The following is a 57,671-nucleotide window of genomic DNA, read 5'->3' as shown; positions in this document are numbered from 1 at the left end:
GCATCATGTCCGAAGGCGGCGGTATCTTCTCGCGCAGCGCGAAGAGCATCGCGATTTCCGAGCAGATGAAAGAGCGCTTCGACATCGAGGCCGACAAGCTGACCCCGACCGAACTGCTGAACGCCTTGCTCAAGGCGCCGGTGGATCTGCTGTGGAACGGCGGTATCGGTACCTACGTCAAGGCCAGCAGCGAAAGCCACGCCGATGTCGGCGACAAGGCCAACGATGCACTGCGCGTGAACGGCAACGAACTGCGCTGCAAAGTCGTGGGCGAGGGCGGTAACCTGGGCATGACCCAACTGGGTCGTGTGGAGTTTGGCCTCAATGGCGGCGGCTCCAACACCGACTTCATCGACAACGCCGGTGGCGTGGACTGCTCCGACCACGAAGTGAACATCAAGATCCTGCTGAACGAAGTGGTTCAGGCCGGCGACATGACCGACAAGCAACGTAACCAGTTGCTGGCGAGCATGACCGACGAAGTCGGTGGCCTGGTGCTGGGCAACAACTACAAGCAGACCCAGGCCCTGTCCCTGGCAGCCCGTCGCGCCTTGCCGCGGATTGCCGAATACAAGCGCCTGATGAACGACCTGGAAGGCCGCGGCAAGCTGGATCGTGCCATCGAGTTCCTGCCGTCAGAAGAGGCGATCAACGAGCGTGTCGCGCAAGGCCATGGCCTGACCCGTGCCGAGCTGTCGGTGCTGATCTCCTACAGCAAGATCGACCTCAAGGAGCAGCTGCTGGGCTCCCTGGTGCCGGACGACGACTACCTGACCCGCGACATGGAAACCGCTTTCCCGCCAACCCTGGTGAGCAAGTTCTCCGTGGCCATGCGCCGTCACCGCCTGAAGCGAGAAATCGTCAGCACCCAGATCGCCAACGACCTGGTCAACCACATGGGCATCACCTTCGTTCAACGACTCAAAGAGTCGACCGGCATGAGCCCGGCGAACGTGGCCGGCGCCTACGTGATCGTGCGTGACATTTTCCATCTCCCGCACTGGTTCCGTCAGATCGAAAACCTGGATTACCAGGTTTCGGCCGACGTTCAACTGGAGCTGATGGACGAGCTGATGCGCCTGGGCCGTCGCGCTACGCGCTGGTTCCTGCGTGCCCGTCGCAACGAGCAGAATGCTGCCCGTGACGTCGCGCACTTTGGTCCGCATTTGAAAGAGTTGGGCCTGAAGCTCGACGAGTTGCTCAGTGGCGAGATCCGTGAAACCTGGCAGCGTCGTTATCAGGCCTTCGTCGAAGCCGGTGTGCCAGAGCTGCTGGCGCGTATGGTGGCTGGCACCTCGCACCTGTATACCCTGCTGCCGATCATCGAGGCTTCCGACGTGACCGGCCAGGATCCGGCTGAGGTGGCCAAGGCGTACTTCGCCGTGGGCAGCGCGCTGGACATCACCTGGTACATGCAACAGATCAGCGCTCTGCCGGTTGAAAACAACTGGCAAGCCCTGGCCCGTGAAGCGTTCCGCGATGACGTCGACTGGCAGCAACGCGCGATCACCATCTCGGTCCTGCAACAGGGCGACGGCACCCAGGACGTGGAAACACGGCTTTCCCTGTGGATGGCGCAGCACGAAGGCATGATCGAACGCTGGCGCGCGATGCTGGTGGAAATCCGTGCCGCCAGCGGCACCGACTACGCCATGTACGCGGTGGCCAACCGCGAACTGCTGGACCTGGCGTTGAGCGGTCAAACGATAGTGCCTGCCGCTGTCGCCGCCGAGCTGGAACCGGCGGCCTGATCAGGCGTTGAATGAAAAAGCCCCGCATCGAGAGATGCGGGGCTTTTTTTGTTTTAATGGGTCAAATCACCAGACAGTGTTTTTTCAAGTGAAAGGCGTAGTGCTTTCAGGGGTGGCCACATTTCTTTCAAGAATTTGCAGTTTGAACAAAACCTGATGACCCATTTGGTCGTGGAAGCAATAACGGTTCACTTGCCCACCCCATAGGGTTTTTTTGATGACGCCTGCATTGCGTGCCTGTAAGTAAACTGTTTGGTTATCGCTGTTGAAATCATCAAGCGTGACAATCTTGAAATTGTCATTCAGTAAGTTAAAAGAAGTCGTAGCACCTTCCGCCGCCGGAAGCGCTCCGAGGAAACCTTGGCTGCTCTTGCTGAAGTACTTGTTGTAGTAGGGGGTGCTTAAAATTTGCAGGTTGTAATAGTCGTCGTAGCACCTGAAATGAACCACTATCCCTATGCTGTTTTTGTTTTTTGAGGTGACGGCCAAATTTACCATTCTCTGTAAGTCATCGATGTAGACTTCAGCGGTCGTAATCAAGTGTTTGTGCGGGCCATCTTCGTCGTCTTGCTGAAAATGCCAATCGCTTAATACCTTTTCGAAAAAAGTCATGCTGATCCCTTCACAGGTCAGGCGCGCTATGAAGGATCTTTCCTCGTCTTTGCTCATATATAATTCCATTATTTCAAGTTTGAAAGTGACTGTTCCGTGTCGGACTTAAAATAACGTCAATTGATTGAGTTGACTTTGGTTAATCGTTTCGCAGTGCTACACAGGCCCGCTCCCGTTCCTGATCTATTGTGGGAGCGAGCTTGCCCGTGCCTTCGTCTGGCTATCAGTAGCGTTTTTGCTCTGGCGTGTTGTCAATCATCGAGAGGTTGCTAGTCGGTTTGCTCAGCAAATTATTGAGCGACTGGTCAAACTTTTGCAGTGCCCTGACTTGCACATTCTGTTGTTCATTAATGTCGGCAACGATCTCTTCGCTGCGTTTGTAGTCAGCCCACACGGGACTGAGTGCTTTGGCGTCATGCCCTTGTGCAGTACCGAGATAGTTAAAGTTCTTGTCGTAAAAGTCCGCACTGACATCTGACTGGATGTCCGAACTGCGCGATGTAATCAGTTGGCTGCGGGTGTCGACCACCGCCATCACGTCCGGCTTCGCCGCCCTGAGGCTCTGCATGTCCGGATACACGGTCACCGAACCGAATTGCCGCTGCAGGGAGGCCTTGACCCAGTCCACGGCCATGTCCGGCCTGGAAGTGGCTACATAGGCGTCATGAATCGGCTGCACCAGCAGGCTCTGGCCGAAACCGGTGCCGGCGTTGGCCTGGTAGTCCCGCAGATAGGCACGGTTCGCCTGGGTATTCTGGCTGTAGACGATGCCCAACGAGACCTGGCTGCCGTTGTTGATCAGGGTGGCACCACTGCGGCCTACCGGTTCGGTGAAAATGCCATTGAGCGAAGAGACCGCCGTGGGCGCAGTTGGGATTGAGCAGCCGGTTAAAACAACCGTTATGGCCAGCGTACTGACAAGTGCAAGTTTCATGGTGTTTCTCCAGTGAAACAACTCAGTCGAAAGTTAAAGTTGCCGGTGCTGTACCGGCGGTGAATAAAGACTAAACCCTGGATGTTTTATTTAAATAGCCAATGTCCGCACTTATCCGGTGGCCAATAGTTTTGTTTGGCTTAACAGTTTGTGGTTAATTGCCTCGGGAAATAAAAAGGCCCGAATTCGCCATTCGAGCCTTTTTATTTATGGCTGTACGTTCAGCCATCAGTTTTCCAGTGGGATCAACACTTTCTCGTCCGGGGCCAATACCATGAACACCAACAGCTTCGCCGGTTTGGTTTTACTGGCGTTCTTCGAGACCAGGTGTTCTGAACCTGCGGGTTCGTACCAGTACTCACCGGCCTTGTAGGTGACGGCTTTTTCGCCTTTCACCTGAGAAGTGATCGACCCCGAAAGCACATAGGCCATGGCCGTGCCGTCGTGCTTGTGGGCGATGGACGATTGGCCTGGCTGGTAGTCGACCTCGATCATCAATGCCTTTTTGCCCGGGGCATTTTTCAGCATCTGGTCCTGCAAAACAGTGACCTTTTCCGAAGGGTCATGGGCAAAGGCCGATGCGGACACAGTCAGGGCCAGGGCGGCGAGGGAGGCTGCACAGCAACGCAACATGTTCATGGTTCTTTACCTGCGGTGGTTAGTTGTTGCAAACCACAGTAGTGCGCAAGCGGTAGCGGTTAAACAGCCAATATTCCGGAAGGCGAGGGGACCAATAGACCTAGGTTAAAAGCAAAGATCGCAGCCTGCGGCAGTTCCCGTGTAGGAGCTGCCGCAGGCTGCGATCTCTTGATCTTGTTTTCAGACGATAGGAAAGCTGTTGAAGTCCACGGCATTGGCCAGTTGGCTATCGATCAGGCCGATGAAACCCTGGACTTCGGGGCAGTTGAAATGCGATTTCATGGCCGCTTCCGATTGCCAGCGGGCACTGACGGTCCAGCGATTGGTGTCCTCTGGGCAGCGGTCGACCATATAGGATTCGCAGCCCGGTAGTTCACGCAGGGTTTCGACAATCTTTTGCAGTTGCTTACCCAGTTCATCCGAGCGGCCGGCGACGGCACGTACCTGTACGGTATTGATCACTTCATGGGACATTGCTCACACTCCTGAATCAGGCCGGACGAATCCTGCTCATTGAGGGTTAACGCCTATGCAGGATAGGCCTGACCCTGCGGACCGCCAATAGCCAATCGCCGGATAAAGCCGCAGGCCAATCCGTCAGGCCACCTGCTGCAAAATGTCGCGCACACGGTCCAGGGCGATGTCGATGTCCAGGGTCTCGATGGCGCCAAAACCGAGGAAAAACCCGGCCTTGGGCGCTTGCTGATAGAAAAAGCTGTCGATCGCATAGAGCCCGACTTCGACTTTTTTCGCCAGTTCGATCACCAATGGAATATCCATGGGCACTTTGCACATCACCACCATGTGAAAGCCGGCGGTGGAGGGCACCGCCCCCAGCCAAGGTGAGAGGTCGCCGGCCACGCGCGTCAGGATCCGCTCGCGGCGCCCGGCATAGATGGTATGGCAGCGGCGGATGTGCTTGAGCAGGCAGCCTTCGGCGATGAACTTGGCCAGCGCCCACTGCGGCAGCGTCGACGTGTGCAGGTCGGTGAGCTGTTTGGCGCGCACCACGGCCTCCAGGATCGCTGGCGGCAGGATCCCATAGCCAAGCCGCAATTCCGGCAGCAGGGTTTTGGAAAAGGTCCCGACGTAAGCGACGATCCCCCGTTCGTCCATGCTTTGCAGGGAGTCGGTGGGGCGGCCTTCGTAGCGGAACTCGCTGTCGTAGTCGTCCTCGATGATGATCGCGCCCAGCTCATGGGCCTTGGCCAGCAGTGCTTCCCGGCGTGCCTGGCTCATCGCAATGCCCAACGGGAACTGGTGCGACGGGGTGACGTAGATCAGGCGTGTGCCGCGAGGAATCTGCTCCACCACAATGCCTTCGGCGTCCACCGGCACGCCGATCACCGTGGCGCCATGGGTGCCGAACAGCAACCGGGCCGGCGGGTAGCCGGGGTCCTCCATGGCGACCAGGCTGCCCGGACTGATCAGCACCCGCGCAATCAGGTCCAGGGCCTGCTGTGCGCCGTTGCACACCACCACATCCTCGTCCTGGCAATTGACCCCGCGGGAGAACGCGATGTGCCGCGCAATGGCGTTGCGCAGGGCGGGCAAACCCTCAGGCAAGCTGTACAGGCCCTTGGAGCCGGCAATCTGGCGCAGCGCGTGGGAGGTGCAGCGGCGCCAGTCATCCTGGGGGAACTGGCCCTTGCTGGTGGCGCCACCAATGAAGTCGTAGCGCAGCGAGCCTTCCAGGGTCGGATGACGCAGGAATACCGGCAGGTTGCGCCAAGACTCGATCACCTCAAAGCCGCCAAGCTCTGTGTAGTTCTGTTTACGCTGCACCTTCGACGTGCGCGCATTGACGTAAGTGCCTTTGCCGACCACCCCGGTGAGGAAGTTTTCGTAGGTCAACTGGGCGTAGGTATCGGAAATGGTCTTGCGTGAAATGCCCAATTGTTCGGCCAGCAAACGGCTGGGCGGCAGTTGCGTCCCGGCGGCCAGGCGACCGGACTCGATGGCGCTGCGCAGTTGGTTATACAACTGGCCGGCCAGGTCCTTGCGGCCATTGATGACAACATGTAGTTCCATGCCGGCGAGACTCCGGGGCTGTTGAGGCGCGTGTGCGTCGCGCAAGATTACCCCTATCCGCTCGGTCGGCAGAAGTTGCGCAGTGGAAAAACCGTCAATTGGTCTGCAGGCCTTGGTCCACGGGGAAATCGCGAAATTGGATCTGTCATGCTCGCGCACCAGCGATTACCGTGAAAATCAACTCAAGGCCGCACGAGAACGCTCCATGAAGCCCCGCCTGGATTACTACAGCGCGTCCCCCAAAGCGATGAAGGCCATGATCGCCATGGAGGCCCTGACCAGCAGCCTGAGCATCGAGCAGGGCCTGCTGCACCTGATCAAGATTCGCGCCTCGCAACTTAACGGCTGTGCCTTCTGCACCGACATGCACTCGGTGGATGCAAGGCGCCTCGGCGAAAGCGACCGCCGCCTGTATTCCATCGTGGTCTGGCGCGACAGCAACTTTTTCAATCCACGGGAAAGAGCCGCGCTGGCCTGGACCGAAGCCGTCACCTTGCTCTCGCAAAGCCACGTGCCGGACGATGTTTACGCGCTGGCCAGGGAACAGTTCAGTGAAAGCGAAATGGTCGACCTGACCATCGCCGTCACCACCATCAACAGCTGGAATCGCCTGGCCGTGAGCTTTCGCCAGACACCCAGCGCCTGAGTCATTGTCATAGCAGGTTCATCATTGATCCGCAGGATGGACCTGTCAGTGTCATGTCGACAGGGAGTCCTCGATGTTAGCCATGGAAACCAGCGCCCACCGGGGTGCTGCCGAGTATCGTGTAGCCATTGATAAAAATCCGTCCTGGCGCCAGCTGGCCGCGGGTATCGACCCCGAACTGGCGCTGTGCTTCACCGTCAGTGCCCGTTGCGGTTGTTTTATGCAGGCCGCCCGCAGCCTGAACATCAAGGCCACCCGCCTGCGCAGGCAACTGGCGCTGCTGGAGACACAGCTGCGGTGCTCACTGTTCAACCCGTCAGACAATGGTCTGAGCCTCAGTCGCGATGGTTTGCGCCTGCACGCACAATTGATCGCCCTGGCCCATGAGCGCGATTTGCCGGTGATCGAACAGCCGTTGATTCGCCTGGCCGTGGCCGATTCGATCCTGCATGACATTCTCGGGCGTGACCTGGTGGCGCTGCTGCGGCGCAATGCCAGCGTGCGCCTGGACATCAAGACGCTCGACAGCGAATTGGCCCTGCAAGCGGTCAGCGCCGACGTGGTGGTGTGGCTGGGCGAAGCCGGATCGCCGTTGCCGGGTCCGAGCTTTGCCACCACCGAACCCCGGTCTCTGGCGCAACTGGAGTACCTGCCGCACATTGCCAAGCGTTACTCACGAGTGGCTTCCAGGCCGGAATGCCTGGAGGAACTGGCCGATTTCCTCCTGGTGCAATGGCATCAGGACTGCCAGGTCGAAAGCCTCCGGCCATGGAATGCACTGGTGGATCAGCGCCTGGCCGGAGCGGTGCAGGTGCAATCCTACGAACTGATGCTGGAGATGATCCGTTGCAGCGCCTGCGTCGGCCTGCTGCCGCACTACATGAGCCACTTCGACCGCGGCCTGGTGGCCTTGCCGGGCCTGTTCGAGCGGCCGATGCGGCGTCAGGTGTGGATGGCCGTCAACGCCGAGTCACAGGGTGAAGCACAGGTGCGGACGGTCGTCGAGTTGATTGAAAACACCTTCAGCGAGCGTCGGGAGTGGTTCGAAAGCTGAGCGCGATCAAAATGTGGGAGCGGGCTTGCTCGCGAAAGCGGTGTGTCATTCAACAACAATGTCGACTGACCAGGCGCCTTCGCGAGCAAGTCGGATCGCCGCACCGCCGCTCCCACACCGATTCTCGCCACACGTGAAGAAAGCGTTATAGAGTGAACGGCCATGTCTGCTTCAAGGATGATTCACCCATGCCGACCACCGAACCCGTTATCACGTTCGAGCGCTTCAACGAATCCCATATCGAAGGCATTACGGCGCTGTACAACGATCCCGCCATCGCCCGGCAGACCCTGCAAATGCCGTTTCAGTCCACCGAGCTCTGGCGCAGTCGCCTGGCGTCGGATAACGAGCGCCTGGTGAAGGTCGTGGCCCTGCATCAAGGCACGGTCATCGGCAACATTGGCCTGGAACAGTTCTCGCGCATTCGTCGCAGCCATGCCGGCAGTTTCGGCATGGGCGTTGCGGTCGAGTGGCAAGGGAAGGGCGTGGGTTCGAAGCTGCTCGCGACGGCGCTGGATATCGCCGACAACTGGATGAACCTGCAGCGCGTCGAGCTTTCGGTGTATGCCGATAATGAAGCGGCCATTGCCCTGTATCGCAAGTTCGGCTTCGAAACCGAGGGCCTGTTTCGTGATTATGCCGTTCGCGACGGCGTCCTGGTGGACACCTTGAGCATGGCGCGCCTGCGTCGCACGCCCAGGGTCGGCTGAGTCACACGCTCAGGGCGCACGCCACCGCAGCTGGCCCATGCTGTGCTCCGTTTGTCAGGTGAAGTGCGCACCTGCAGTGCCCGCGTTTACGCAACGGTGCAAACTGTCGTCAGGTTTTAGTCGTACGCAGCGTGCGGGCATCTGCCATGCTCCAGGTCCGCAACACCGGTCTATTCAGGGAACACCGCTATGGACGATGTACAGCAACTGGGCGAAATGCTTCGCCACTACGCCGAAAGCGAAGCGCACAAAAAACAAGTGTTCGAATCGCAATCGGCCGAGTGGGCGAAGCGCATTGGTGCGCTGTTCGATGAGATCCAGCAGTGGCTGGAACCGGTCAAGGCACCTGACCTGCTCGAAGTGAACCGCGAAGTGTATGTTGCGTCGGGGCCGAGTGTTCCGGTGGAAACCTCTCCCTTCAAGACTGAAAAGCTGAGCATCCTGATCGCGGGCAAACCGGTGGAATTCGTGCCGGAGGTGATGGGCGTCGGCGGGCAGATTTCCGTGGCGGTGATGGGCTTTACGGCAGCCCGTTATGGCAGCGTGTCACTGGTGTGCCTGCCGCCATCCACTGGCTGGCAGTGGCGCAAGACCAATGGCTTGAAAGACCCGGACACCTTTGCATTCAATGCGGATTTTCTGGCGCAGCAGCTACAGGTTTTGATCCCCCGGGATCGTGGCTGAGGGTGTGGGAGCGGGCTTGCTCGCGAAGGCGGATCTACATTCAACATCAATGTCGACTGACACGCCCCCTTCGCGAGCAAGCCCGCTCCCACAGTGATCGGCGGTGCATCAGAAATCGGTGTTTCCCCAGCCTGGCTTCGCCTCTTCGGGCGCCACTGCATTGATGGTCTTCCCGGTAGCCGCCTCTACCCGCCGAGCCACCTCAGGGTCATCCGCAAACGGGATCAGGCTCGCATCGTCCAGGCTCTCGGCGGTCTGGTGGCGCAGACAATACTCGATGGCGAACCACAAAAATGCCCCCCCCGCCATGTTCAACATGACTTCAATCATCAGGCCAACTGCGCCTCGCGCTCGGCCATCGCCACGTCCGCTACCCGCACCGTGCGCCACAGGTTGTAGGCCATCAGCAGCATGCCGCTGAGGAAGAACACCCCGCCGGCAAAGCGCACGACGAATCCCGGATGGCTGGCCTGCAAGGCTTCGACGAAGGAGTAGGTCAGCGTGCCGTCATCGTTGATCGCGCGCCACATCAGGCCCTGGGTGATGCCATTGACCCACATCGAGGCGATGTACAGCACGGTGCCGATGGTCGCCAGCCAGAAGTGCAGGTTGATCAGCGGCGTACTGTGCATCCGATCACGTCCGAATACCTTCGGCACCATGTGATAGGTCGCGCCGAAGGTGATCATCGCCACCCAGCCGAGCGCCCCGGCGTGTACGTGGCCGATGGTCCAGTCGGTGTAGTGGGAGAGGGCGTTGACCGTCTTGATCGCCATCATCGGCCCTTCAAAGGTCGACATGCCGTAGAACGCCAGGGATAGCACGAGAAAGCGCAGGATCGGGTCGGTGCGCAGCTTATGCCAGGCGCCCGAGAGCGTCATCATGCCGTTGATCATCCCGCCCCAGCTCGGCGCCAGCAGGATCAGCGACATGGCCATGCCCAGGGACTGCGCCCAGTCCGGCAGCGCGGTGTAGTGCAAGTGGTGCGGGCCGGCCCAGATGTACAGGGTAATCAGCGCCCAGAAGTGCACGATCGACAGGCGATAGGAATACACCGGCCGGCCCACCTGTTTCGGCACGAAGTAGTACATCATCCCCAGGAAACCGGTGGTCAGGAAAAAGCCCACGGCGTTGTGTCCGTACCACCACTGGACCATGGCGTCGGTGGCCCCGGAGTACACCGGGTAGGACTTGAACCAATCGACTGGAATCGACAGGTGATTGACCACGTGCAGCATGGCGATGACCACGATGAACGCACCGAAGAACCAGTTGCCGACGTAGATGTGCCTGGTCTTGCGTTGCACCAGGGTAGTGAAGAACACCACGGCGTATGCAATCCAGACCACGGTCATCCACACCGCGCCGGTGAATTCGATCTCGGCATATTCCTTGGTGGTGGTGTAGCCCAGCGGCAGGCTGATCAGCATCACCACGATCACCGATTGCCAGCCCCAGAAGGTGAACGCGGCAAGTTTGTCGGAAAACAGCCGCACCTGGCAGGTGCGTTGGACCGCGTAGTAACTGGCGGCAAATTGCGCGCTGCCGGCAAAACCGAAAATCACCAGGCTGGTGTGCAACGGGCGCAAGCGGCCGAAGGTGGTCCACGGCAGGTCAAGATTCATCTGCGGCCACACCAGTTGCGAGGCGATCCACACGCCCATCGCCATCCCCACGACGCCCCAGAAGACAGTCGCCACGACGAACTGGCGCACGACCTTGTAGTTATAGGCCTGACTGATAGTAGTTGTGCTCATGCTCAATGCTTCCACGGTTGCAATGCCGTGCACTGTAGAAACCCCGATGGAAACAAAACAGGCTCAGGAATATTTCATTTAGGCGGATCAGATTTGAGTGCCGCCTGCGGCCATCTGCCGCGCTCTGATACGGTTTTTATGTAGTCAGGTGAATCTGTAATGCGCTGAGCCGCAAGTCCATAGTCGACCTCACACAACAACCGCATCCACCGACCTGTAGGAGCTGCCGAAGGCTGCGATCTTTTGCTCTTGAAAAGATCGCAGCCTTCGGCAGCTCCTACACAGGGGAATGCGGTGAATCCTGATGAGGTAGCCACATGTATCAGTACGATGATTACGACCGGGCACTGGTGTTCGAACGGGTTGCGCAGTTTCGCGATCAGGTCGAGCGCTTCATGGCGGGCGAACTGAGCGAAGAAGAGTTCCTGCCATTGCGCCTGCAGAACGGCCTGTACCTGCAAAAGCACGCCTACATGCTGCGGGTGGCGATTCCCTACGGCACCCTGAGCGCCCGGCAGATGCGTACGTTGGCGAGCATCGCCCGGGATTACGACCGCGGCTACGGCCATTTCACCACCCGGCAGAACATGCAGTTCAACTGGATCGAACTGGCCCAGGTGCCGGAGATCCTCGAACGCCTGGCCGAGGTGGAAATGCATGCGATCCAGACCTCCGGCAACTGCGTGCGCAATATCACCACCGAAGCCTTTGCCGGGGTGGCGGCCGACGAAATGATCGACCCGCGACCGTTGGCGGAAATTCTGCGGCAGTGGTCGACCATCAACCCGGAGTTCCTGTTCCTGCCGCGCAAGTTCAAGATCGCCATCTGCTCGGCCGAGCAGGACCGCGCGGCGATCATGATGCATGACATCGGCCTTTATCTTTACCCGGGCTCCGACGGACACATGCTCCTGCGAGTCATGGTCGGCGGCGGCCTGGGGCGCACGCCGATCCTCGGCTTGCAGATCCGCGAAGGCTTGCCGTGGCAGCACCTGCTGTCTTACGTAGAGGCGGTGCTGCGGGTGTATAACCGCCATGGCCGGCGGGACAACAAGTACAAGGCGCGAATCAAGATTCTGGTCAAGGCCCTGGGAATCGAGGCCTTCGCCCGGGAGGTGGAAGAAGAGTGGCAGCACCTCAAGGACGGCCCGGCGCAACTGACCCTCGACGAGTTCGAGCGTGTGGCCAGTGCGTTCGTCGCACCGCCTTATCGTCATTTGTCCGACGCCCATCTCGATTTCGGCACGCACCTGGCCGAAAACCCGGCGTTCGCTCGTTGGGTGCAGCGTAACGTGCAGCCGCACAAAGTATCGGGCTATGCCAGCGTGGTGTTGTCGACCAAGCCGGGCGCCACTGCGCCGCCGGGGGATGTCACGGCCGAACAGATGGAGGCGGTGGCCGAGTGGTCCGAACGCTTCGGCTTCGGTGAAATCCGCATTGCCCATGAGCAGAATATCGTCCTTCCGGACGTGTCCAAGGCCGATCTGTTCACCCTGTGGCACCTGGCCTGCGGACACAATCTGGGCAGCGCCAACGCCGGATTGCTCACCGACATCATCGCCTGCCCCGGTGGCGACTTCTGTGCGCTGGCCAACGCCAAGTCGATCCCTATCGCCAAGGCCATTGCCGCACGCTTCGAAGACCTCGACTACCTGCACGACCTGGGCGACATCAGCCTCAATATCTCCGGCTGCATGAATGCCTGCGGTCACCACCACATCGGCAACATCGGCATTCTGGGCGTCGATAAGAACGGCGCCGAGTGGTACCAGATCACCCTGGGTGGCGCCCAGGGCAAGAACAGTGCGCTAGGCAAGGTCATTGGCCCGTCCTTCAGCGCCGTGCAAGTGCCCGGGGTGATCGAGCGCATCGTCGACACCTTCGTGCGCTATCGCGAGAGCGAGGAACTGTTCGTCGACGCCTTCCAGCGGATCGGGCTGGAGCCGTTCAAGGAGGCGGTCTACGGGAAAGTACCGCAGGTGTCGGCATGAACAATCTGTTGCGGCTGGAAGAGGGCGTGGCGCGGATTGTCGCGGATGATCCGTGGACGCTCGTGCGCGACCCGCAAGCAGAGCTGCCCGTGGGGGCCGCGATTCTGCCGCTGAGCCGTTGGCTGGAAAGCCCGTCGCAAAACGGCGTGTGGCTGGGGCCGGACGATGAAGTGGAAAGCCTTCAGCCATGGTTTGCCCGACTGCCCCTGATCGCCCTGGATTTTCCGAGCTTTCGCGATGGCCGCGGGTACAGCCAGGCGTATCTGCTGCGCACGCGATTGGGCTGGGCCGGCGAGTTGCGCGCCATCGGCGATGTCTTGCGTGATCAACTGAGCCACATGCGCCAATGCGGTTTTGACAGCTTTGCCGTGCGTGAAGACAAATCCGCGGAAGATGCGTTGAAGGGATTGGCGGGGATGAGCGTGTTGTACGGGCGCTCGGTGATTGAGCCACGGCCCTTGTTCAGGCGCCGCTGAAGGAGCGAGCTTGCTCGCGATGGACGTCAACGAAAACGCGAATATTCTGGATAAGCGCGTCGTCTGTAACGCCATCGCGAGCAAGCTCGCTCCTACAAATGCGGTTTCGACAGATTTGCCGTGCGTGAAGACAAATCCGCTGAATATGCGTTGGTGATTGAGCCAATACCGCCGCTGAAGGAGCGAGCTTGCTCGCGATGGACGTCAACGAAAACGCGAATATTCTGGATAAACGCGTCGCCTGTATCACCATCGCGAGCAAGCTCGCTCCTGCAGGCGTCTCCCGTCATTTCAACGCCGGGTCCCCCATGTTCATTTTCTTCCAGCCCTGCAACAGCACCTGGGCCTTGGGTTCCTGGCCGTTGGCCAGGTAATACTGGATCAGCGAGAGGCGGGCATTGCGGTTGGCCGGTTGCTCTTTCAACAGCCGTTCCAGTTCTGCGCAGGCTTCGTCGATCTTGCCGCTGTCATGCAGGGCCACTGCCAGTACATAGCCGAATTGCCCACTCTGCGGTTCCAGTTTCGCCGCCTGGCGCAGATACGGCATGGCTTGAGCGGCCTGGCCGGCACGAATCAGCGCCAGGCCCTGGGTGTATTGCAGCAGGCCCGAGTCAGGATGGTCCTTGAGGCTTTGCGCCAGCAGGGCATGACCTTCCTGGCTGCGACCGTTGGCCTCCAGCCATTGCACCAGGGTAACCAGCGCCGGGTAGAAGTCCGGATCGCGCTGCAGGGCCGTGCGCAGGAATCCTTCGACTTCTGCGTTGCGACCGCTGGCCTGATACAGCATCGCCAGGTTGAGGTTCGCTTCGGCGCGTTCGAGCAGGTTTGTCTGCACCGCCTCGTATTCGGCGATGGCGGCATTCCAGCTGTCCTGGGCCGTGCCCAGGCCGGTGTGCGCGACACTGAGCAGATCACGGGCGGCGGCGATGCGCACGGCTCTCACAGGGTCACTCAACAAGGGTGTCAGCAGTGGCGCACGTTCCGCTGGCGGCAGGAAGGCGCTGAGTGCGCGGATGGCGCTCTCACGGACTTGCGGCGCCGGGTTGTTGAGGTCCCTGGTGGCCAGTTTCAACGCTTGTTCGCTCGGATACTGCGCCAGTTCACCAAGCAGCGTCGCGCGCTGGATTGCCGGCAGATTGCTGCGTTGCAGTTGCTCGATCAAGGCCTGTGCGGCACCGGGCTGACCGTTGCGAATCAGCCACAGGCTTTCGTCGTAGCGAGGGGCTTGTACCGCGCTGGCGTTGGCGGTGTTCCACAGCTTGAACTGCTCGGTGACCTTGTCGCCGGCCTTGCCCTGGTGGCAGGTCAGGCAGGCATCAGGCGTACCGAGTTTCTTTGCCCGCTCAGGGTTGGGGATGCTGAAACTGTGGTCATGCCGAAAGTCATTGCCCATGTAGAACTTGCCAGGCATGTGGCAATCCACGCACTGCGAACCCGGTTGGCCCGTGGTGTGGCGAGTGTGTTCGACGGAGTCGTAGTTTTTCGCTTGCAGGCCCTTGCCGTCGACGCCTTCCACGGTGGTTTTGCCGGCGGTGTTGTGGCATTGCAGGCAGACACCGTTGCCTGGCGCTTTCAATTGAGTGCTGTGCGGGTTGTGGCAGTTGCTGCAGCGCACGCCCTTGTCGAACATTTTGCTCTGGGCAAAGGAGCCGTGTTCGAACACTTCGTCCTTGATCTTGCCGTCCAGCGCGTACAGTTCGCGGGTCAGGACACTCGGCAGGTAGTCGTCCATCAGCCGCTTGCCGACCGTGTAGCCGTCATCCAGAGGCGCGCGGCGCGAGTGGCAGCGGGCGCAGGTTTCGAGTTCGACGGTGGCGTTCTTGTCCTTGAGGTCGACGGCAAAGCCGGCATGGATCAGGTCGGTCTTCTTCGCCGTCCATTCCAGGTGATTGGACGCCGGGCCATGACAGGCCTGACAGCCGACACCCAGGCTGTTCCAGTGGCTGTCGAAGGTGTTTTTTGCCGCATCGAAATTGCGCTTGAAGCCTGTGGTATGGCATTCGACGCACATGAAGTTGGCGTTCTGGCTCGGTTTGCTCCAGTGCAGCGGGTTCTTGAAGTTCACCCCCTGGCCCGGGTAGAGGTGAAACCAGCGGTGCTTTTCGGTATCCCAGGCAATGCCAAGGGCCTGCAACCGGCCTTCGCCGACTTCGATCAGGTACTGCTGCAAGGGGGCGATGCCAAAGGCATAGGCCACCTTGAAATCGGTATTCCTGCCATCGATGCCCGGTGTGTTGACCCAGAATTCGTCGCCCTTACGCGAAAACACCGTGGTCTCCTTTTCGGCCTTGAAGGTGACATTGTTGAAGTCGCCGAGCATCGTGTCGGCGTTGGCTTGCTGCATCGCCAACTGGTGGTGGGAGCCTTGCCAGTCCTTGACCTGTGCGCCGTGGCAACCCTGGCATTGCTGCTCGTCGACCATTTTTGCTGGCGCGATGGCAACGGGTTGCGGTTTGGCCGGTTGAACAGCAGGGGGGCTGACGGTGACCGGCTTGGGTGGCGTCGGTGTGCTGCTCAGCAAAAACCAGCCAATACCCGCCACAGTCAGCAACAGGATGCCGATGGTGACGGGGAACAGATAACGGTTGATCAGGGTCGGTTGCGAATCAGGGTTTGGCTGTGCAGCTTTGTTTTTATATTTGGGCATTACGACTTCCATGGTCCAGGTGCGATTGCCGTCAGGCGCGCGTTGAAGCTTGATGCAGCTTTGCCGGATGGTTGGCGTCTGTCAAATAACGGATGTTGTGAAACTGATGGCCCCTTCGCGAGCAGGCTCGCTCCCACAGGGGAACGCATCCCCATGTGGGAGCGAGCCTGCTCGCGAAGGCGGCCAATCACTCCCCGACAAACCACCGGTAATACGGATTCCCGGAATCCCCGCGCATTACCTCGCGCATCTCCCTGGCCCAAGCGTCACGGTTTCCGTCGTAGGCATGCAGGCTCGCCCGGTAGAACTGCATCAGGCGTTGTTGCTGGGTGTTCATGCGTTCGATGAACCCGGCATCGGCGTTCAGCAGTGCGGGCGGCTGGTGCAAGTCGAGCAGGGCCGGCAGCACACGGCTGATTTCTTTCGACCGAACCCAGGGCGCGTATTCGATCCTGGGCTGATCGTCCGTCACCGGTTGTGCGTCGCCAGCGAAGCGTTCAAGCCCCGCACGGTCAGTCACCCAGGTGGCGAGCAGAGATGCGGCCGAACCGATACCGACATCCTGCAAGGTGCTGCGAACGCTGTCCTGCTGGAAGCGTGCGTTGATCTTCGCCGCATCCAGCTCAATCGGCTCCATCGAACCCACCAGCAGCATCTCGTGGAACTCGCTGGTCCACAGGGTCGCGTAGGGGAATACGTCGAGGAAGCTGCGTACCAGTGAGCGCGAGTCGTCGATGTTCTGCGTCGGCAGCGGCAGCCATTGGGCGACCAGGCCCTGTTTCTGCAAACGGCTGGCGGCCAGTTGGTAGAAGTCCCGGGAGTACAGGTTGACCACGCCCGCAGCGGAGGGCGGTGGCGGTTCAAGGGTGATCAGGTCGTAACGCTGTGGATTGCGCAGCAGTTCCTGGCGACCGTCACGCAAGCGCACGTCGACACCCGGATCGGCCGCGGCATTGAAATTGCCCTTGAACAAGGGGGCTGCCTTGACCACCGAGGGCAGCAGTTCGGCGACCACGCGATGGTCCAGGCCGGGGTAGCGGGTCAGGGCACCGGCGGTGATGCCGGTGCCGAAGCCGATCACCAGCGCCGAACGCGGTTCACCGTTGTGGATCAACAAGGGCAGCAGCGCCTGAATCCGCATGTAGCGCAGGGACGGCATGGCGTCGCCGGTATTGGACACGCCCTGGATGTACAAGCGCTGGAACGCCCGTTCGCCCTTGCCCTGGGTGACCACGGCGACCGTCCCGCCACGGCCTTCTTCGTAGAACGTCAGCGTGCCATTGCGCGCGCCCGGCAGCAGGCTGGCAAGCTTGTTGACCGGCGTGAACACGGTCAGTGCCAGGGACACCAGGCCAATGGCAATCACCGCCTGACGCCGGCCTTTCTTCACGCCATGGCCCTTGCGCACGGCGAGGCATGCGATACCGGCGGCGATCAGCGCCAGCAGGCCCAGGGTCCGTACCAGACCCAGCATCGGGATCAGGACAAAGCCGCAGAGCATCACGCCGATGATCCCGCCAAGGGTATTGAACGCGACGACTTCGCCGACGTTGCGCCCCACCTGTGCGCCGCCGACGCTCAAGCGCAGGGCCAACGGGAACGCCGCGCCCAGCAACAGGGTCGGTACAAACACAATGCTCAAGGCCGCCACCGCAAAGCGCGTGCTCATGCCCGCCAGTTCACTGCCGCCCCATGACAAAACCCAGGATTCGGCCAGGGTCTGGGCGAGCACCAGCCAGCGTCCGAGCAACGCCACTTCCAGCAGGGCAATCGCCCCGGCTGCGGCAATCAGCAAACCAAACACTCCCCAGGGATCGCGCAGGCGATCGACCCGACGGGCCAGCAGCATGCTGCCCAGGAACAACCCGGTGAGGTAAGTCGCCAGCACCACGGCAAAGGCGTAGGTACGGGTGCTCATGAACTGCACGATCGATTGCGACCACACCACTTCGTAGCCCAGCGCTACGCCACCGGCAATGGCGTACAGCCACAGGGCGAGGCGGTCGGGGGCTTTTTGAACGTGTTGTTTCGCCGCCGCATCGACGGGGGCCACGCGCCGGCGCTGGAACCACAGGGCTCCGGCGGCGGCCAGCAAGTTGAGCATGGCGGCGGCCAGCGCACTGCCGCGCACGCCGAGGGTGGCAATCAGCACGAACGCGGCGAGCAGGGTGCCGGCGATGGCCCCGGCGGTGTTCGCCGCATACAGTTGCCCGCCGGCCTTGCCCAGGTGTTGCGGGTCGGTGGCCAGGGAGCGAACCAGCACCGGCAGGGTGCCGCCCATCAACAGCGCGGGAATGCCCACCAGCGCGAACGGCAGCACCCAGGCCAGCAAACCCACGTGCGCTTCCAGCCAGGCAAACGGGCTGGCCGCCAGGCTCATGGCGAAGGTCGCAGCGACACCCAGCAGCGCCACCAGCACTTCCAGCCCGGCGTAGAGCAGGACCGGTTGCGGCATCCGGTCCGCCCAGCGGCCGAACAGCAAGCCGCCCAAGGCCAACCCGGCAAAGAATGCACTGATCCCGGTGGTGATGGCATAGACCTCGACGCCTACGACCAACGACAGCTGCTTGATCCACAGCACCTGATACACCAGCGCCGCGGCGCCGGAGACAAACAGCAGCAGGGCGGGGATCAACAGCGCCGGGGAGGCGACTTGCGGGGCAGGTATGGCCGACGACTTGCTGGCGACACGTGAGGTCATGGATCTGTTGCCTTGTGCGAATTTTTGAATCGATTACGTAGGAGCTGCCGCAGGCTGCGATCTTTTGATCTTGCTTCTTTAAAATCAAGATCAAAAGATCGCAGCCTGCGGCAGCTCCTACAGTGATCGCATTCAGATTGCAGAAAAGTCCGCTCGCCGGTGAGGGCGAGCGGCGGTCTTACTGTGCAGCTTTCATTTTTTCAGCGATCTTGGCATCTACCGCAGCACGGATCTGGTCGATGCTGAAGCTCGCCGGTTTCTGGCTTGGCGGGTATTCGATGAAGGTCTGCAGGAACCCGGCCGCTTTTTGTACGGCTTGGGCGGCGAGGTAGACGTTTTTGGTCTGCCAATCGTAATACTGATCGGAAACCACGTCGGCCCGTTCATACGGGTCCATCCTCAAGTTGAAGATTTTCGGTACGCGCAGGCACACGAACGGTTCGCTCCAGACTTTAAAACCTCCTGGCTCGCGTTGTTCGCAGAACACCACTTTCCAGTTACCGAAGCGCATCGACACCAGCACGCCGTCGTCGTTGAAGTAGTAGAACTCCTTGCGCTCGCCTTTAGGCTGTTGGCCGGTCAGGTAGGGCAGCTGGTTGAAACCGTCCAGATGCACTTTGAAGTTGTTGCCACCCGAGGTCGGTGCCCAACCCTTGAGCAGCTTTTCCTTCACGTCGGTTTCGCCCGCGGCTGCCAGCAAGGTCGGGAACCAGTCCATGCCCGAGAACAGCTCGTTGGAGACTTCACCGGCCTTGATCTTGCCCGGCCAACGCACAATGGCCGGCACACGGTAGGCGCCTTCCCAGTTGGAGTTCTTCTCGTTACGGAACGGCGTGGTTGCCGCGTCCGGCCAGGAGAACTGGTTCGGGCCGTTGTCGGTGGTGTAGACGACGATGGTGTTGTCGGCGATTTTCAGGTCGTCGAGGGTCTTCAGCAGTTTGCCGACATCGCCGTCGTGCTCGAGCATGCCATCGGCGTAATCGTTGCCGGGCATGCCGCTCTGGCCCTTCATCGAGTCGCGTACGTGGGTGAACAGATGCATGCGCGTGGTGTTCATCCACACGAAGAACGGCTTGTCGGCCTTGGCTTGTTTCTCGATGAACGCCTGCGCCGCCGCCGTGGTTTCGTCGTCGATGGTTTCCATGCGCTTGGTGGTCAGCGCGCCGGTGTCTTCGATCTTGCCGTCGGCGAAGCTGTGGATCACGCCACGCGGGGTGTTGGCCTTGACGAACTCGGCATCGTCTTTTGGCCAGTACGGACGCTCAGGCTCTTCTTCGGCGTTGAGGTGGTACAGGTTGCCGAAGAACTCGTCGAAACCGTGGTTGGTCGGCAGGTATTCATCCTTGTCGCCCAGGTGGTTCTTGCCGAACTGACCGGTGGCGTAGCCCTGGGATTTGAGGGCTTGGGCGATGGTGATGTCACGCTTTTGCAGGCCCACCGGTGCGCCCGGGATGCCGACTTTCGACAGGCCGGTACGCAAAGGCGTCTGGCCGGTGATGAACGAAGACCGGCCGGCGGTGCAGCTGTTCTCTGCGTAATAGTCGGTGAACATCATGCCTTCTTTGGCAATGCGGTCGATGTTCGGCGTCTTGTAGCCAACCACGCCCATGGAATAGGCGCTGATGTTGGTCTGGCCGATATCGTCGCCGAAGATCACCAGAATGTTGGGTTTTTCAGCGGCTCCGGCTGTTGCCGAAATCGCCATCACCGAGGCTGCCACCAGGGCGAGTTTCGGTAGCCACTTACCTATGCGAGTCATCTGACTGGCTCCTTTTCACTAGGTCGCTGAAATGCGACAAACGTTTATTGCGGTCCTGCGTTACGTCTTTTTTTACTGCGCTTGCTCGGGGGTGGCGGCGTCGTATGGATAGATCCGGCGCCATTCGGCCGCCATGTCGACGACCGTCCAGCCACGCTTGTTCGCTTCGTCCAGGGCCTTGTCCAGGCGACCGATCTGCGACTGTCGGTCATAGGCCCATTCGCGCTTGGCGTCGGTGTGGTGCACCAACCCCATGAATCGTTTACCGGGACCGGCGGCGGTCCACTGGAGCATTTGCAGGTCGCCGTCGGAGTTGCCGAACGCTAGGATCGGTCGTTTGCCGATCACGGCATTGATGCTTTCGGGTTTGCCCGGGCCATCGTCGTTGTGGGCCAGTTTCGGCGTGCGCAGGATCGACGCCTGGCCGTCCTTGTACTGGAACGCGGTGACGAAGGTGGTGCCGATGACTTGTTCCGGTGGAATGCCGTAGACCTTCTCGGCAAAGGCGCGCATGAACCCGGTATCGCCACCGGAGACGATGTAGGTCTTGAAGGCGTTACCGCGCAGGTAGTCGAGCATCTCCAGCATCGGCTGGAAGATCATTTCGGTGTACGGCTTGCCGGTTTTCGGGTGCCTGGCCTGACTCAGCCAGGTCTTGGCGTAGTCATCGAACGCTTCGCTGGTCATGCCGGTGTGGGTCGCACCGAAGATCTTCATCATGCCTTCCAGGCCGCTGGCGGCCAGTGCCTTGTGATCGTTTTCCAGCACGGCCTGGAACGGCTGGGTGGTTTTCCATTCCGGGTGCTGCGCCGCGGTGCGTTTGACTTCTTCGAGGGCGAACAGCATTTCGAAGTACATCGGCTGCTCGCTCCACAAGGTGCCGTCGTTATCGAACACGGCAATGCGGTCTTCGGGTTTGACGAAGTCCTTGCTGTTTTGATCGGTCACCGCCTGCACGAACTCGATGATCTGCTTTTTCGACGGCCCATCGTTCCACGAGGGCAGCGGTTCGGCTGCCTGGACCAACAGCGGCAGGCTCAAGGCCAGGGTCAACAGGAAGCTGAATACGCGAGGATGGCGTAACGATATTGAATTGGTCATGGGAGACCCTTCTCGTGAACGGGGTTGAGCGGATGAAGCGCAGGAGAGACTGATTCTCTGTTGCACTCGGCCTGACTATGCAGCGTAGACAAGGATTCCCCGATTTGGCGCAGGGCCTGCTCTTTGTCCGTTTCGCGGCCGTAACAGGCCCGCAGGAAGCTTTGCAGGCGCGGGCCGAGACCGGTCAATTTCAGGCCCTGGCGGCTGCGTCGGGTCCACAGGTACAGGGCGCTCAATTGCGTCGGTTTGCCCTCCAGTTGTGCCGGAATCTGCTGCCACGCGTAGTCGGCGGACTCGAGCCAGGCGGCGTGTCGGGCGCGGCGCCGGGCCTGCCAGTTGAGGTGCGCGCGGCGTACGAGCGGGCGACTGAACCAGCCCAGGGCCCCCACCGCCAACGCCAGTGCCAATAGTCCGAACCAGTGCCCGGAAAGGTGCAAACGATTGTGCTGACCGAGTTTTTTCAGGTCTTCGGTGATTGAAAACACCGGCTTGTAGGCGCTGTTGGCCGCGGCGTCGAAGGTCACGCCAGGCACTGTGGCCGTGCGGGTTTGCCGGCTGCTGGCATCCCACCATTTCAGTTCGACGGCTGGCAGGCTGTAGTGGCCTTCGGTGTCAATTCGATATGTCACGCTGTCGATGCGCTGGCCGCCCATGAAGTTGCCGCGACCGTCATCCAGATTGCGGATTTGCGCTGGTTTCGGGTAGCGGCTCAGGCCCTTGATGGCGTCCAGCGTCGGTGTCGGCAGTGACATGGCCAGGGCACCGTCGGCCTGTAGCGTCAGTTCCCGGGTGATGCTGTCGCCGACCTTCAGCGGCGTGGCCGAATGGATGGTCTTCTGGGTAAACCGCAGCCCTTGAGCCACCAGCACCGCCTCCCCGGGCTGGAATCCCGGCGGCTGTGCGGCGTTGAAGTGCAATGGCTGACTTTGGGCGCTGAGTTCGTGGCTGGCCTGGCCCGGTGTGGCTTGAACGGTCAGTGCCGGAATGTCGAAGCCCTGGGCCAGGTTCGGGGTGATCAGGTAGCTGTAGCGCATGCCGCTGAAGGATTGGCCGTCGAAAGTCTGGTTCAGGTGTTCGGCGTGGCCGTCCGGCGGCATCACCAGTGCGCCGGACAGTTTCAGGTCGGGCAGGGTGGGGGCGCTGGTGAACCAGGTGTCGGTGAAGACATCGAGTTGCAGTTCGACCAGGCTGCCGACCATGACGGGGTCGGCGGGTTGTAGGGTGGCCTGGACTTTCAGTTGAGGGTCGGCGGCGAATGTGTTGAGGCTGATCAGGCCGATGAGCAGGGCTCCGAGATTTGTGGTGAGTGGTCGGGCCCTTTCGCGAGCAGGCTCGCTCCCACAGGTGATTTGAGGTGCGTCTGGATCAAATGTGGGAGCGAGCCTGCTCGCGAAGGCCGCGACTCGGACTTTCAGGCTGATCATGGCTTGGCCCCCGCCTGATCCTGCAGACTGAACTTCTGCTTGAGAAACTTCGCCGGCGACGTGGTCAGGTTCTGCAACCATTGCTCATCCGAGGCCGCTTGTTGGGTATCCATCTTTTTGCTTTGCCCTTTACCCGGCGCTTTATCCATCTTGATTTCGTCGGGTTTGACCTCCGGTGTGTTTTTCTCGGCGCTTTCGGTGTCTTTTTGCAAGGCGATGGCCAGGGCCAGGTTGGCCGTGGCTTCCGGAAACTGCGGTTGCAACTTCAGTGCCTGCTGATAAGCCGCGATGGCCTGATCGAACTTGAACCGGCGCACGTAGATATTGCCCAGGTAGAAATACGCCTGTGGTGTATCGAGCCGCGCGAAGCTGGCCAGTGCCAGGTCGAAATCGGCCGCGCTGTAGGCGGCCACGCCTTTCCAGTACGGATCGACGAACAGCGCCGCCGCCTGGGGGTAGTGCTGGTGTTCGAAGGCCCAGCGGCCTTGCTGGTCGCGGGTGAAAAAGGCATCGGTCAATGCGTTGGCCTGTGCCGGCGCCGGTGGCAGGCCCAGGCCCACCGTCAGCAGCAGTCCCGCCATCCAGTTCACGCTCCAGCCCCTGCGTACACTGAAGAAAGCGAACAGCAGCAGCGGCCAGCACAACCAGTAACCGGCGTCTTTCCAGTGCAATTCACGCTGTTCGTCGCTGGCTGACTGGTAGTGCTGCTCGGCGTGCAGTTCGATCCAGTCCAGATCGTCATCGTTGAGGGTCAGGCTGCCCAGCGGGGCATCCAGCGTTGAGGCAAGCTGCTTGAGGGCGTCCTGGTCGAAACTGCCAAGTTGCGGGCGACCATTGCTGTCGATGCGCGGCTGGCCGCTGGCTTCGCGGATGATCCCGCCGTCGCTGCTGCCGGCTGCCAGAATCAGCACTTGCAACGCACTGTTCGCCAGTCGTTTGTCCAGCCCGGCCAATGTCGAGGTGTCGGCGCCATCGGTGATCAGCAGCAGGGTGCCGGGTGTTTTTTCGGCACCGAGCAGGCGCTTGGCCTGATCGATGACAGCGCCGACATCTTTCCCCGGTTTGTTGATCAGGTCGGTGCTCAGGGCCTGGATGAAGGTATCGAGCAGGGCCGGGTCATCGGTGGCGGGCAACACCAGATGCGCGCTGCCGGCGTAGGCAATCAAGGCGTTGCGCGAACCGGCGCGGCGCTGGATCAGGTCGTGGAGCTTGTGCTTGACCGCTTCCAGGCGACTGGGTGGAACGTCGCTGGCGTCCATGGACGGCGACAGGTCGACGGCGATGATCAGCGGTGCGCGGTTTTCCAGAAAGTCCGGGCGATCCTGTTCCCAGGTCGGCCCGGCGGCGGCGAGGGCGCCCAGTACCAACAGCGCACACAGCAGATGCACCGGGCGCAGGCGGTGCCGGTCTTGCGGGGTGATGAGCAGATGCGGCAGCAGGTGCGCCGCGATGTTGCTGCGCCAGCGACGTTGCAAATCCTGGCTATGTCGCCACAGCACTGGCAGCAGCGCGCCGAACAGGGCGAGCAACAGCCACACAGGACGCAGGAAGTGGAAGTCGCCGAGGTTGATGTCCATCTCAGGTCTCCTGCCGTTGACGGGCGAGCATCAGCCGTGGAAGCAGCAGGGCGCCCAGGTGATACATCGCCAGCAGAGCAATGGCTGCGCCCAGCGGCCACCAGAACAGATCGCGTTTGGGCTGATGGCTGAGGGTTTTCACCTGATGCGGGGTGAGTTTGTCGAGGGTGCTGTAGACCTGATCCAGGGTGTTGCGGTCTTCGGCGCGGAAGAAGCGTCCGCCGGTGGCCAGGGCAATGTCCTGCAAACCTTGCAGGTTGACCTTGGCTTCGCCTTCGGCGTTCGGGTCGCCGATGCCGATGGTGTGAATCACCACCCCTTTGGCGGCAGCCATGGCGGCCGCGTGATCCGGGGTGATGGCGCTGCTGGTGTCGTTGCCGTCGGTGAGCAGGATCAGCACTTTTTCCTGTTCGTGGGCCTGCTCCAGCAGTTTCAGGCTCAGGCCGATGGCGTCGCCGATGGCGGTGTTGGGGCCGGCCATGCCGATGCCGGTGTCGTCCAGCAGCAGTGACAGGCTGGCGTGATCGAGGGTCAGGGGTGCCTGCGGATAGGCGCCGGTGCCGAAAACGATCAGTCCGATTCGATCGTCCTTGCGCTTGTCGATGAACCCGTGGACCACGTCCTTGACGGCGGCCAGGCGGTTGATTTTCTGGCCGTTGGCGTCGGTGAAGTCGGTGGTTTCCATCGACTGGGATATGTCGATGGCCAGCATCAGGTCACGCACCGGCTGCTGGCGCTCGATGGGCTGTTCCACCCACACCGGCCGGCTCGCCGCCAGCAGCAACAGTGTCCAGACCAACAGGTTCAGCAGCAACTGCCAGCCGTTGCTGCGGGTACCGGCCTGGCTGGGTGCCTGACCAACTGCACGGCTCATGGCGCCGAAAAACGGTACGCGCACGGCACTGCGCGCCTCGCGGTAATCGGGCAGGTAGCGATAACCCAACCATGGCAATGGCAGCAGGATCAGCAACCAGGGGTAATCAAGCTGCCACATGATGACGCTCCACCCAGGTTTTGCAGGTGCTGAACAACAGCTGGCGCTGCTCGTTGGGCATGGCCCGCAAGGTTGCGTCAGGCGCGTAGGCCAGCAGCGACAGTTGTTGGCTGAAGTCGGCGGGTAGCGTTTGTTTACTGTGCCGCTGCAAAAATGCCTGCCAGTCCTCTTTCCCCAACGCCGCAACCGTCCCCCTGTAGGAGCTGCCGAAGGCTGCGATCTTTTGATCTTCAGCGGTCTCGACGCCGCTAAAAGATCGCAGCCTTCGGCAGCTCCTACAGGGGGCACGGGGGGCAGGCATGGAGAGGGCCACGCGTTTGAGCAGCTCCGGAAGCTCGCGCAATGCATTCAGGTCATTGCTGCGTTGCTGCAACTCCGCCAGCCGTGCCAGCGCCTCGCGCCGATAGCGATCGCGCCGCCATTGCCAGTAACGTCGGGCACTGACCAGCAACAGGCTGAGCACCAACAAGGTCAGCAACGCCCACCAACCCCAGGTCTGCGGCGCATAGCTGACCGGTGCCGGCAGGGCCATTTCCTTGAGTTGGTCGATGCTCGGGATAGCGGGGTTCATCGGCGTCTCCCGGCAAGCTTGCCCAGTTCGGCACGCAGTTGTTCGTGGGCTTCGGTGGCGGTGCTGAACATCATCAAAGGCACCTGGCTGCGGCGCAGCAAAGTGGCGACGTCCTTGAGCCGACCGCTGAGAAAGTCCCCCAATGGCTGATGCACCTGTTGCCGATCCACCGCCAATTCCACCTGCAATTGCCCCTGGGTGATCAGCACGCGGCCGTTTTTCGGCAGGTTCAGTGCCAGCGGGTCATAGACCTGCATGGCGATCAAGTCGTTATGGGCCGCCAGTTGCCGCATGAGCTGTAAGGTGCGTTCGCCGGCCCCGGCAAAATCACTGACGATGCAGATCAGGTGATCGTGACCGGCCACGGCCAGGCAATGCTGCAGGACCTTGTCGAGCTGGTCTGCGCCCTCGGCATCCGGGTTGCCCGCATTGAGTGCCTGGTTCTGCTTGGCAATGCGGCTGCACAGCGCCTCGACGCGTTTACGGCTGCGCAGCGGGGCGATGCTGTCGATGCGTTGATCGTTGAACACCAGCCCGCCGACGCGGTCGCCGGCGTTGAACACCATCCACGCCGCCAGGGTGCCGAGCTCGGCGGCGACCGCGGATTTGAAGCTGCGTTGCGAACCGAAGAACATCGACATGCGCTGGTCGACGAGGATCAGCGCCGGGCGGTCGCGCTCTTCGGTGAACGTGCGTACCACCGGTTTGCCGGTGCGCAGGGAGGCGCGCCAGTCGAGATGACGCAAATCGTCCCCCGGCTGATAGCGGCGCAGCTCATCGAAGTTCAGGCCGCGGCCACGCAAGCGTGAAGCGTGATTGCCCGCGAGGATGCTGCCTTGAGGTTGGCGAGCGACAAAACTCAGGTCACGGGCCTTGAACTCCAGGGCCATCAACTGCGCCAGAGAGACATACACCAGGCCGTCGACGCTGTTCATGGGCATCAGGCCGGAATCGCGACTTTATCGAGCAGACGGTCGAGCACCTGGTCGGCGCTTACGCCATCGGCCACCGCGTCGTAGCTCAGCTGCAACCGATGGCGCAGCACCGGGTGCACCACGGCACGCACGTTGTCCGGAGACACGAAAACCTGGCCCTGCAACCAGGCGTCGGCCCGGGCACAACGGTCCAGGCCGATGCCGCCACGGGGGCTGGCGCCGATGCTGATCCAGCGCCCGAGATCGGCGTCGTAATCGGCCGGATGGCGCGTGGCATTGATCAGGTCGATCAGGTAACGGTCGATGGCCGGAGACACGTGCACCGCACTGACTTCCCGGCGCGCGGCAAAGATCACGTCCTGGGCCAGGGCAAAACCCTGCACCGCAGCCGTTTTGGCGCCGAGTGCCTGTTCTTCTTCGCGCAGCAGGCGCAGCACCTGGCTTTCGTTTTCCGCGCTCGGGTAATCGAGCAGCACTTTCATCAGGAAGCGGTCCATCTGTGCTTCCGGCAGCGGGTACGTGCCTTCCTGTTCAATCGGGTTCTGGGTCGCCACCACGATGAACAGTTCCGGCAGCGCATGGCTGTTGCCGGCCACGGTGATCTGGCGTTCTTCCATGGCTTCGAGCAACGCGGCCTGGACCTTGGCCGGCGCACGGTTGATTTCGTCGGCCAGGATCAGGTTGCCGAATAGCGGGCCGGGCTGGAAGCGGATTTCGTTCTTGCCTTCGACCTGATGCAGCACCTCGGCGCCGGTGATGTCCGACGGCAGCAAGTCCGGGGTGAACTGGATGCGACTCATCTTCGCGTCCAGGTGTTTGGCCAGTGCTTTCACCGTGCGGGTCTTGGCCAGGCCGGGCAGACTTTCGAGCAGCAGATGCCCGTTGGCCAGCAGGCCCACAAGGATTTGACGAATGACCTGGTCCTGGCCGAGCACCGCTTCGGCGATGCTGGCTTGCAGGGCGTTGAGGTCGTTGAGAGCGGTCATGAAAGGTTCCTCGCTCAAAGCATGAAGGTCGGAATGACCGGAATGAATGACAGTCGGAAATTCCAGCGACTGCTGATGAGGTCGTCGGGGTGAATCGCCGAATACTGGATCTCCCCGGAAATACGCACCGGCAGCTTGCCGAAGTTGAATATCCGCCCGGCGCCGAGACCGACAGGGAAGGTCACTTTGTTGCCGCCTTCGGCTTTCCAGTTCACGGTGACGTTGGGCGTCATGCCGATCCGCCATTGCTCGGGACCGGGGATCGCGCGCTGGATGAAATACTGAATGTTGGTCAGGCTCACATCCTTGCGCTGGCTGTCGCCACCGACCGACCACCAGTGTTGCGGGAACAGGCCCAGGGTCCAGTCTTCGCCCAGGTACGCGGCGACGAACGCCGGGCCCAGGGAATATTTGCCGGTGCCCAGGACGTCTTTTTCCGCAGTGGGAAACATCGCGGTCGGGCCGAACCCCCAGACCATCTTGCCGCCCCCGGCGAAGCGCACCGGCTCCTTGGGCGAGAACACACCGACATAGGCCAGATCGCCAAAACCGCTGGTGCGGTCGAACGGGTCTTGCACGACCGAGGCAAAGTCGCCACGGTCGCTGAGGATATCGCTGGGACCCATGCCGATCAGATTGCCCGCCTTGTGATTGACTGGCGCACTGACGTAGCTGACGGGCAGGCGGTTGATCAGGTTCCAGTCTTCGCCGATGGAAATCGGGAAGGTCGGCATGAAGCTGTACTTGCCCAGCATGCGTGTGCCGTTGCTGTGCGGACCTTTGAGTGCGGTGTAGTCGAACTGATTGAACAGCAACACCAGATTGCCCACCGGGTTATCCATCAACTTGGCGATTTGCTCGGTCGACGGGTCGCAGCCGGCCGCCACGACTTTTTTCAGGTCGATGTCGAAGTCCTGTTGCAGCCGGTGACAAGTCTCGGGGTCACCTTTGGCGGCGGCCTGCGCCGGCGCGTCAGTCAGCGTGGGCAATTCACCGCTGGCGCAGGCGAAGCCGCTGAACAGGACACTGCAAAAGGTCAAACGAGTACTGATGGCCATCCCAGGCTACCTCTTAGAAAAATGCCAGGGTCAGGTTGACGCTGATGCCATTGCCTTCGGGCCGGTTCTTGGTGTCGAACTCCGGCACCCAGCGGGCACTGATGTTGGCCTGGGCGTCGGCGAACTTGCCGCTCCAGCCTACCGTCGGGCCAGCGCCCACCGAGCGTCCGCGAAAACCGCTGGTTGCGCCGGATCCGGAGTCATCGGTGACCTGCTGGATATAGCCTGCCACCAAACCGGCGTTCCAGCCGTTGCCGAAGCCGTGGGTCCACAGGGCGTCGAGGGTGAAAATGTTGCCGTTGCGATAATCCGTGGCGTCGTTCTCGGTGTAGAACTCCAGGCCGCTCGACAACGTGAACTCGCCGCCCTTGCCGTCCAGGTGAGTGAACGCCACGGTCGGCATGAAGGTGTAAGTGTTCTGCCCGGGGTTGGCCAGGCGATCGTCGTTATAGGCACCGGTCGGCACGTAGATCGGCAGCGAGAACGCGATGTGGTTGAGTTCGTCGAAGTGATAGCCGGCGGCAATCGGCGTCACCAGCATGTCGGCGAACTGGGTGCCGGTGTCCTCGGAGCCCAGGGTCCTGCCGCGAGGGCCGGTGATGCTTGCGGTAATGTCGGTGTACTGCACCGGTACACCGATGGCCGAGGCGTAGTTCCAGCGACCCTTGCCCGTGTCCCAGACGTGAGTGAAGTTGGCCATGGTGTAAGACACTTTCATGTCCAGCCCGGTACCCAGGGCGCCCACGATCGGCACCTGGGCGTTGCCCTTGAGGTCGCCGTCGTACCAGATGCTGGTCAGGGACATGACCCAACCCGGCTCCGGGGGCACGATCCCGGCATCGGAAAACACTTGTTGGCCGGTGATCGGACGACCGACACCGCCTTCGGCCGCCAGACCCCATGGACTGACGCTGACCATGCACAGCGCCAACAAGGGGCGCACTACGAAAGGCCTGATCATGAACGACTCCGCTTATTGTTGTGGGGTGGCTGGCGCCAGCAGCGGCAGTTTCCACTGGCCGTTGTTGACTTCAGGTTTGGGCAGGTACAGGCGCAGCACGCCGTAGAACGGACCATTCGGTGCCGGCAGCCAGTTGCTTTGCAATGCTTTGGCCGGTGCCTTGTGCTGCACGTAAAGAGTCAGGCCGCCATCGGCATCGAGCTTGAGGTCGGGCAACATCCGCGAATTGATCAAGTAGCGATTGAGCGGGTTGGCCACCAGCAATTTGTTTTTGCCGTCATACATGGTCAGCGACCAGAACGCATCGACCGGGGGCAGGGCGTCCTTGTCAAAATGCAGGGTGTAGTCGGTTTTCGATGCGTCGACCGGTTTTCCGTCCTTGTCGACGAAATAGCCGAAGTAGTTCGCCTCTTCGGCAGAGTTGCCGAAAATCCCCATGTTGGCGCCTGCATAGCGGTACAGGTAGTTGCCCTTGAGGTGGTCGCGGCTGCCGAACAGGTCACCGCTGCTGACCTCATGGGTGTCGACTTTGGTTTTCTTGAATTCGGCGAACTCGGCCCTGGCGTCACTGATGCCGTCTTCCAGTGCCTGGCGTTGTTCGGCGCTGAGGTCGCTGAGCCTGAAGGGTTTGCCGGCCCCGACGCCGATTTTTGCGAAGCGCGCCAGCAGGTCTTTTTCCACGTCCTGGGCCGGGGTGAATGCCAGCATGAAATTCAGGTAGCGAAACAGGTCCGGGGTCTCGCTCATGGTCGGCGTCGGTTTCGGCCAGTCGATTTTCGGCGCGGCAGCCGGGGCCTTCTGTTTGACGTAGTGACTCAGGGGTTCGACCTTGTAGCCCTTCTGGATCTGCTTGACCTTGGCCAGGTCTTTTTCATCGAACAATTGCGTGCGGTACAGCGCATAAGCGATGTTGCTTTCACTGCGGACCATGCGGTCGATGTCGACCGGTTGCTGACCCTGCCAGTTCGGGCCGGCAATCATGTAGTGCCCCCCGTTGTTGCCCGTGCTGCGAGTGCCCAGATAGCCAAAGTTCTGGGTATAGGCGTCGATCAGTTGCACCGAGTAGTAACGGTGTTCTTCGATGGGCGGCAGGGTCAGCACCAACGGCTCGGCGCGCAAATCCATCCAGACAAAGGAGTAGGGCGTGTCGAAGTTCGGGGTGACGAACGCCGTGTCCTTCGCGGTAAACGCCTTGGCGGTATTGCCGATCTGATTGAACGGTGCCTTGAAATTCGGGCTCTTCCTGTCCACGGCCTGTGTGTAGAGGGTCTTGTACATCTCCACCACCGGGAGGCCGTACAGATAGGCCTCCCTGGCAATGGCCCGGGCTTCGTCCGGGGTGGCGGTGAAGTCGACACTGGCCCCTGCACCACAACTGACGAACATTGTCATCAGGCTGAAACCGGCTGCGCGAAGTGCACCGTGCATACAAAAATCCTTATTTACCGAAGGTGACATTGATCCCGGCGAACACTGTGAACTGCGGCAAACCATCGCCTTTTCGGTCAACGGTCCACTGTGGCTCGATAAAGGCATTGAGGATATTGGACCCGGACTTCCAGGCTTTGCCGCCACCCAAACCGAGTGGGATGTAGTGAGTGTTGTTCTTCAGGTCGAACGTCCAGATACCGGTCGAGCGCAGGTACCAGCCTTTTTCCAGGTTGTGGATGATGAACGGCTGGAAGGTGGCGGACTCGACGTGAGGACGGTCGTGATCACCGGCGAACGAGCTCTGGTACTGCACCAGTGCGCCGAGGAGTCCGCGTGGCGAGGAGTCGATGGCGATGGCGGACAGGCCAGCCTGCCATTTGCCGGTTCCCAACTCATCCTGCTCAGCGGTCGGCGCAGTGATTTGCGGGCCGACGCCCAACTGCACGCCTTCGGTTTTGAGCAGGAAAATATCGAACAGGTTCAGGTCACCGATGCCGGTGCTGTAGCCGTTGTGGGGATCCGGGCGGGTGCTGACGGGAAGGGTGACGCGCAACAGTTGCGGGACACCAATGAAATCATTCGGCGCCATGGGCAACGCGCCACGCAGCAGTGCGTCATTGGTATGAGCGTTGGTGTCGAACAACTTTGGGGTGTAGTAGTCCTGAAGGTTGACGCCGGGCGCCAGGTTCAGCGGGTTGTTACTTTTGTTGGCCGTTTCGGCGTTATCGGCGTGAGCAAAAAAAACAGGCGCGAGCGAAGTCACCCAGACGAAGGCGTACTTCCCCAATTTCTTTGACATTAATCCCCCGGCTCCCTGGTGGCTGATTGGGCAGACGGTCCTTAAGTTTGGCCGCAACTGCGTAATCCCTTTCCGATCAAGCCTGTAGGACTTGTCGGATGAAATTAGCAGTTAACCACGGGTTGGCCAATCTAATGGATTAATTCTTTCGTTTTGTGTGTGGATTCTCGTTATTTTTGTGTACTAAAAAGTTAATGCGGATCAAAGGCTTGCCCAGGCAAGTTGAGTGGCTATCTAGTTCAATGTGGGAGCAAGCCCGCTCCCACAGGAAACAGAGGAAAAGGTCGAATCAGTCAGTTCTTCTTCGCCTGCTCCCAAACCCGCTGTTCCTGCTCGCGCAGTTCCGGCGTGAACTCGGCGCCAAAATCTTCGGCTTCAAACACCTGGCGAATCTCGATTTCGGCTTCGGTGCCCGGCATCGGGTTGGGGCAGCGCTTGACCCATTCGATGGCTTCTTCTTTGGACTTCACTTTCCACAACCAGAAACCGGCAATCAGTTCCTTGGTTTCGATGAAGGGGCCGTCGATCACCGTGCGTTGGTCACCTGAAAACTTTACACGAGCGCCCTTGCTGCTCGGATGCAGGCCTTCGCCCGCGAGCATGATGCCGGCCTTGACCAGTTCTTCGTTGTAGTTGCCCATGGCGGTCAGCAGTTCCTGGCTGGGCATGACGCCGGCTTCGGAATCCTGGCTGGCCTTGATGATGATCATGAATCGCATGGTCTCGTCTCCGTTGCAGTTGAGTGATTCGATTTATAGTCGAACGACGGTGGAGCAATTCGACAGAGTGCTAAAAAAGTTTCAGTCGAAGACGTGTCGCGTACCTTTCGTCATGTACATCGGGAAGCGGCGGGTGAGGGCGTACTCTGTACTTTTGCCGACTTGTTCGGCTAACAAGCGAACCCTGTGGGAGCGAGCCTGCTCGCGATGGCGTCAGTTCGGTCACCAGCGAAGTTGCATGACATTGCGCTTTCGTCGGAGCGCCGCCCGGAGCAAGCCCGCTCCCACAGGGTTATGGGTTGTATCCAGTTTTGTATGCCGATACATGACAATTTATGTTTGACCATAGGTCACAGGACAATTTCGTGGTTAACTTCGGCCTCGTCAAAATTCTCCACCACAACGTTCAGAAGGACTCCGTTCATGGCTCAAGTCACTCTTAAAGGCAACCCGGTTCAAGTCAACGGCCAACTGCCACAAGCCGGTTCCAAGGCGCCAGCCTTTTCCCTGGTTGCCGGCAATCTGTCCGACGTTACCCTCAAAGACTTTGCCGGCAAGCGCAAAGTGCTGAACATCTTCCCAAGCGTTGACACCCCGACCTGCGCCACCTCGGTGCGCCAGTTCAACGCCAAGGCCGGTAGCGTCGACAACACTGTCGTGCTGTGCATCTCCGCTGACCTGCCGTTCGCCCAGGCCCGCTTCTGCGGCGCCGAAGGCCTGGAAAACGTCCAGAACCTGTCGACCCTGCGCGGTGCCGAGTTCATCCAGAACTACGGTGTTGCCATCGCCGACGGCCCGCTCAAGGGCCTGACCGCTCGTGCCGTGGTGGTTCTGGACGAAAACGACAATGTGCTGCACAGCGAGCTGGTTGGCGAAATCGCTGACGAGCCGAACTACGAAGCGGCACTTGCTGTTCTGAAATAAGCGTACCTTTACAATGTTTAACGGCCTGGCCCTGTCCAGGCCGTTTTCATTTGTGCTTCAGTGTCTTACACAAAACTCCTGTTACGTAAGCCGAAAGTAAATTGCCGGTAAAGGCGCTTTGCTTAAAACCCGCCAGTGCTTATCGTTCAGCCTCATGTAAAAAAGCCCACGCGCCCAATGGTTGATCACTCAATGCAATCCTCCGCTTCCCGTAGTCCCCGTCGCTGGCTGTTCGGCCTGCTTGTCCTGTTGGTCATCGCTGGCCTGTGCTGGAAATTCTGGCCGGGCAGCGCTGCACCCAAGGAGGCGGCGGGGCAGAAAGCCGTTGCCGGGCATACCGGGCGATCGGGGGGCATGCGTCCGGGGTTCGGCGGTGCGTCAGGGCCGGTGCCGGTGCGCGTGGCTGCGGCCGTCACCGGTGACTTCCCGCTGTACTTCAAGGCGCTGGGCACGGTCACGGCGCTGAATACCATCAACGTCCGCAGCCGCGTCGGCGGTGAGCTGGTCAAGATCTATTTCGAAGAAGGGCAGATGGTCAAGGCCGGCGACCTGCTGGCCGAAATCGACCCGCGCCCCTACCAGAACGCCTTGCTTCAGGCCGAAGGCACCTTGCTGCAGAATCAGGCGCAACTGAAAAACGCCCAGGTCGATGTCGAGCGCTATCGCGGCCTGTACCGCGAGGACAGTATTGCCAAGCAGACCCTGGACACCGCCGAAGCGCTGGTCGGTCAGTTCCAGGGCACGGTGAAGACCAACCAGGCAGCGGTCAACGATGCCAAGCTCAACCTTGAATTCACCCGGATCCGCGCACCCATCACCGGTCGCGTGGGCCTGCGTCAACTGGACGTCGGCAACCTGGTGGCGGCCAATGACACCACCGCCTTGGCGATCATCACCCAGACCCAACCGATCAGCGTGGCCTTCACCCTCCCGGAAAACAGCCTCGACACCGTGCTTGCCCGTTATCGCAGCGGTGCCAAATTGCCGGCTGAAGCCTGGGATCGCGGCGATACCAAATTGCAGGCCACTGGCGTGCTGCAGAGCCTGGACAACCAGATCGACGTCACCACCGGCACCCTGAAATTCAAGGCTCGCTACGAGAACCGTGATCAGTCGCTGTTCCCGAACCAGTTCGTCAATGTGCGCCTGCTGGCCGACACCCTCAAAAACGTGGTGCTCGCACCGTCCGCCGCGATCCAGTTCGGCACCAACGGCACGTTCGCCTATGTCCTGGAGGGTGACAAGAAGGTCAAGATCCGTCAGTTGAAAGTCGGCGCCAGTGACGGCCTGAACACTGTGGTCACCGAAGGCCTGTCCGCGGGCGACCGCGTCGTACTAGAGGGCACTGACCGCCTGAAAGACGGCAGCGACGTGGAGGTGGTCAACGACAGCCAGGACGTGCCGACCACGCCAACCGAACACCTGCAAGGCAAGTCGGCGGTCAACGCGGCTGAGCCCGCGACCACCGACAAGGCGAAAAAGGGTGGCGCATGAACATCTCGCGGCTGTTCATCCTTCGCCCGGTAGCCACCACGCTGAGCATGCTGGCGATTATCCTGGCCGGCGTGATTGCCTATCGGCTGCTGCCGGTGTCGGCGCTACCCCAGGTCGACTACCCGACCATTCGCGTCATGACCCTGTACCCCGGCGCCAGCCCGGATGTCATGACCAGCGCGGTGACCGCGCCGCTTGAGCGGCAGTTCGGGCAAATGCCCGGCCTGACACAAATGGCCTCCACCAGTTCCGGCGGCGCGTCGGTACTGACGTTGCGGTTCAGCCTCGACATCAACATGGACGTGGCCGAGCAACAGGTGCAGGCGGCGATCAACGCCGCCACCAACCTGCTGCCCAAGGACCTGCCGGCACCGCCGGTGTACAACAAGGTCAATCCGGCCGATACCCCGGTGCTGACCCTGGCCATCACCTCCAAGACCATGTTGCTGCCCAAACTCAACGATCTGGTCGATACGCGCATGGCGCAGAAAATCGCCCAGATCAGCGGCGTCGGCATGGTCAGCATCGCCGGTGGTCAACGCCAGGCCGTGCGGATCAAGGTCAACCCGGAGGCCCTGGCGGCCAACGGCTTGAACCTGTCGGACGTGCGCACCCTGATCGGCGCCTCCAACGTCAACCAGCCCAAGGGCAACTTCGACGGCCCGACCCGGGTCTCTATGCTTGATGCCAACGATCAACTGACCTCGCCCAAGGACTACGCCAACCTGATCCTGGCCTATGCCAACGGCGCGCCGCTGCGGCTCAAGGACGTCGCTGAAATCGTCGACGGCGCCGAGAACGAACGCCTCGCGGCATGGGCCAACGAAAACCAGGCCGTGCTGCTCAACATCCAGCGTCAGCCCGGGGCCAACGTGATCGAGGTGGTGGACCGGATCAAGGCGCTGCTGCCGAGCATCACCGACAACCTGCCGGCCGGCCTCGACGTGGTGGTGCTGACCGACCGCACCCAGACCATCCGCGCCTCGGTCAAGGACGTGCAGCACGAATTGCTGATCGCCATCGCCCTGGTGGTCATGGTCACCTTCCTGTTCCTGCGTCGCGCCAGCGCCACGATCATTCCGTCGGTGGCCGTGCCGCTGTCGCTGATCGGCACCTTCGGCGTGATGTACCTGGCCGGGTTCTCGGTCAACAACCTGACCCTGATGGCCCTGACCATCGCCACCGGTTTTGTGGTGGACGATGCGATCGTCATGCTGGAGAACATTTCGCGCTTCATCGAGGAGGGCGACAGCCCGCTGAACGCGGCGCTCAAGGGCGCCAAGCAGATCGGTTTCACCCTGATTTCCCTGACGTTGTCGCTGATCGCCGTGCTGATCCCGCTGCTGTTCATGGCGGACGTGGTCGGGCGGTTGTTCCGCGAGTTCGCCATCACACTCGCGGTGGCGATCCTGATTTCCCTGGTGGTTTCCCTGACGCTGACGCCGATGATGTGCGCGCGGCTGCTCAAGCGCGAACCCAAGGAAGCCGAGCAGGGGCGTTTCTATCGCGCCAGCGGTGCGTTCATCGACTGGATGATCGCCGCTTATGGACGCAAGTTGCAGTGGGTGCTCAAGCACCAGCCCCTGACCTTGATGGTGGCTATTGGCACTCTGGCGCTGACGGTATTCCTGTACATGGTGGTGCCCAAAGGCTTCTTCCCGGTGCAGGACACCGGGGTTATCCAGGGTATTTCCGAAGCGCCGCAATCGATTTCCTTCGCAGCCATGAGCGAGCGTCAGCAGGAACTGGCCAAGGTGATTCTGGCCGACCCCGCCGTCGAGAGCCTGTCCTCCTACATTGGTGTCGACGGCGACAACTCAACGCTCAACAGCGGTCGTTTGCTGATCAACCTCAAGTCGCACCACGACCGTGACCTGAGTGCAACGCAAGTGATTGCCCGCCTGCAACCGGAGCTCGACAAGCTGGTCGGCATCCGTCTGTTCATGCAGCCGGTGCAGGACCTGACCATCGAGGACCGGGTCAGCCGCACGCAGTACCAGTTCAGCATGTCGTCACCGGACTCGGAACTGCTGAGCCTGTGGAGCAGGCGCCTGGTGGAGGCCTTGGCCGACCGGCCGGAGCTGACAGACGTGGCCAGCGATCTGCAGGACAAGGGCTTGCAGGTCTATCTGGTGATCGACCGGGATGCGGCGTCGCGGGTCGGGGTGTCGGTGTCGAACATCACCGATGCGCTGTACGACGCCTTCGGCCAGCGGCAGATTTCCACGATCTACACCCAGGCGAGCCAGTACCGCGTGGTCCTGCAATCGCAGTCCGGCGAAAAGATCGGCCCGGATGCGTTGAACCAGATTCACGTCAAGACCACCGATGGCGGTCAGGTACGCCTGTCCAGCCTGGCGCATATCGAGGAACGTCAGGCGCAACTGGCGATCACCCACATCGGCCAGTTCCCGGCGGTGATGATGTCCTTCAACCTGGCGCCCGGCGTGGCGCTGGGGCATGCGGTCGAGATCATCGAGCAGGTGCAGAAGGAGATCGGCATGCCGATTGGCGTGCAGACCCAGTTCCAGGGCGCCGCAGAGGCGTTCCAGGCTTCGTTGTCGAGCACCTTGCTGCTGATCCTGGCGGCGGTGGTGACCATGTACATCGTGCTGGGCGTGCTCTACGAGAGCTACATCCACCCGATCACCATTCTCTCGACCTTGCCGTCGGCGGCGGTGGGCGCCTTGCTGGCGTTGATCCTCAGCGGCAACGACCTGGGCATGATCGCGATCATCGGCATCATCCTGCTGATCGGCATCGTCAAGAAGAACGCGATCATGATGATCGACTTCGCCCTCGACGCTGAACGCAACCAGGGCATGGACCCGCAAACGGCGATCTATCAGGCCGCCTTGCTGCGTTTCCGGCCGATCCTGATGACGACCCTGGCCGCGCTCTTCGGTGCCGTGCCGTTGATGCTGGCCACCGGTTCCGGCGCGGAACTGCGCCAGCCGCTGGGGTTGGTAATGGTCGGCGGCCTGTTGCTGAGCCAGGTGTTGACCCTGTTCACTACGCCTGTGATTTACCTGTATTTCGATCGTCTCGGTCGGCGCTTTGGCAAGACCGGCGCTCAGGAGACGGCGGTATGACGGCCTGCATAACCTGTGGGAGCGGGCTTGCCCGCGAAGGCGTCCGGTCAGTCGACAGGGATGTTGAATGCAAGGTCCTCTTCGCGAGCAAGCCCGCTCCCACAGAGGGGCAGCAGGGCTCGCGGGTTGGTGCCGGGAGCAGTCATCGATGAATCTCTCGGGACCTTTCATCAAGCGCCCGGTCGCGACCATGTTGCTGAGCCTGGCCATCATGCTGCTGGGCGGCGTGAGTTTCGGTTTGCTGCCCGTGTCGCCGCTGCCGCAAATGGACTTTCCGGTGATCGTGGTCCAGGCCAGCCTGCCCGGGGCCAGCCCCGAAGTCATGGCGTCGACCGTGGCCACGCCGCTGGAGCGCTCCTTCGGCGCCATCGCCGGGGTCAACACCATGAGCAGCCGGTCCAGCCAGGGATCGACCCGGGTGATCCTGCAATTCGACCTCGACCGTGACATCAACGGCGCGGCGCGGGAAGTGCAGGCGGCCATCAACGCCTCGCGCAACCTGCTGCCCAGCGGGATGCGCAGCATGCCGACCTACAAGAAGGTCAACCCGTCCCAGGCGCCGATCATGGTGTTGTCGCTGACCTCGGATGTGCTGGAAAAAGGCCAGCTCTATGACCTGGCTTCGACCATCCTGTCCCAGAGCCTGTCCCAGGTGCAGGGCGTCGGCGAGGTGCAGATCGGCGGCAGTTCGCTGCCGGCGGTGCGTATCGAACTCGAACCGCAGGCGCTGAACCAGTACGGCGTGGCCCTGGACGATGTGCGCAACACCATCGCCAATGCCAACGTGCGTCGGCCCAAGGGTTCGGTGGAAGACGATCAGCGGCTGTGGCAGGTCCAGGCCAACGACCAGTTGGAAAAAGCCAAGGACTACGAGTCGCTGATCATCCACTACAACGGCGGCGCGGCCCTGCGCCTCAAGGACGTGGCCAAGGTCAGCGACGGCGTCGAAGACCGCTACAACAGCGGTTTCTTCAACGACGACGCGGCGGTGCTGCTGGTGATCAACCGGCAGGCCGGCGCCAACATCATCGAGACGGTCAACGAGATCAAGGCGCAATTGCCGGCGTTGCAGGCGGTGTTGCCGGCCAGCGTCAAGCTGAACCTGGCCATGGATCGCTCGCCGGTGATCAAGGCCACGCTGCATGAGGCGGAAATGACCCTGCTGATTGCCGTGGCGCTGGTGATCCTGGTGGTGTTCCTGTTCCTCGGTAACTTCCGCGCCTCGCTGATCCCGACCCTGGCGGTGCCGGTGTCGCTGGTCGGTACCTTTGCCGTGATGTACCTCTACGGCTTTTCGCTGAACAACCTGTCGCTGATGGCGCTGATCCTGGCCACCGGGCTGGTGGTGGACGATGCCATCGTGGTGCTGGAGAACATTTCCCGGCACATCGACGAAGGCGTGCGGCCGATGAAGGCGGCCTACCTCGGCGCCCAGGAAGTCGGCTTCACCCTGCTGTCGATGAACGTGTCGCTGGTGGCGGTGTTCCTGTCGATCCTGTTCATGGGCGGGATCATTGAAAGCCTGTTCCGCGAATTCTCCATCACCCTGGCGGCGGCCATCGTGGTGTCGCTGCTGGTGTCGTTGACCCTGACCCCGATGCTCTGCGCCCGCTGGCTCAAGCCGCACACGCCGGGGCAGGAGAACCGCCTGCAACGCTGGAGCCGGCGGGCCAACGACTGGATGGTTGGCAAATACGCCACCAGCCTCGACTGGGTGCTGCGCCACAAACGCCTGACGTTGCTCAGTCTGTTCGTGACAATCGGCGTTAACATTGCGCTATATATTGTTGTTCCTAAAACATTTTTGCCTCAGCAGGATACCGGCCAGCTGATCGGTTTCGTGCGCGGCGACGACGGCCTGTCGTTCAGCGTGATGCAGCCGAAGATGGAGATTTTCCGTCGGGCTGTATTGAAGGATGAGGCGGTAGAAAGCGTCGCCGGCTTCATAGGCGGCAGTAACGGCACCAACAACGCCTTCATGCTGGTACGCCTGAAACCGATCAAGGAGCGCAACATTTCCGCGCAGAAAGTCATCGAACGCCTGCGCAAGGAAATGCCCAAGGTACCCGGCGCACAGCTGATGCTCATGGCCGACCAGGACCTGCAGTTCGGTGGCGGCCGTGAGCAGACCACCTCGCAATACTCCTACATCCTGCAAAGCGGGGATCTCGGGGCATTACGCGAGTGGTATCCGAAAGTCGTCACCGCGCTCAAGGCCTTGCCGGAACTGACGGCCATCGATGCGCGGGAAGGTCGGGGCGCCCGGCAAGTGACCCTGATCGTCGACCGCGACCAGGCCAAGCGCCTCGGTGTCGACATGGAGATGGTCACGGCGGTGCTGAACAACGCCTACAGCCAGCGGCAGATTTCGACCATCTACGACAGCCTCAACCAGTATCAGGTGGTGATGGAGGTCAACCCGAAATACGCCCAGGACCCGATCACCCTCAAGCAGGTCCAGGTGATCACCGCCGATGGCGCGCGGATCCCGCTGTCGACCATCGCCCATTACGAAAACAGCCTGGAAAACGACCGGGTCAGCCACGAAGGCCAGTTCGCCTCGGAAAGCATTGCCTTCGACATGGCCGAAGGCGTGACCGTGGAGCAGGGCGGTGCCGCCATCGAGCGGGCGATTGCCAAGGTCGGGCTGCCGGAAGAGGTGATCGCGAAAATGGCCGGCACAGCCGACGCTTTCGCGGCGACCCAAAAGAGTCAGCCGTGGATGATTCTGGGGGCGCTGGTGGCGGTGTATCTGGTGCTGGGTGTGCTGTACGAAAGCTACATTCATCCGCTGACCATCCTGTCCACCCTGCCGTCCGCCGGGGTTGGCGCGTTGCTGTCGATCTATGCGCTGGGCGGCGAGTTCAGCCTGATTTCGTTGCTGGGGCTGTTTCTGCTGATCGGCGTGGTCAAGAAAAACGCCATTCTGATGATCGACCTGGCGTTGCAGCTGGAGCGGCATCAGGGCATGGCGCCGCTGGAATCGATTCGCAGTGCCTGCCTGCAACGTTTGCGACCGATCCTGATGACCACCCTGGCGGCGATCCTCGGCGCCTTGCCGTTGCTGCTGAGCCGCGCCGAAGGGGCAGAAATGCGCCAGCCGCTGGGCCTGACCATCATCGGCGGGCTGATCTTCAGCCAGGTGCTGACGCTTTACACCACGCCGGTGGTTTACCTCTATCTCGACAAACTGCGCCATCGCTTCAACAAATGGCGTGGAGTGCGTACCGATGCTGCTCTGGAAACTCCGCTATGACTGAACGTTCGCTTTTCAACCTGGCTGCACCGCTGATCACGGCTCGAGGCTCGCGTCTGCTGAGCCTGTCACTGTGCGTGGCGATGCTCAGTGCCTGCGCCGTCGGCCCGGATTACCAGCGCCCGCAAACCGCCGAGCCTGCGCAGTACAAGGCAGCCGAAGGCTGGCGCCAGGCCAATCCGAGCGATGCCCTGGCGCGCGGCGCATGGTGGGAGCTGTATGGCGATCAACAGCTCAATGGCCTGATCGAGAAGCTCAACAGCGCCAACCAGACTGTCGCCCAGTCCGAAGCCCAGTACCGTCAGGCCCAGGCCTTGGTGCGCAGCGCACGCGGGGCGTTTTTCCCGACGGTCGACCTGAACGTCAGCAAGAACCGTTCGAGCCAGGGCACCGGCAGCAGCAACTCCAGCCTGAGCAGTTCGTCCAGCGGTATTCGCGACACGTATTCGGCCCAGGCGGGCGTCAGTTGGGAAGCGGATGTGTGGGGCAAGCTGCGCCGTGGCCTGGAAGCCGACACCGCGAATGCCCAGGCAAGCTTTGCCGATCTGGCGGCCATGCGCCTGAGTCAACAGTCGGAGCTGGTGCAAAATTACCTGCAATTGCGCGTGATCGATGGCCAGAAGCGTCTGCTCCAGGACACGGTCGAGGCTTATCAGCGCTCCCTGAAAATGACCGAGAACCAGTACCGCGCCGGCGTATCCGGCAAGGACGCCGTGGCCCAGGCCCAGACCCAGCTCAAGAGCACCGAAGCGGACATGATCGACCTGATCTGGCAACGCGCCCAGTTCGAGAACGCCATTGCCGTGCTGATCGGCCTGCCGCCGGCGCAGTTCAGCCTGGCGGAAAGCCAGGACATTCCGCAGTTGCCACAAGTGCCGCTGGCCCTGCCTTCGCAGTTGCTGGAGCGTCGCCCGGACATCGCATCCGCCGAACGCTCGGTAATGGCTGCCAACGCCAACATCGGTGTGGCCAAGGCGGCCTATTACCCGGACCTGACCCTGAGCTTGAACGGTGGTTACAGCAGCAGTACCTCGAAAGACTTGTTCAGCCTGCCGAACCGCTTCTGGTCGGTCGGGCCGCAATTGGCCATGACCCTGTTCGACGGCGGCCAGCGCTCGGCGGAAGTCGACCGCAGTGAAGCGGCCTATGACGAAACAGTGGCCAAGTACCGCCAGACCGTGCTGGACGGATTCCGCGAAGTGGAAAACTTCCTGGTGCAGCTCAAGGTGCTGCAGGACGAAGCCGTCGTGCGCCAACAGGCGCTGGACGCCGCCCGTGAATCGTTGCGCCTGACCCAGAACCAGTACAAGGCCGGCTTGATCGCATACATCGATGTGGTGGTGACCCAGGCGGCGGCGCTGAGCAATGAGCGCAGCAACCTGGACCTGTTGCAAAGCCGCCTGATCGCCAGCGTGCAGTTGATTGCCGCACTGGGCGGTGGCTGGGACGGACAGCTTGAGGTGAGCGACAGTCAATAGCGCAATCCCTGTGGGAGCGAGCTTGCTCGCGATAGCGGTGGTTCAGGCAACATTCATGCTGAATGTGACGCAGCCATCGCGAGCAAGCTCGCTCCCACAGGTTTTGTGGTGCCAGCAGCTTGACGTGAGTTAATGTAAAACCTTAAAACAAGCGTTTCATCGGACTGATGGCCCTTTGCTAATTTTGTGGGTGCGTTCTCATTCGGAATCAGTACAATCGCCGCATTTTCCCCCGGCGAGAATCAATACCATTAACGGGGGCATTCGCGAGAAGTCCCCATGCTCATCGGTAGCTATTCCCCCACCCTGGTTATCATTTCGCTCTGTGTCGCGATTCTCGCCTCATATACCGCACTCGACCTGACCGGACGCATTGCCACTGCCAAAGGCCGCGCGGTGCATTTGTGGACCGCGGGCGGGGCCATAGCCATGGGCATCGGCATCTGGTCGATGCACTTTATCGGCATGCTCGCATTCAAGCTGCCGATCGATCTGGGCTATGACGGCGCAATCACCCTGTTGTCGCTGTTGATCGGGGTGCTCTCCAGCGGTTTTGCGCTGTGGCTGGTCAGCCAGCCGCAACTGCCGGCGTGGCAACTGGCCTTTGGCGCGCTGGTCATGGGCGCCGGCATCAGCGCGATGCACTACACCGGCATGGCTGCCATGCGCATGCAACCGGGCATCGACTATGACCCGACGCTGTTCGGCGCTTCGCTGATGATCGCTGTCGGTGCTTCGGGCGCGGCATTGTGGATCGCTTTCCGTTTGCGCCAACACACGCCTTATGTCCGTCTGATCCGTGGCGGTGCCGCCGTGATCATGGGCATCGCCATCGTCGGCATGCACTACACCGGGATGGCCGCTGCACGCTTTGCCGATGGCAGCTTTTGCGGGGCGGCGGTCGATGGGTTGAGCGGCAAGGGCCTGGACAACCTGGTGCTGATCACCACGCTGGCGGTGCTGAGCATTGCCTTGCTGACCTCGATCCTCGACGCACGCCTGGAGGCCCGCACTGCGAGCCTGGCCCAGTCGCTGACCGAAGCCAACCGTGAACTGACCCAATTGGCCCTGCATGACACCCTCACCGGGTTGCCGAACCGGACGTTGCTCGCCGACCGAATCGATCAGGCCATGTCGCGGGTTCGTGAAGAGGGTGGTTGCTTTGCCCTGATGTTCATCGACCTGGACGGCTTCAAACCCGTCAACGATGCCTTCGGTCACCACATGGGCGACTTGCTGTTGCGCGAAGTGGCCCTGCGCCTGCGCGAAGACTTGCGCAGCCAGGACACCCTGGCGCGCATCGGCGGCGATGAGTTCGTGTTGCTGGTGCAATTGAGCGAGCAGAACGATGCCTTGAACCTCGCGGCCCGCCAGGTCGGGTTGATCGCGCAGGCGTTCCGGGTTGCCGAACATGATTTGCACATTTCCGCCAGTGTCGGCATCGCGCTCTATCCGGGTAACGGGCAGTCCGCCCACGAATTGCTGATGAACGCCGACGCGGCGATGTACCACGCCAAGGGCGCGGGTAAAAACGGCTACAGCTTTTTCGACGCCTCGATGAACAACAACGCGCGCAAGCAACTGCAATTGCTGCAGGACTTGCGCAATGCCTTGGAACATCAGCAATTCAGCCTGCATTACCAGCCCAAGTTCGATGCCGCCAATGGCCGGCCAGTGGGCGCCGAGGCCCTGTTGCGCTGGGAGCATCCGACGCAGGGGTTGTTGTTGCCGGACAAATTCATCGAACTGGCGGAAAAAACCGGGCTGATCATTCCGATCGGCGAGTGGGTGCTCAACGAAGCGTGCCGCCAGATGCGCGAGTGGTACGTGCTGGGCTACACCGATTGGCGCATCGCCGTGAACCTGTCGGCCATCCAGTTTTGCCATGCCGGACTGGTCCAGAGCGTCGCCAAGGCACTGGCAACTCACCATCTGCCGGCCAATAGCCTGACCCTGGAAATCACTGAAACCACCGCCATGAGCGATGCCGACGCGAGCATGACGGTGCTTCAGGAACTCTCGGAAATGGGCGTCGACCTGTCCATCGACGATTTCGGTACCGGTTATTCGAGTTTGATGTACCTCAAGCGCCTGCCGGCCAACGAACTGAAGATCGACCGCGGTTTTGTCCGCGACCTGGAGCGCGACAGCGATGACGCCGCCATCGTTTCGGCCATCGTGGCACTCGGCCAGGCGCTGGGGTTGCGCATCGTTGCCGAGGGTGTGGAGACGGACTCGCAGCAGGACTTCCTGACGCAACTGGGCTGCGACTCGTTGCAGGGTTACCTGCTGGGGCATCCGTTGCCGGCCGCAGGTTTCATGGTGGAAATCCATCGCTCGGAGCGATTGGCGCTGGCTTGACAGTCCGTGTCATCGTTCATCGCGGGCAAGCCACGCTCCCACAGGTTTTACATATTCTGTGGGAGCGTGGCTTGCCCGCGATGGCGTCTGTGCAAACGCTGCCGAATTCATGCAAAAACCACCAATGGCGGTTATTCTTGCCCCCGACCGCTTAAGCTTTGATTGGGGGAAGGCTCGCATGGACAAAGTCATCGTCATCACTGGCGGCAGCCGTGGCATTGGTGCCGCCACCGCACTGTTGGCCGCCGCGCAAGGCTATCGGATCTGCATCAACTACCAGGCGGACGAAAAGGCCGCACTCGGCGTGCTGGAGCAAGTCCGCGCCCTCGGTGCGCAAGCCATTGCAGTACGGGCCGATGTCAGCATCGAGGACGAAGTCATCGCGCTGTTTCATCGGGTCGACAGTGAACTGGGCCGGGTCACGGCGCTGGTGAACAACGCCGGCACCGTGGGGCAAAAGTCCCGGGTCGACGAAATGTCCGAGTTCCGCATCCTCAAGATCATGAAAACCAACGTCCTGGCGCCGATCCTCTGCGCCAAGCACGCGATCCTGCGCATGTCGCCCAAGCACGGCGGGCAGGGCGGCAGCATCGTCAACGTGTCCTCGGTGGCCGCACGCTTGGGCGCGCCCAACGAATACGTCGACTACGCGGCGTCAAAAGGTGCGCTCGACACCTTCACCATCGGCCTGTCCAAGGAAGTGGCGGGAGAGGGGATACGCGTCAACGCCGTGCGGCCCGGCTACATCTACACCGATTTCCATGCCTTGAGCGGCGATCCGGACCGGGTCAGCAAGCTGGAATCGGCAATTCCCATGGCCCGCGGTGGGCGGCCGGATGAAGTGGCGGAGGCGATTGTCTGGTTGTTGTCGGACAAGGCTTCCTATGCGACGGGGACTTTTGTTGATCTGGGTGGTGGGCGTTGATCTGAGGTTTGCGTTGTCACTGCTGGCCTCTTCGCGGGCAAGCCCGCTCCCACAGGGTTATCTGGTGTACGCAAAGTCTGTGAACACCCGAGATTCCTTGTGGGAGCGAGCCTGCTCGCGAAGGCGATAGTACGGGCAACATCCAGCCATTAGAACGACCGCACAATCCGCCCCAACGTCTCCATCGCCTTCTCCGCAGCCTCATCCCACGGGCTCCCATAATTCAAGCGAATACAATTCCTGAACCTTTGCGTCGGTGAAAAAATCGGCCCCGGCGCAATGCTGATCCCCTGCGCCAGCGCCATCTGAAACAACTTCAACGAATCCATCTGCTCCGGCAATTCCAGCCACAAAAAGTACCCGCCTGCCGGTTGGCTGACCCGGGTCTGCGCCGGGAAATAGCGGGCGATGGCGGCGAGCATGGCGGCTTGCTGGTCTTCCAGCGCGTGACGCAATTTACGCAGGTGCCGGTCGTAGCCGCCGTGTTGCAGGTAGTCGGCGATCGCCGCCTGTGCAGGCATCGACGCGCACAGCGAGGTCATGAGTTTCAGGCGTTCGATTTTCTGCGCGTAGCGCCCGGCGGCGACCCAGCCGATGCGGTAACCGGGGGCCAGGCTTTTGGCGAACGAGCCGCAATGCATCACCAGGCCTTCGGTATCGAATGCCTTGGCCGGTTTCGGCGCTTGTTGACCGTAATACAGTTCGGCGTAGACATCGTCTTCGATCAGCGGCACCTGGTGGCGGCGTAGCAGTTCCACGAGCTGCTGTTTCTTGGCCTCGGGCACGGTCGCGCCCATGGGGTTCTGGAAGCTGGTCATGCACCAGCAGGCCTTGATCGGATGACGCTCCAGGGTTTGCTCGAGCACGCCGAGGTCGATGCCATCGCGCGGGTGCACGGGGATTTCCACGGCTTTGAGTTTCAGGCGTTCGAGCACTTGCAGGCAGGCGTAGAACGCCGGGGCTTCGATGGCCACCAGGTCGCCAGGTTGCGTCACCGCTTGCAGGCACAGGTTGAGGGCTTCCAGGGCGCCATTGGTGATCAGCAGTTCTTCCATGGGCAGCATCAGTCCGCCGACCATGTAGCGCAGGGCGATTTGCCGGCGCAGTTGCGGGTTGCCGGGCGACATGTCGGTGACCACCATGCGCGGGTCCATCTCGCGGGTGGCGCTGGCCAGGGAGCGGGACAAGCGTTGCAGGGGGAACAGTGTCGGGCTGGGGAATGCCGAGCCGAAGGCCACGGTGTTCGGGTCCTTGATCGAGTCGAGTACCGAGAACACCAGTTCGCTGACGTCGACTTCCGTGGATTCGTTGACCTGGCTGCTGATCACCGGCTCGGAAAACGGTCGCGGCGCATGGGCATTGACGAAATAGCCGGAGCGCGGACGGGCGCGGATCAGGCCCCGACGCTCCAGCAGGTAGTAGGCCTGGAACACCGTCGACGGGCTGACGCCGTAGGTCTGGCTGGCGTAGCGCACTGACGGCACACGCTGGCCCGGTCCGAGGACGCCGGAGCGGATCAGTTCTGCGATGTCGTCGGCGAATTTTTCGTAGCGTTTCATCAAAAAGCCCGGTTGGGTGTCTTTTGGAAAGAGGGGACGGGGGTACCGCCAAGATCGCAGCCTTCGGCAGCTCCTACAATGGATCGGCTTGCGTGTGTAGGAGCTGCCGAAGGCTGCGATCTTTAACGCTCTGCATCTTAAAGGCTCAGCGATTCATTGGCGCAACAAACCGGCTCTTCGCCACGCTGTAGACGCCAGGCTCATCGCTGTCGATTACCTTGAAACTGATGCTCTGCGAACTGCTGGCCGGACGCTCCGTGAGCATCGCCACCGACACCGGCACGTCGACAATCTCGCCCGGCGCCAGGCTCAACACGGTCTTGCCCTGCAACTCGAAATCATCGGCATCGACCAGGCGCAATTGATAGTCCTGACGCTGCTGGGTCTTGTTGATCACCTTCAGGCTGTAGATGTTTTCGATCTGCCCCCGGCTGTTTTCGCGGAACAGGCCCCGGTCCTTGCTGACGTCGAGCGAGACCATCGGCCGTTCCATCAATGCCACCACCAGGGCGGCGATCATCACCAGCAGCACGGCGGTGTAGCCGATCAGGCGCGGGCGCAGCAGGTGTGTCTTGCCACCTTGCAACTGATGCTCGGAGGTATAGCTGATCAATCCCCGGGCGTAGCCCATTTTGTCCATGATCGAATCGCAGGCGTCGATGCATGCAGCGCAACCGATGCATTCCATCTGCAAGCCATCGCGGATGTCGATGCCGGTCGGGCAGACCTGTACGCAGAGCTGGCAATCGATGCAGTCGCCCAAACCGGCCTCGGCGGGTTTGACCTCGCGTTTGCGCGGGCCACGGTTTTCGCCACGGGCCACGTCGTAGGAAATGGTCAGGGTGTCTTTGTCGAACATCACGCTCTGGAAGCGCGCGTAAGGGCACATGTGCATGCACACCGCTTCACGCAGCCAGCCGGCATTGATGTAGGTGGCACCGGTGAAAAACAGCACCCAGAACAGGCTGACGCCGCTCATTTGCAAAGTCAGCAGTTCTTCGGCCAGGGGCCGGATCGGGGTGAAGTAGCCGACGAAGGTCAGGCCGGTCAGCAGGCTGATGGCCAGCCACAAGGTGTGTTTGGCCGAGCGACGCATCAGTTTATTGACGCCCCACGGCGCGGCTTGCAGCTTGATCCGCTGGTTGCGCTCGCCCTCGGTGATTTTCTCGCACCACATGAAGATCCAGGTCCACGAACTTTGTGGGCAGGTATAGCCGCACCAGACCCGCCCGGCAAACACGGTGATCGCGAACAGGCCGAACGCGGCGATGATCAACAGTGCCGACAGCAGGATGAAGTCCTGCGGCCAGAAAGTTGCGCCGAAGATATGGAATTTACTTTCGGAAAGATCCCAGAGCACCGCCTGGCGGCCACCCCAGTTCAACCACACGGTGCCGAAAAACAGCAAAAACAGAAAACCCGCGCCGCTGATGCGCAGGTTGCGGAACAGTCCGGTGAAGCTGCGGGTGTGGATCAGGTTATCGCTGGTTTTGGCCTTCGTCTTTGGACGCGAAGGCTCGAATGTTTCTACGGTTCGGACGGGGATTCTCTCGCTCATGGTCTTTCGCTCATCAGCCTCCATCAGGCAAGAGCACTATGAGCGTCGATCTGTTTGCATAACAGACTCAGGTATTGGATTAAAAAGCGGATCAGATGGCCGTGTTCGTCCGGCCTGCGACAACTTGAAGCAGCCGTCGCACAAAGGTGCAAACGCCTATGCACAACAGCTGCGGCGGGTGTTGATCAACCTCAGTCAAATCACCGAATCACTGTCGCTGGCTTTCAGGTGCCGGCGTCCATCCACCGCGCCTGCGACGGTCAAGGCGTCGGCTTCCGCTTCGGTGATGTAGATGCGCTGGCCTTCGATGTCCACTGCCGACATGGCTTTGCGCCCATCGGTGACGATGGTCACGTCAGGACACAGACGAATCTGTTCGCCATTTTCGGTGGTGAAAAAGCAAGTCTGGTTCTCGATGCGAACGGTCATGGCGGAATCCTTTTTCAGGGGTATCTGAAGTTTCAGGCCGCAACTGCCGATCATCGTTCTGTGCGACCGATTAATGGTCGCTGCGGTCCACTCTCCATGGCTCCTCACAAGGACAACACCATGAACGCCTGGTGGCACGAAGTCTGGGTGACCCTGCAAGCCGAGTTCGCCGACATCACCGATGCCTCGCAATTGACGCGGATGACCGTGCGTCTGCTGATGGCCGCCGTGCTGGGCGGAATTCTCGGGTTCGAACGTGAACACCAGGGCAAGGCTGCTGGTGTGCGCACCCACATGCTGGTGGCGATGGGGGCGGCGCTGTTCGTGCTGGTGCCGCAAATGTCCGGTTCACAGGCCGATGCCATGAGTCGGGTCGTGCAGGGCGTGATTGCCGGGATCGGCTTCCTGGGGGCCGGCACCATCCTGAAAAACCGCGACGGCGACGAAAGCGACGTCAAGGGCCTGACCACCGCCGCCGGCCTATGGATGACCGCCGCCATCGGCGTCGCCACCGGGCTGGGCCGGGAGGCGACGGCAGTGCTCAGCACGCTGTTGGCGCTGGGGGTGTTCAGTGTGATGCCGAGGATTGTGAAGCTGATTGACAAGGATCATCAACCCTAGGAGCTGTCAGGGATTAACCCTGTCTGCGCAAGTCGCTTCACAGCCTGACTCCTGCTCGTTGCTCTGTGTTTCGCAGAGTTCGTGCTGGCTGTAGTCCATATCACCGTGAAGCAGATGTTTCTCCAGCTCCCTGATGATTGAGCTTTTGGTTGATTGTTCAGAGGGATTGCGTTCGGCTTCGAAGCAAAGAAATTCGTAGTTGAATATTTTCACGGAATGGCCAGCCGTCGAGTGGTCGTTCACGGTTTAGCGCGTGGTGCTGGGCGCTACCTCTGTTTGTGAATTCGCTGACGCTGGAAAAAAACGTTTTCATGGCTAACCACCCTCAAGGCTGAAGAAGTGGTGGCTATATAAGGCGCGAGATGTAAGTTTCGTAAAGTGTCGGACGGGCAGAATTGGCGCTTTAGGATCGGTACTACAGGTACTTGGGAAGTGTCATTCATTTTTGATGATCGTTCCTGGTGTCGAGGCAGGAACGATCAACTGTCTTCATTCAGGATTCACAATCACCGGCGGCATCGTCGCTGGCGGTTCTTCCCTTGGCGGCGGGGTTGTGCCAGGTGGGTCCTGTTCGGGCACCGGTTGTGGTTCGCTTGGCGGTATAACCGGGTTGTCGATGTTTGGATCGGGGGTTTCTGCCGGGAATGGATTGGTCATGGTTCAAGCCTCCAGTGGCACATGGCGTGAGTCGTGCTTAAGTAGGTTGACTGCTGTGCGAACGATTTGATTCCGCAAATTGCTGATGAACTTTTCCCGCCAGCCATCGCTCGGAACCTAAGTGAGTAGGTCCCGGGGCGGATGGCCCGTTCGGGTAGCGACCAGACACAAGCGCGTCCATGGGGCGTAAGGAGAGAGGCTCGATGACGGCTGAAAAACCGACTGAGTTGAGCTACAACCCGCACATGCCGCTGGCGCAGGCGCTGTTGCTGCCGCGCATTGTCATAGAAAACATCATGCCGACCCTTGAAGGCGGGCAGTTCGCGGTCAAGGCGGTGGTGGGGCAGGATGTGGTGGTCACGGCCAAGGTCTTTGCCGACGGGCATGACAAGCTGGCGGTTCGCGTGCGCTGGCGGGCCGAGGACGAGGATGTCTGGCAAAGCGCTGTCATGCAGGATCTGGGCAACAACGGTTGGCAGGGGCAGTTCCGGGTGAACGGTCAGGGCCGTTATCTGTTCTGTATCGAAGCCTGGATCGATCAGTTCGCCAGTTTTTGCTACGAGCTGGAAAAGAAGCATATAGCAGCGGTGCCCGTCAGCCTCGAATTGCAGGAAGGGCGGATCCAGGTGCAGCAAGCTGCCGAGCGCAGTGAGGGGCAGCTCAGTGAGCAATTGGCGGCATTGCACCATGAACTGGCAGGACTGCTCGAAACCGAGCAGGTCGCACTGTTTTTGCACCCGCGTAGCGCCGACCTCATGGCCCGCGTCGATCATCGTGCCTACCTGAGCCTGAGCCCGGAGTACCCGGTGGATGTGGAGCGCGAGCTGGCGCAGTTTGCCAGTTGGTATGAGTTGTTCCCGCGTTCGATCACCGACAGCCCGGAACGCCACGGTACTTTCAATGACGTGCATTCGCGGCTGGCGATGATCCACGACATGGGCTTCGATGTGCTGTATTTCCCGCCGATTCACCCGATCGGGCGCAGTTACCGCAAGGGCCCGAACAACTCGCTGACGGCAGGCCCCGATGATCCGGGCAGTCCCTATGCGATCGGTAGCGAGGAGGGCGGCCACGAGGCGATTCACAAGCAGTTGGGGACTCGCGAAGACTTCCGCCGACTGGTCTCGGCCGCTGCGGCCCACGGCCTGGAAATCGCCCTCGACTTCGCTATCCAGTGCTCCCAGGACCACCCATGGCTCAAGCAGCACCCCGGCTGGTTCAACTGGCGGCCTGACGGCACGATCAAGTACGCGGAGAACCCGCCGAAGAAATACCAGGACATCGTCAACGTCGATTTCTATGCCCCCGAGGCGATTCCGAGCCTGTGGGTGGAGTTGCGTGACATCGTGGTGGGATGGGTCGAGGAGGGCGTGAAGATCTTTCGCGTCGATAACCCGCACACCAAGCCGTTGCCGTTCTGGCAATGGCTGATCGCCGATGTACGGGCGCTGTACCCGGAAGTGATCTTCCTGGCCGAGGCCTTTACTACTCCGGCGATGATGGCGCGCCTGGGCAAGGTCGGTTACTCCCAGAGCTACACCTACTTCACCTGGCGCAACACCAAGGCCGAACTGGCGACTTACTTCACTGAACTCAACGAATCGCCGTGGCGCGAGTGCTACCGGCCGAATTTTTTCGTCAATACCCCGGACATCAACCCGGCGTTCCTGCATGAATCCGGGCGTCCCGGGTTCCTCATCCGCGCCGTGCTGGCGACCATGGGTTCGGGCCTGTGGGGCATGTATTCGGGTTTCGAGTTGTGCGAGTCAGCACCGGTGCCGGGCAAGGAGGAGTACCTCGACTCCGAGAAGTACGAGATCCGCCCCAGGGACTTCAATGCGCCGGGCAACATCATTGCCGAGATTGCCCAGCTCAACCGCATCCGCCGGCAGAACCCGGCGCTGCACACGCATCTGGGCCTGAAGGTCTACAACGCCTGGAACGACAACATCCTGTATTTCGGCAAACGCAGTTTTGACGGCAGCAACTTTATTCTGGTGGCGGTCAGTCTCGATCCGCACAACGTGCAGGAGGCGAACTTCGAGTTGCCGCTGTGGGAAATGGGTTTGCCCGACGACGCCAGCACCCAGGGCGAAGACCTGATGAATGGCCATCGCTGGACCTGGCATGGCAAGCATCAGTTCATGCGGATCGACCCGGCGTACCAGCCGTTCGGGATCTGGCGCATCACCGCCTCTTGAATGCGCCGCCCCCCTGTAGGAGCTGCCGAAGGCTGCGATCTTTTGCGTTAAAGAAAGTGAAGATCAAAAGATCGCAGCCTTCGGCAGCTCCTACAGGGGCGTATTGAGAGCGGCCTTTATGAATTCACCAGGAGTTTCACATGGCGAAGAAACCCAAGGCAGCCACGTTCATCAAGGACCCGCTCTGGTACAAGGATGCGGTGATCTATCAAGTACACGTCAAATCGTATTTCGACTCCAACAACGACGGGATCGGCGACTTTCCCGGCCTCATCGCCAAGCTCGACTACATCGCCGACCTGGGCGTCAACACCATCTGGCTGTTGCCCTTCTATCCCTCGCCACGGCGCGACGACGGTTATGACATCGCCGAGTACCGCGGCGTGCACAGTGACTACGGGACCATGGCCGATGCCAGGCGTTTCATTGCCGAGGCACACAAACGCGGCCTGCGGGTGATCACCGAACTGGTCATCAACCACACCTCCGACCAGCATCCGTGGTTCCAGCGCGCACGCAAGGCCAAACCCGGGTCGGCGGCGCGGGACTTCTACGTGTGGTCCGACGACGATCAGAAATACGACGGCACCCGCATCATCTTTCTCGATACAGAGAAGTCCAACTGGACCTGGGACCCGGTCGCCGGCCAATACTTCTGGCACCGTTTCTACTCCCACCAGCCGGACCTGAATTTCGATAACCCGCAGGTCATGAAAGCGGTGCTGTCGGTGATGCGTTACTGGCTCGACATGGGCATCGACGGCTTGCGCCTGGATGCGATTCCCTACCTGATCGAGCGCGACGGCACCAACAACGAAAACCTGCCGGAAACCCACGACGTCCTGAAACAGATCCGCGCCGAAATCGACGCCAATTACCCCGACCGCATGCTGCTGGCGGAGGCCAATCAGTGGCCGGAGGACACCCAGCTGTACTTCGGCGACACCGACAAGAAAGGCCTGAACGGCGACGAATGCCACATGGCCTTTCACTTCCCGTTGATGCCACGCATGTACATGGCGCTGGCCCAGGAAGATCGCTTCCCGATCACCGATATTCTGCGCCAGACCCCGGATATTCCCGCCAACTGCCAATGGGCGATCTTCCTGCGCAACCACGATGAACTGACCCTGGAGATGGTCACCGACAAGGAGCGCGACTACCTGTGGAATTACTACGCCGCCGACCGTCGCGCGCGGATCAACCTGGGGATTCGCCGGCGCCTGGCGCCGCTGGTGGAGCGTGATCGACGCCGGGTCGAACTGCTCAACAGCCTGTTGCTGTCGATGCCAGGGACGCCGACCCTGTATTACGGCGACGAGATCGGCATGGGCGACAACATCTACCTCGGCGACCGCGATGGCGTGCGCACGCCGATGCAATGGTCCATCGACCGCAACGGCGGTTTCTCCCGCGCCGACCCGGCCAGCCTGGTGCTGCCGCCGATCATGGACCCGCAATACGGCTATCTGTCGGTCAACGTCGAAACCCAGGCCGGCGACCCGCATTCGCTGTTGAACTGGACCCGGCGCATGCTCGCCGTGCGCAAGCAGTCCAAGGCCTTCGGGCGCGGTACATTGAAGATGCTGTCGCCGAGCAACCGGCGGATCCTGGCCTACACCCGCGAATACACCGGGCCGGACGGTAAACACGAAGTCATCCTGTGCGTGGCCAACGTGTCGCGCAGTGCCCAGGCCGCCGAGCTCGATTTATCGGCCTACGTCGGCATGGTGCCGGTGGAGATGCTCGGGGGTAACGCCTTCCCGCCCATCGGCCAGTTGAATTTTCTCCTGACCCTCGCGCCCTACGGCTTCTACTGGTTCGGCCTCGCCGCGGAAAACCAGATGCCCAGCTGGCATGTGGAGCCCGCACAGAGCCTGCCGGACTTCACCACGCTGGTGCTGAAAAAACGCATGGAAGAACTGCTCGAAGCGCCGTCACGCCACACCCTTGAGCAGAGCATCCTGCCCAGCTGGTTGCAGAATCGTCGCTGGTTCGCCGGCAAGGACGCCGCCATCGAGCAGGTCGATCTGGCCTACGGCGTGCGCTTCGGCGATGCGCAGCATCCGGTGCTGTTCAGTGAGATCAATGTCACCAGCGCTGGCCAGAGCAGTCGCTATCAGTTGCCGTTCGGCTTTATCTCCGAGGATCAGGTCGGTACACCGCTACCGCAGCAACTGGCGCTGTCGCGGGTACGGCGCGGACGCCAGGTCGGCCTGATCACCGATGCCTTCAGCCTGGAATCCTTCGTGCAAGCCGTATTGCAAGGGATTCAGGCCGGTACCGTATTGCCCAGCAGCGATGGCGACATTCGCTTCGAGTCCACCGCCGAACTGGAAAAGCTCGGCCTCAACGCCGAGTCGCCGGTGCGCTACCTGTCGGCGGAACAGTCCAACAGCTCGGTGGTGATCGGCAACAGCATGGTGCTCAAGTTGATCCGCAAGGTCGCCAGTGGCGTGCATCCCGAGCTTGAGATGAGCGCCTACCTGACCGCAGCCGGGTTCAGCAATATCTCGCCACTGCTGGGGGCCGTGGTGCGCCGGGACGGGGCGGGTGAGGACAACCTGCTGATGATCGCCCAGGGTTACCTGAACAATCAGGGCGATGCCTGGGAATGGACGCAAAACAACCTCGAACGGGCGCTGCGCGATGAACTGGCCGACGCCATGTCCGAGCAGGAGCAACACTACAACGCGCTCGGCGAACTGAAAGATTTTGCCGGTATGCTGGGCCGGCGCCTGGGGGAAATGCATCAGGTGCTGGCAGCGCCCAATGCCAACCCGGACTTCTTGCCGCAGGTCACCACGCAGAAGGAGGCGCTGGCTTCGGCCAGGGATGTCGCAACGCAAATCGAGCACGCGCTGAGCTTGCTCAAGCAGCATCAAAATCAATTGACCCCGGCGGACCAGACCCTGGTCAGCCATTTACTGGACAACAAAAAAGCCATTCTCGGACATGTACAAGCGTTGGGTAAAAAGACTGCGGGTGGCTTGCGCATTCGTGTGCATGGCGACCTGCATCTGGGCCAGGTGCTGGTGATCAAGGGCGATGCGTACTTGATCGACTTCGAAGGGGAACCGGCGCGGCCCTTGCATGAACGTCGGGGCAAACACAGCCCGTACAAGGATGTCAGTGGCGTGCTGCGTTCCTTCGACTATGCGGCGGCAATGGCGATCAACGTGCACAACGTCGATAACACGGCGGCGGCCGATGCCGCGCGTGTGCGGGTCACCGAGCGCTACTTGAGTGAAGCGCGAACAGCATTTGTCGACGCCTATCGGCTGGCGGCAGCTAGTCTTGCCCATGCATGGCAAGATCCCGAAGGCGAGGACGCCGCGCTGGCGTTGTTCGGTCTGGAGAAGGCGGCGTATGAAGTGGCCTATGAGGCGGAAAATCGCCCCACCTGGTTGCCCGTGCCATTGCACGGTTTATATGGATTATTGAGTGGGCTTAAACCCTTTTCCGATCTTGGTGGAGAGTAGTCATGAGTGTCTCGAACAAGGAACAGGGTCATCACAAAGAAGCGCTGCTGCCCGGCGCACGGGATATCGATGCCTTGGTGCGCGCCGAGCATATCGATCCCTTTGCCATACTTGGCCCCCACGGTGATGGTGCCGGTGGACAGTTCATCCGCGCCTATCTGCCAGGCGCCCTGAGTGTAGAAGTTCTGGCCAGGGACTCCGGCGAAGCGCTTGGGAGTCTTCAAGCCACAGAGACGCCGGGGTTGTTTGTCGGGCATTTCGACCGCGCGCAAGCCTATCTGCTGCGCACCCGTTGGGCCGGCGGCGAGCAGACGGCCGAAGACCCTTACAGCTTCGGCCCCTTGCTGGGCGACATGGATTTGTACCTGTTTGCCGAAGGCAATCACCGCGACCTCAGTGCGTGCCTCGGTGCCCAGCTCAAGACCGTGGACGGCGTCGACGGTGTGCGTTTCGCGGTGTGGGCGCCCAATGCCCGGCGGGTGTCGGTGGTCGGTGATTTCAACGTCTGGGACGGGCGCCGCCATCCGATGCGCCTGCGCCATCCCACCGGGGTCTGGGAATTGTTCATCCCGCGCCTGCAAGCGGGGGACGCCTACAAGTATGAAATTCTCGGTGCCCACGGCATCCTGCCGCTGAAGGCCGACCCGATGGCGCTGGCCACCAGTCTGCCGCCGGACACCGCCTCG

The 57,671-nt window shown here is 61.1% G+C and carries 44 protein-coding genes (2 of these 44 cut by a window edge); 18 read left to right on the top strand and 26 right to left on the bottom strand.

What is annotated here, in order from left to right; genetic code table 11:
- On the top strand, positions 1 to 1,751 hold the 3' end of the coding sequence (locus tag KW838_RS28665) for an NAD-glutamate dehydrogenase (protein WP_218504306.1). The gene continues 3,145 nt to the left of window position 1, outside the view; only the last 1,751 of its 4,896 coding nucleotides appear in the window; its start codon lies off the left edge, out of view; it ends in the stop codon at positions 1,749 to 1,751.
- Positions 1,752 to 1,835: 84 nt separating this feature from the next.
- Here the strand turns inward: KW838_RS28665 and KW838_RS28660 are convergent, their stop codons facing one another.
- The 5 genes from KW838_RS28660 to KW838_RS28640 form a co-directional block, all read right to left on the bottom strand.
- Complete coding sequence (locus KW838_RS28660; protein ID WP_218504305.1) at positions 1,836 to 2,420, bottom strand: hypothetical protein; 585 nt, start codon at positions 2,418 to 2,420, stop codon at positions 1,836 to 1,838.
- Positions 2,421 to 2,586: 166 nt separating this feature from the next.
- Positions 2,587 to 3,297, bottom strand: a complete 711-nt coding sequence (locus tag KW838_RS28655; protein WP_218504304.1) for an ATPase — start codon at positions 3,295 to 3,297, stop codon at positions 2,587 to 2,589.
- Positions 3,298 to 3,525: 228 nt separating this feature from the next.
- A complete protein-coding gene (locus KW838_RS28650; RefSeq protein WP_218504303.1) occupies positions 3,526 to 3,936 on the bottom strand; it encodes a cupin domain-containing protein in 411 nt (136 codons plus the stop codon).
- Between the two features lie 180 nt (positions 3,937 to 4,116).
- On the bottom strand, positions 4,117 to 4,410 hold the full coding sequence (locus tag KW838_RS28645) for an antibiotic biosynthesis monooxygenase family protein (RefSeq protein ID WP_102698827.1): 294 nt from the start codon (positions 4,408 to 4,410) through the stop codon (positions 4,117 to 4,119).
- Positions 4,411 to 4,533: 123 nt separating this feature from the next.
- The gene (locus KW838_RS28640; protein ID WP_218504302.1) at positions 4,534 to 5,967 is read right to left on the bottom strand and encodes a PLP-dependent aminotransferase family protein; all 1,434 of its coding nucleotides are present in this window, start codon (positions 5,965 to 5,967) and stop codon (positions 4,534 to 4,536) included.
- A 205-nt stretch (positions 5,968 to 6,172) separates the two neighbouring features.
- Here KW838_RS28640 and KW838_RS28635 point away from each other — a divergent pair, with 205 nt between their 5' ends.
- The 4 genes from KW838_RS28635 to KW838_RS28620 all read left to right on the top strand — a co-directional run bounded on the left by KW838_RS28635 (position 6,173) and on the right by KW838_RS28620 (position 9,061).
- Positions 6,173 to 6,613 carry a carboxymuconolactone decarboxylase family protein gene (locus KW838_RS28635; RefSeq protein WP_218484419.1) on the top strand — a complete coding sequence of 147 codons (441 nt, stop codon included), beginning with the start codon at positions 6,173 to 6,175 and terminating at the stop codon, positions 6,611 to 6,613.
- A gap of 73 nt (positions 6,614 to 6,686) precedes the next feature.
- Positions 6,687 to 7,667: a LysR family transcriptional regulator gene (locus KW838_RS28630; protein ID WP_218504301.1), complete on the top strand. Its 981-nt coding sequence runs from the start codon at positions 6,687 to 6,689 to the stop codon at positions 7,665 to 7,667.
- A 188-nt stretch (positions 7,668 to 7,855) separates the two neighbouring features.
- On the top strand, positions 7,856 to 8,377 hold the full coding sequence (locus tag KW838_RS28625) for a GNAT family N-acetyltransferase (RefSeq protein WP_102698831.1): 522 nt from the start codon (positions 7,856 to 7,858) through the stop codon (positions 8,375 to 8,377).
- Between the two features lie 189 nt (positions 8,378 to 8,566).
- Positions 8,567 to 9,061 carry a hypothetical protein gene (locus tag KW838_RS28620; RefSeq protein ID WP_007979904.1) on the top strand — a complete coding sequence of 165 codons (495 nt, stop codon included), beginning with the start codon at positions 8,567 to 8,569 and terminating at the stop codon, positions 9,059 to 9,061.
- Positions 9,062 to 9,169: 108 nt separating this feature from the next.
- On the opposite strand, the gene KW838_RS28615 is transcribed toward KW838_RS28620, so the two are convergent.
- Together KW838_RS28615 and ccoN are read right to left on the bottom strand one after the other, a co-directional pair.
- On the bottom strand, positions 9,170 to 9,391 hold the full coding sequence (locus KW838_RS28615) for a cbb3-type cytochrome c oxidase subunit 3 (RefSeq protein WP_218504300.1): 222 nt from the start codon (positions 9,389 to 9,391) through the stop codon (positions 9,170 to 9,172).
- Positions 9,391 to 10,818 carry a cytochrome-c oxidase, cbb3-type subunit I gene (ccoN, locus tag KW838_RS28610; protein ID WP_102698834.1) on the bottom strand — a complete coding sequence of 476 codons (1,428 nt, stop codon included), beginning with the start codon at positions 10,816 to 10,818 and terminating at the stop codon, positions 9,391 to 9,393. The genes KW838_RS28615 and ccoN overlap by 1 nt, the downstream gene beginning before the upstream one ends.
- A gap of 317 nt (positions 10,819 to 11,135) precedes the next feature.
- Here ccoN and KW838_RS28605 point away from each other — a divergent pair, with 317 nt between their 5' ends.
- Together KW838_RS28605 and KW838_RS28600 are read left to right on the top strand one after the other, a co-directional pair.
- On the top strand, positions 11,136 to 12,809 hold the full coding sequence (locus KW838_RS28605; RefSeq protein WP_218504299.1) for a nitrite/sulfite reductase: 1,674 nt from the start codon (positions 11,136 to 11,138) through the stop codon (positions 12,807 to 12,809).
- Positions 12,806 to 13,285, top strand: a complete 480-nt coding sequence (locus tag KW838_RS28600) for a DUF934 domain-containing protein (RefSeq protein WP_102698836.1) — start codon at positions 12,806 to 12,808, stop codon at positions 13,283 to 13,285. Before KW838_RS28605 ends, KW838_RS28600 begins: the two co-directional genes overlap by 4 nt.
- Before the next feature lie 286 nt (positions 13,286 to 13,571).
- Here the strand turns inward: KW838_RS28600 and KW838_RS28595 are convergent, their stop codons facing one another.
- The 15 genes from KW838_RS28595 to KW838_RS28525 form a co-directional block, all read right to left on the bottom strand.
- Entirely contained in the window at positions 13,572 to 15,932 is a 2,361-nt protein-coding gene (locus tag KW838_RS28595; RefSeq protein WP_218504298.1) for a tetratricopeptide repeat protein, read from the bottom strand.
- 187 nt (positions 15,933 to 16,119) lie between these two features.
- Complete coding sequence (locus tag KW838_RS28590) at positions 16,120 to 18,633, bottom strand: fused MFS/spermidine synthase (protein ID WP_218504297.1); 2,514 nt, start codon at positions 18,631 to 18,633, stop codon at positions 16,120 to 16,122.
- Positions 18,634 to 18,811: 178 nt separating this feature from the next.
- On the bottom strand, positions 18,812 to 20,392 hold the full coding sequence (locus KW838_RS28585) for an arylsulfatase (RefSeq protein ID WP_218504296.1): 1,581 nt from the start codon (positions 20,390 to 20,392) through the stop codon (positions 18,812 to 18,814).
- Positions 20,393 to 20,464: 72 nt separating this feature from the next.
- Positions 20,465 to 21,493: an HAD family phosphatase gene (locus tag KW838_RS28580; protein ID WP_218504295.1), complete on the bottom strand. Its 1,029-nt coding sequence runs from the start codon at positions 21,491 to 21,493 to the stop codon at positions 20,465 to 20,467.
- A complete protein-coding gene (locus tag KW838_RS28575; RefSeq protein ID WP_218504294.1) occupies positions 21,490 to 22,917 on the bottom strand; it encodes a BatD family protein in 1,428 nt (475 codons plus the stop codon). The genes KW838_RS28580 and KW838_RS28575 overlap by 4 nt, the downstream gene beginning before the upstream one ends.
- Complete coding sequence (locus KW838_RS28570; protein ID WP_218504293.1) at positions 22,914 to 24,494, bottom strand: VWA domain-containing protein; 1,581 nt, start codon at positions 24,492 to 24,494, stop codon at positions 22,914 to 22,916. The genes KW838_RS28575 and KW838_RS28570 overlap by 4 nt, the downstream gene beginning before the upstream one ends.
- Before the next feature lies 1 nt (position 24,495).
- On the bottom strand, positions 24,496 to 25,488 hold the full coding sequence (locus KW838_RS28565) for a VWA domain-containing protein (protein ID WP_218504292.1): 993 nt from the start codon (positions 25,486 to 25,488) through the stop codon (positions 24,496 to 24,498).
- Positions 25,475 to 26,059 (bottom strand): DUF4381 domain-containing protein, encoded by a 585-nt coding sequence (locus tag KW838_RS28560; protein WP_218504291.1) that lies wholly within the window; start codon positions 26,057 to 26,059, stop codon positions 25,475 to 25,477. Before KW838_RS28560 ends, KW838_RS28565 begins: the two co-directional genes overlap by 14 nt.
- Complete coding sequence (locus tag KW838_RS28555; RefSeq protein WP_371317898.1) at positions 26,056 to 27,000, bottom strand: DUF58 domain-containing protein; 945 nt, start codon at positions 26,998 to 27,000, stop codon at positions 26,056 to 26,058. The genes KW838_RS28560 and KW838_RS28555 overlap by 4 nt, the downstream gene beginning before the upstream one ends.
- Positions 27,000 to 27,980 (bottom strand): MoxR family ATPase, encoded by a 981-nt coding sequence (locus KW838_RS28550; RefSeq protein ID WP_218504289.1) that lies wholly within the window; start codon positions 27,978 to 27,980, stop codon positions 27,000 to 27,002. Before KW838_RS28550 ends, KW838_RS28555 begins: the two co-directional genes overlap by 1 nt.
- Positions 27,981 to 27,994: 14 nt before the next feature.
- Entirely contained in the window at positions 27,995 to 29,038 is a 1,044-nt protein-coding gene (locus tag KW838_RS28545) for a hypothetical protein (RefSeq protein ID WP_218504288.1), read from the bottom strand.
- Between the two features lie 13 nt (positions 29,039 to 29,051).
- On the bottom strand, positions 29,052 to 29,999 hold the full coding sequence (locus tag KW838_RS28540; RefSeq protein ID WP_116579299.1) for a transporter: 948 nt from the start codon (positions 29,997 to 29,999) through the stop codon (positions 29,052 to 29,054).
- A gap of 12 nt (positions 30,000 to 30,011) precedes the next feature.
- Complete coding sequence (locus tag KW838_RS28535) at positions 30,012 to 31,427, bottom strand: DUF1254 domain-containing protein (protein WP_218504287.1); 1,416 nt, start codon at positions 31,425 to 31,427, stop codon at positions 30,012 to 30,014.
- Between the two features lie 10 nt (positions 31,428 to 31,437).
- Positions 31,438 to 32,229, bottom strand: coding sequence for a hypothetical protein (locus KW838_RS28530; RefSeq protein WP_102700027.1), 792 nt, complete (start codon positions 32,227 to 32,229; stop codon positions 31,438 to 31,440).
- Between the two features lie 293 nt (positions 32,230 to 32,522).
- On the bottom strand, positions 32,523 to 32,948 hold the full coding sequence (locus KW838_RS28525; protein ID WP_218504286.1) for a YciI family protein: 426 nt from the start codon (positions 32,946 to 32,948) through the stop codon (positions 32,523 to 32,525).
- A gap of 423 nt (positions 32,949 to 33,371) precedes the next feature.
- Here KW838_RS28525 and tpx point away from each other — a divergent pair, with 423 nt between their 5' ends.
- The 7 genes from tpx to KW838_RS28490 all read left to right on the top strand — a co-directional run bounded on the left by tpx (position 33,372) and on the right by KW838_RS28490 (position 46,478).
- On the top strand, positions 33,372 to 33,872 hold the full coding sequence (gene tpx, locus KW838_RS28520; RefSeq protein WP_102700029.1) for a thiol peroxidase: 501 nt from the start codon (positions 33,372 to 33,374) through the stop codon (positions 33,870 to 33,872).
- Between the two features lie 177 nt (positions 33,873 to 34,049).
- Positions 34,050 to 35,366 (top strand): MdtA/MuxA family multidrug efflux RND transporter periplasmic adaptor subunit, encoded by a 1,317-nt coding sequence (locus tag KW838_RS28515; RefSeq protein WP_218504285.1) that lies wholly within the window; start codon positions 34,050 to 34,052, stop codon positions 35,364 to 35,366.
- A complete protein-coding gene (locus KW838_RS28510; RefSeq protein WP_218504284.1) occupies positions 35,363 to 38,458 on the top strand; it encodes an MdtB/MuxB family multidrug efflux RND transporter permease subunit in 3,096 nt (1,031 codons plus the stop codon). Before KW838_RS28515 ends, KW838_RS28510 begins: the two co-directional genes overlap by 4 nt.
- 148 nt (positions 38,459 to 38,606) lie before the next feature.
- Positions 38,607 to 41,714 carry an efflux RND transporter permease subunit gene (locus KW838_RS28505; protein WP_218504283.1) on the top strand — a complete coding sequence of 1,036 codons (3,108 nt, stop codon included), beginning with the start codon at positions 38,607 to 38,609 and terminating at the stop codon, positions 41,712 to 41,714.
- A complete protein-coding gene (locus KW838_RS28500; protein ID WP_102700033.1) occupies positions 41,711 to 43,192 on the top strand; it encodes an efflux transporter outer membrane subunit in 1,482 nt (493 codons plus the stop codon). The genes KW838_RS28505 and KW838_RS28500 overlap by 4 nt, the downstream gene beginning before the upstream one ends.
- Positions 43,193 to 43,471: 279 nt before the next feature.
- Positions 43,472 to 45,553 carry a bifunctional diguanylate cyclase/phosphodiesterase gene (locus KW838_RS28495; RefSeq protein ID WP_102700034.1) on the top strand — a complete coding sequence of 694 codons (2,082 nt, stop codon included), beginning with the start codon at positions 43,472 to 43,474 and terminating at the stop codon, positions 45,551 to 45,553.
- A gap of 178 nt (positions 45,554 to 45,731) precedes the next feature.
- Positions 45,732 to 46,478, top strand: a complete 747-nt coding sequence (locus KW838_RS28490; protein ID WP_102700035.1) for an SDR family oxidoreductase — start codon at positions 45,732 to 45,734, stop codon at positions 46,476 to 46,478.
- Between the two features lie 149 nt (positions 46,479 to 46,627).
- On the opposite strand, the gene mapR is transcribed toward KW838_RS28490, so the two are convergent.
- From mapR to KW838_RS28475, 3 genes are all read right to left on the bottom strand, one after another.
- Positions 46,628 to 48,037 (bottom strand): GntR family transcriptional regulator MpaR, encoded by a 1,410-nt coding sequence (gene mapR / locus KW838_RS28485; protein WP_102700036.1) that lies wholly within the window; start codon positions 48,035 to 48,037, stop codon positions 46,628 to 46,630.
- A 145-nt stretch (positions 48,038 to 48,182) separates the two neighbouring features.
- Positions 48,183 to 49,595, bottom strand: a complete 1,413-nt coding sequence (gene ccoG, locus KW838_RS28480; protein WP_218504282.1) for a cytochrome c oxidase accessory protein CcoG — start codon at positions 49,593 to 49,595, stop codon at positions 48,183 to 48,185.
- A gap of 195 nt (positions 49,596 to 49,790) precedes the next feature.
- The gene (locus KW838_RS28475) at positions 49,791 to 50,024 is read right to left on the bottom strand and encodes a DUF3203 family protein (RefSeq protein WP_015095303.1); all 234 of its coding nucleotides are present in this window, start codon (positions 50,022 to 50,024) and stop codon (positions 49,791 to 49,793) included.
- 120 nt (positions 50,025 to 50,144) lie between these two features.
- On the opposite strand from KW838_RS28475, the gene KW838_RS28470 reads away from it, so the two are divergent.
- A complete protein-coding gene (locus KW838_RS28470; protein WP_102700039.1) occupies positions 50,145 to 50,645 on the top strand; it encodes an MgtC/SapB family protein in 501 nt (166 codons plus the stop codon).
- Positions 50,646 to 51,134: 489 nt separating this feature from the next.
- On the opposite strand, the gene KW838_RS28465 is transcribed toward KW838_RS28470, so the two are convergent.
- Positions 51,135 to 51,302 carry a hypothetical protein gene (locus KW838_RS28465; protein WP_172435747.1) on the bottom strand — a complete coding sequence of 56 codons (168 nt, stop codon included), beginning with the start codon at positions 51,300 to 51,302 and terminating at the stop codon, positions 51,135 to 51,137.
- A gap of 203 nt (positions 51,303 to 51,505) precedes the next feature.
- On the opposite strand from KW838_RS28465, the gene KW838_RS28460 reads away from it, so the two are divergent.
- The 3 genes from KW838_RS28460 to glgB form a co-directional block, all read left to right on the top strand.
- A complete protein-coding gene (locus KW838_RS28460) occupies positions 51,506 to 53,503 on the top strand; it encodes an alpha-1,4-glucan--maltose-1-phosphate maltosyltransferase (protein ID WP_218504281.1) in 1,998 nt (665 codons plus the stop codon).
- 140 nt (positions 53,504 to 53,643) lie between these two features.
- Entirely contained in the window at positions 53,644 to 56,985 is a 3,342-nt protein-coding gene (gene treS, locus KW838_RS28455) for a maltose alpha-D-glucosyltransferase (protein WP_218504280.1), read from the top strand.
- A gap of 2 nt (positions 56,986 to 56,987) precedes the next feature.
- On the top strand, positions 56,988 to 57,671 hold the beginning of the coding sequence (gene glgB / locus KW838_RS28450) for a 1,4-alpha-glucan branching protein GlgB (RefSeq protein ID WP_218504279.1). The gene runs 1,548 nt beyond the window's last position; only the first 684 of its 2,232 coding nucleotides appear in the window; the start codon lies at positions 56,988 to 56,990; its stop codon lies off the right edge, out of view.

Source organism: Pseudomonas sp. PDM27 (assembly GCF_019219205.1).
Classification (GTDB): Bacteria; Pseudomonadota; Gammaproteobacteria; order Pseudomonadales; family Pseudomonadaceae; genus Aquipseudomonas; species Aquipseudomonas laurylsulfatiphila.
The sequence above is the reverse complement of the archived record's forward strand: the minus strand, read 5'-3'. Positions and strand labels throughout refer to the sequence as shown.

Coding starts and splice junctions, on each gene's coding strand:
- KW838_RS28655 (WP_218504304.1), bottom strand. CDS start 3,297: ATGAAACTTGCACTTGTCAGTACGCTGGCCATAACGGTTGTTTTAACC.
- KW838_RS28470 (WP_102700039.1), top strand. CDS start 50,145: ATGAACGCCTGGTGGCACGAAGTCTGGGTGACCCTGCAAGCCGAGTTC.
- mapR (WP_102700036.1), bottom strand. CDS start 48,037: ATGAAACGCTACGAAAAATTCGCCGACGACATCGCAGAACTGATCCGC.
- KW838_RS28605 (WP_218504299.1), top strand. CDS start 11,136: ATGTATCAGTACGATGATTACGACCGGGCACTGGTGTTCGAACGGGTT.
- KW838_RS28585 (WP_218504296.1), bottom strand. CDS start 20,392: ATGACTCGCATAGGTAAGTGGCTACCGAAACTCGCCCTGGTGGCAGCC.
- KW838_RS28625 (WP_102698831.1), top strand. CDS start 7,856: ATGCCGACCACCGAACCCGTTATCACGTTCGAGCGCTTCAACGAATCC.
- KW838_RS28660 (WP_218504305.1), bottom strand. CDS start 2,420: ATGAGCAAAGACGAGGAAAGATCCTTCATAGCGCGCCTGACCTGTGAA.
- KW838_RS28475 (WP_015095303.1), bottom strand. CDS start 50,024: ATGACCGTTCGCATCGAGAACCAGACTTGCTTTTTCACCACCGAAAAT.
- ccoN (WP_102698834.1), bottom strand. CDS start 10,818: ATGAGCACAACTACTATCAGTCAGGCCTATAACTACAAGGTCGTGCGC.
- KW838_RS28630 (WP_218504301.1), top strand. CDS start 6,687: ATGTTAGCCATGGAAACCAGCGCCCACCGGGGTGCTGCCGAGTATCGT.
- KW838_RS28505 (WP_218504283.1), top strand. CDS start 38,607: ATGAATCTCTCGGGACCTTTCATCAAGCGCCCGGTCGCGACCATGTTG.
- KW838_RS28640 (WP_218504302.1), bottom strand. CDS start 5,967: ATGGAACTACATGTTGTCATCAATGGCCGCAAGGACCTGGCCGGCCAG.
- KW838_RS28490 (WP_102700035.1), top strand. CDS start 45,732: ATGGACAAAGTCATCGTCATCACTGGCGGCAGCCGTGGCATTGGTGCC.
- KW838_RS28615 (WP_218504300.1), bottom strand. CDS start 9,391: ATGATTGAAGTCATGTTGAACATGGCGGGGGGGGCATTTTTGTGGTTC.
- KW838_RS28535 (WP_218504287.1), bottom strand. CDS start 31,427: ATGCACGGTGCACTTCGCGCAGCCGGTTTCAGCCTGATGACAATGTTC.
- KW838_RS28460 (WP_218504281.1), top strand. CDS start 51,506: ATGACGGCTGAAAAACCGACTGAGTTGAGCTACAACCCGCACATGCCG.
- KW838_RS28560 (WP_218504291.1), bottom strand. CDS start 26,059: ATGAACCCCGCTATCCCGAGCATCGACCAACTCAAGGAAATGGCCCTG.
- KW838_RS28580 (WP_218504295.1), bottom strand. CDS start 21,493: ATGACCAATTCAATATCGTTACGCCATCCTCGCGTATTCAGCTTCCTG.
- KW838_RS28495 (WP_102700034.1), top strand. CDS start 43,472: ATGCTCATCGGTAGCTATTCCCCCACCCTGGTTATCATTTCGCTCTGT.
- KW838_RS28525 (WP_218504286.1), bottom strand. CDS start 32,948: ATGCGATTCATGATCATCATCAAGGCCAGCCAGGATTCCGAAGCCGGC.
- KW838_RS28595 (WP_218504298.1), bottom strand. CDS start 15,932: ATGCCCAAATATAAAAACAAAGCTGCACAGCCAAACCCTGATTCGCAA.
- tpx (WP_102700029.1), top strand. CDS start 33,372: ATGGCTCAAGTCACTCTTAAAGGCAACCCGGTTCAAGTCAACGGCCAA.
- KW838_RS28565 (WP_218504292.1), bottom strand. CDS start 25,488: ATGTGGCAGCTTGATTACCCCTGGTTGCTGATCCTGCTGCCATTGCCA.
- KW838_RS28590 (WP_218504297.1), bottom strand. CDS start 18,633: ATGACCTCACGTGTCGCCAGCAAGTCGTCGGCCATACCTGCCCCGCAA.
- ccoG (WP_218504282.1), bottom strand. CDS start 49,595: ATGAGCGAGAGAATCCCCGTCCGAACCGTAGAAACATTCGAGCCTTCG.
- KW838_RS28515 (WP_218504285.1), top strand. CDS start 34,050: ATGGTTGATCACTCAATGCAATCCTCCGCTTCCCGTAGTCCCCGTCGC.
- KW838_RS28510 (WP_218504284.1), top strand. CDS start 35,363: ATGAACATCTCGCGGCTGTTCATCCTTCGCCCGGTAGCCACCACGCTG.
- KW838_RS28575 (WP_218504294.1), bottom strand. CDS start 22,917: ATGATCAGCCTGAAAGTCCGAGTCGCGGCCTTCGCGAGCAGGCTCGCT.
- KW838_RS28600 (WP_102698836.1), top strand. CDS start 12,806: ATGAACAATCTGTTGCGGCTGGAAGAGGGCGTGGCGCGGATTGTCGCG.
- KW838_RS28645 (WP_102698827.1), bottom strand. CDS start 4,410: ATGTCCCATGAAGTGATCAATACCGTACAGGTACGTGCCGTCGCCGGC.
- KW838_RS28650 (WP_218504303.1), bottom strand. CDS start 3,936: ATGAACATGTTGCGTTGCTGTGCAGCCTCCCTCGCCGCCCTGGCCCTG.
- KW838_RS28500 (WP_102700033.1), top strand. CDS start 41,711: ATGACTGAACGTTCGCTTTTCAACCTGGCTGCACCGCTGATCACGGCT.
- KW838_RS28530 (WP_102700027.1), bottom strand. CDS start 32,229: ATGTCAAAGAAATTGGGGAAGTACGCCTTCGTCTGGGTGACTTCGCTC.
- KW838_RS28465 (WP_172435747.1), bottom strand. CDS start 51,302: ATGACCAATCCATTCCCGGCAGAAACCCCCGATCCAAACATCGACAAC.
- KW838_RS28635 (WP_218484419.1), top strand. CDS start 6,173: ATGAAGCCCCGCCTGGATTACTACAGCGCGTCCCCCAAAGCGATGAAG.
- KW838_RS28545 (WP_218504288.1), bottom strand. CDS start 29,038: ATGGCCATCAGTACTCGTTTGACCTTTTGCAGTGTCCTGTTCAGCGGC.
- KW838_RS28550 (WP_218504289.1), bottom strand. CDS start 27,980: ATGACCGCTCTCAACGACCTCAACGCCCTGCAAGCCAGCATCGCCGAA.
- KW838_RS28555 (WP_371317898.1), bottom strand. CDS start 27,000: ATGCCCATGAACAGCGTCGACGGCCTGGTGTATGTCTCTCTGGCGCAG.
- treS (WP_218504280.1), top strand. CDS start 53,644: ATGGCGAAGAAACCCAAGGCAGCCACGTTCATCAAGGACCCGCTCTGG.
- KW838_RS28570 (WP_218504293.1), bottom strand. CDS start 24,494: ATGGACATCAACCTCGGCGACTTCCACTTCCTGCGTCCTGTGTGGCTG.
- KW838_RS28540 (WP_116579299.1), bottom strand. CDS start 29,999: ATGATCAGGCCTTTCGTAGTGCGCCCCTTGTTGGCGCTGTGCATGGTC.
- KW838_RS28620 (WP_007979904.1), top strand. CDS start 8,567: ATGGACGATGTACAGCAACTGGGCGAAATGCTTCGCCACTACGCCGAA.